General features: G+C 46.3%; 54 protein-coding genes and 4 tRNA genes (1 of these 58 cut by a window edge). 45 read left to right on the forward strand and 13 right to left on the reverse strand.

Annotation, left to right across the window (positions count from 1 at the left end; all coding sequences use genetic code 11):
• Positions 1–393: the beginning of a DeoR/GlpR family DNA-binding transcription regulator gene (locus ACE3MZ_RS06060; RefSeq protein WP_411345568.1), read on the reverse strand. It extends 393 nt beyond the left edge of the window; only the first 393 of its 786 coding nucleotides appear in the window; the start codon lies at positions 391–393; the stop codon falls past the left edge of the window.
• Positions 394–633: 240 nt separating this feature from the next.
• On the opposite strand from ACE3MZ_RS06060, the gene ACE3MZ_RS06065 reads away from it, so the two are divergent.
• The 3 genes from ACE3MZ_RS06065 (at position 634) to ACE3MZ_RS06075 (ending at position 897) form a co-directional block, all read left to right on the forward strand.
• Positions 634–705 (forward strand) — tRNA-Glu (locus ACE3MZ_RS06065).
• A 19-nt stretch (positions 706–724) separates the two neighbouring features.
• Positions 725–797, forward strand: a tRNA-Lys gene (locus tag ACE3MZ_RS06070).
• Between the two features lie 17 nt (positions 798–814).
• Positions 815–897 (forward strand) — tRNA-Leu (locus ACE3MZ_RS06075).
• Positions 898–1152: 255 nt separating this feature from the next.
• Here ACE3MZ_RS06075 and ACE3MZ_RS06080 read toward each other — a convergent pair.
• The gene (locus ACE3MZ_RS06080; RefSeq protein WP_411345569.1) at positions 1153–1356 is read right to left on the reverse strand and encodes a helix-turn-helix domain-containing protein; all 204 of its coding nucleotides are present in this window, start codon (positions 1354–1356) and stop codon (positions 1153–1155) included.
• Between the two features lie 222 nt (positions 1357–1578).
• Here ACE3MZ_RS06080 and ACE3MZ_RS06085 point away from each other — a divergent pair, with 222 nt between their 5' ends.
• Positions 1579–1947 carry a helix-turn-helix domain-containing protein gene (locus tag ACE3MZ_RS06085; RefSeq protein WP_411345570.1) on the forward strand — a complete coding sequence of 123 codons (369 nt, stop codon included), beginning with the start codon at positions 1579–1581 and terminating at the stop codon, positions 1945–1947.
• A 103-nt stretch (positions 1948–2050) separates the two neighbouring features.
• On the opposite strand, the gene ACE3MZ_RS06090 is transcribed toward ACE3MZ_RS06085, so the two are convergent.
• A complete protein-coding gene (locus ACE3MZ_RS06090) occupies positions 2051–2710 on the reverse strand; it encodes an urease accessory protein UreF (RefSeq protein ID WP_411345571.1) in 660 nt (219 codons plus the stop codon).
• Between the two features lie 504 nt (positions 2711–3214).
• On the opposite strand from ACE3MZ_RS06090, the gene ACE3MZ_RS06095 reads away from it, so the two are divergent.
• A tRNA-Leu gene (locus ACE3MZ_RS06095) sits at positions 3215–3297 on the forward strand.
• Between the two features lie 66 nt (positions 3298–3363).
• Here ACE3MZ_RS06095 and ACE3MZ_RS06100 read toward each other — a convergent pair.
• Positions 3364–3840 (reverse strand): glutathione peroxidase, encoded by a 477-nt coding sequence (locus tag ACE3MZ_RS06100; RefSeq protein ID WP_411345572.1) that lies wholly within the window; start codon positions 3838–3840, stop codon positions 3364–3366.
• A gap of 173 nt (positions 3841–4013) precedes the next feature.
• On the opposite strand from ACE3MZ_RS06100, the gene ACE3MZ_RS06105 reads away from it, so the two are divergent.
• The 3 genes from ACE3MZ_RS06105 (at position 4014) to ACE3MZ_RS06115 (ending at position 5729) form a co-directional block, all read left to right on the forward strand.
• Positions 4014–4442: an organic hydroperoxide resistance protein gene (locus ACE3MZ_RS06105; protein ID WP_411346716.1), complete on the forward strand. Its 429-nt coding sequence runs from the start codon at positions 4014–4016 to the stop codon at positions 4440–4442.
• A 400-nt stretch (positions 4443–4842) separates the two neighbouring features.
• Positions 4843–5118: a hypothetical protein gene (locus ACE3MZ_RS06110; RefSeq protein WP_367054624.1), complete on the forward strand. Its 276-nt coding sequence runs from the start codon at positions 4843–4845 to the stop codon at positions 5116–5118.
• Positions 5119–5249: 131 nt separating this feature from the next.
• Positions 5250–5729, forward strand: a complete 480-nt coding sequence (locus ACE3MZ_RS06115) for a thiol-disulfide oxidoreductase DCC family protein (protein ID WP_411345573.1) — start codon at positions 5250–5252, stop codon at positions 5727–5729.
• 97 nt (positions 5730–5826) lie between these two features.
• On the opposite strand, the gene ACE3MZ_RS06120 is transcribed toward ACE3MZ_RS06115, so the two are convergent.
• Positions 5827–7071: a hypothetical protein gene (locus ACE3MZ_RS06120; RefSeq protein WP_411345574.1), complete on the reverse strand. Its 1245-nt coding sequence runs from the start codon at positions 7069–7071 to the stop codon at positions 5827–5829.
• A gap of 275 nt (positions 7072–7346) precedes the next feature.
• Between ACE3MZ_RS06120 and ACE3MZ_RS06125 the strand changes: the two genes are divergently transcribed.
• From ACE3MZ_RS06125 to ACE3MZ_RS06170, 10 genes are all read left to right on the forward strand, one after another.
• The gene (locus tag ACE3MZ_RS06125) at positions 7347–8498 is read left to right on the forward strand and encodes a ParA family protein (protein ID WP_411345575.1); all 1152 of its coding nucleotides are present in this window, start codon (positions 7347–7349) and stop codon (positions 8496–8498) included.
• Positions 8495–9760 carry a CpaF family protein gene (locus ACE3MZ_RS06130; RefSeq protein WP_411345576.1) on the forward strand — a complete coding sequence of 422 codons (1266 nt, stop codon included), beginning with the start codon at positions 8495–8497 and terminating at the stop codon, positions 9758–9760. The genes ACE3MZ_RS06125 and ACE3MZ_RS06130 overlap by 4 nt, the downstream gene beginning before the upstream one ends.
• A 15-nt stretch (positions 9761–9775) precedes the next feature.
• Positions 9776–10639 carry a type II secretion system F family protein gene (locus tag ACE3MZ_RS06135; RefSeq protein ID WP_411345577.1) on the forward strand — a complete coding sequence of 288 codons (864 nt, stop codon included), beginning with the start codon at positions 9776–9778 and terminating at the stop codon, positions 10637–10639.
• Between the two features lie 107 nt (positions 10640–10746).
• Positions 10747–11640, forward strand: coding sequence for a type II secretion system F family protein (locus ACE3MZ_RS06140; RefSeq protein ID WP_411345578.1), 894 nt, complete (start codon positions 10747–10749; stop codon positions 11638–11640).
• Positions 11641–11654: 14 nt separating this feature from the next.
• The gene (locus ACE3MZ_RS06145; protein ID WP_411345579.1) at positions 11655–11852 is read left to right on the forward strand and encodes a Flp1 family type IVb pilin; all 198 of its coding nucleotides are present in this window, start codon (positions 11655–11657) and stop codon (positions 11850–11852) included.
• Complete coding sequence (locus ACE3MZ_RS06150; RefSeq protein ID WP_411345580.1) at positions 11833–12519, forward strand: TadE/TadG family type IV pilus assembly protein; 687 nt, start codon at positions 11833–11835, stop codon at positions 12517–12519. The genes ACE3MZ_RS06145 and ACE3MZ_RS06150 overlap by 20 nt, the downstream gene beginning before the upstream one ends.
• A 40-nt stretch (positions 12520–12559) precedes the next feature.
• The gene (locus ACE3MZ_RS06155; protein ID WP_411345581.1) at positions 12560–14896 is read left to right on the forward strand and encodes a hypothetical protein; all 2337 of its coding nucleotides are present in this window, start codon (positions 12560–12562) and stop codon (positions 14894–14896) included.
• The gene (locus ACE3MZ_RS06160; RefSeq protein WP_411345582.1) at positions 14865–15854 is read left to right on the forward strand and encodes a TadE/TadG family type IV pilus assembly protein; all 990 of its coding nucleotides are present in this window, start codon (positions 14865–14867) and stop codon (positions 15852–15854) included. The genes ACE3MZ_RS06155 and ACE3MZ_RS06160 overlap by 32 nt, the downstream gene beginning before the upstream one ends.
• A 60-nt stretch (positions 15855–15914) precedes the next feature.
• Positions 15915–16427 (forward strand): prepilin peptidase, encoded by a 513-nt coding sequence (locus ACE3MZ_RS06165; RefSeq protein ID WP_411345583.1) that lies wholly within the window; start codon positions 15915–15917, stop codon positions 16425–16427.
• A gap of 46 nt (positions 16428–16473) precedes the next feature.
• A complete protein-coding gene (locus ACE3MZ_RS06170; RefSeq protein ID WP_411345584.1) occupies positions 16474–18468 on the forward strand; it encodes a DUF6382 domain-containing protein in 1995 nt (664 codons plus the stop codon).
• A 284-nt stretch (positions 18469–18752) separates the two neighbouring features.
• Here the strand turns inward: ACE3MZ_RS06170 and ACE3MZ_RS06175 are convergent, their stop codons facing one another.
• Positions 18753–19682: a TIGR01777 family oxidoreductase gene (locus ACE3MZ_RS06175; protein WP_411345585.1), complete on the reverse strand. Its 930-nt coding sequence runs from the start codon at positions 19680–19682 to the stop codon at positions 18753–18755.
• 436 nt (positions 19683–20118) lie between these two features.
• Here ACE3MZ_RS06175 and ACE3MZ_RS06180 point away from each other — a divergent pair, with 436 nt between their 5' ends.
• Together ACE3MZ_RS06180 and purU are read left to right on the forward strand one after the other, a co-directional pair.
• Positions 20119–21237, forward strand: coding sequence for a deoxyribonuclease IV (locus ACE3MZ_RS06180; RefSeq protein ID WP_411345586.1), 1119 nt, complete (start codon positions 20119–20121; stop codon positions 21235–21237).
• Between the two features lie 261 nt (positions 21238–21498).
• Positions 21499–22395, forward strand: coding sequence for a formyltetrahydrofolate deformylase (gene purU / locus ACE3MZ_RS06185; RefSeq protein WP_411345587.1), 897 nt, complete (start codon positions 21499–21501; stop codon positions 22393–22395).
• A gap of 198 nt (positions 22396–22593) precedes the next feature.
• Here purU and ACE3MZ_RS06190 read toward each other — a convergent pair whose 3' ends face one another.
• The gene (locus tag ACE3MZ_RS06190; protein WP_411345588.1) at positions 22594–23025 is read right to left on the reverse strand and encodes a hypothetical protein; all 432 of its coding nucleotides are present in this window, start codon (positions 23023–23025) and stop codon (positions 22594–22596) included.
• Positions 23026–23264: 239 nt separating this feature from the next.
• On the opposite strand from ACE3MZ_RS06190, the gene tkt reads away from it, so the two are divergent.
• The 6 genes from tkt (at position 23265) to ACE3MZ_RS06220 (ending at position 29063) form a co-directional block, all read left to right on the forward strand.
• Entirely contained in the window at positions 23265–25322 is a 2058-nt protein-coding gene (tkt, locus tag ACE3MZ_RS06195) for a transketolase (RefSeq protein ID WP_411345589.1), read from the forward strand.
• 204 nt (positions 25323–25526) lie between these two features.
• A complete protein-coding gene (locus ACE3MZ_RS06200) occupies positions 25527–25838 on the forward strand; it encodes a pyrimidine/purine nucleoside phosphorylase (protein ID WP_411345590.1) in 312 nt (103 codons plus the stop codon).
• 285 nt (positions 25839–26123) lie between these two features.
• Positions 26124–27479: a glucose-6-phosphate isomerase gene (locus ACE3MZ_RS06205; protein ID WP_411345591.1), complete on the forward strand. Its 1356-nt coding sequence runs from the start codon at positions 26124–26126 to the stop codon at positions 27477–27479.
• A 193-nt stretch (positions 27480–27672) separates the two neighbouring features.
• The gene (locus tag ACE3MZ_RS06210; protein WP_411345592.1) at positions 27673–28317 is read left to right on the forward strand and encodes a YigZ family protein; all 645 of its coding nucleotides are present in this window, start codon (positions 27673–27675) and stop codon (positions 28315–28317) included.
• Positions 28318–28321: 4 nt separating this feature from the next.
• The gene (locus tag ACE3MZ_RS06215; protein ID WP_411345593.1) at positions 28322–28450 is read left to right on the forward strand and encodes a hypothetical protein; all 129 of its coding nucleotides are present in this window, start codon (positions 28322–28324) and stop codon (positions 28448–28450) included.
• Between the two features lie 31 nt (positions 28451–28481).
• A complete protein-coding gene (locus ACE3MZ_RS06220) occupies positions 28482–29063 on the forward strand; it encodes a TetR/AcrR family transcriptional regulator (protein WP_411345594.1) in 582 nt (193 codons plus the stop codon).
• A gap of 286 nt (positions 29064–29349) precedes the next feature.
• Here the strand turns inward: ACE3MZ_RS06220 and ACE3MZ_RS06225 are convergent, their stop codons facing one another.
• Entirely contained in the window at positions 29350–29751 is a 402-nt protein-coding gene (locus ACE3MZ_RS06225; RefSeq protein ID WP_411345595.1) for a secondary thiamine-phosphate synthase enzyme YjbQ, read from the reverse strand.
• A gap of 404 nt (positions 29752–30155) precedes the next feature.
• On the opposite strand from ACE3MZ_RS06225, the gene cysT reads away from it, so the two are divergent.
• The 11 genes from cysT (at position 30156) to ACE3MZ_RS06280 (ending at position 41453) form a co-directional block, all read left to right on the forward strand.
• Positions 30156–30974 carry a sulfate ABC transporter permease subunit CysT gene (cysT, locus tag ACE3MZ_RS06230; RefSeq protein ID WP_411345596.1) on the forward strand — a complete coding sequence of 273 codons (819 nt, stop codon included), beginning with the start codon at positions 30156–30158 and terminating at the stop codon, positions 30972–30974.
• Positions 30971–31768, forward strand: a complete 798-nt coding sequence (locus tag ACE3MZ_RS06235; protein ID WP_411345597.1) for a sulfate ABC transporter permease subunit — start codon at positions 30971–30973, stop codon at positions 31766–31768. Before cysT ends, ACE3MZ_RS06235 begins: the two co-directional genes overlap by 4 nt.
• A gap of 1 nt (position 31769) precedes the next feature.
• Entirely contained in the window at positions 31770–32834 is a 1065-nt protein-coding gene (locus ACE3MZ_RS06240) for a sulfate/molybdate ABC transporter ATP-binding protein (RefSeq protein ID WP_411345598.1), read from the forward strand.
• 22 nt (positions 32835–32856) lie between these two features.
• Positions 32857–33939 (forward strand): sulfate ABC transporter substrate-binding protein, encoded by a 1083-nt coding sequence (locus ACE3MZ_RS06245; RefSeq protein WP_411345599.1) that lies wholly within the window; start codon positions 32857–32859, stop codon positions 33937–33939.
• 387 nt (positions 33940–34326) lie between these two features.
• The gene (locus tag ACE3MZ_RS06250; RefSeq protein ID WP_411345600.1) at positions 34327–35142 is read left to right on the forward strand and encodes an MBL fold metallo-hydrolase; all 816 of its coding nucleotides are present in this window, start codon (positions 34327–34329) and stop codon (positions 35140–35142) included.
• Positions 35143–35457: 315 nt separating this feature from the next.
• Positions 35458–36186, forward strand: a complete 729-nt coding sequence (locus ACE3MZ_RS06255) for an amino acid ABC transporter ATP-binding protein (protein WP_411345601.1) — start codon at positions 35458–35460, stop codon at positions 36184–36186.
• Positions 36187–36667: 481 nt separating this feature from the next.
• Positions 36668–37513 (forward strand): glutamate ABC transporter substrate-binding protein, encoded by an 846-nt coding sequence (locus tag ACE3MZ_RS06260; protein ID WP_411345602.1) that lies wholly within the window; start codon positions 36668–36670, stop codon positions 37511–37513.
• A gap of 116 nt (positions 37514–37629) precedes the next feature.
• Positions 37630–38283, forward strand: a complete 654-nt coding sequence (locus tag ACE3MZ_RS06265) for an amino acid ABC transporter permease (protein WP_411345603.1) — start codon at positions 37630–37632, stop codon at positions 38281–38283.
• 95 nt (positions 38284–38378) lie between these two features.
• Positions 38379–39044 (forward strand): amino acid ABC transporter permease, encoded by a 666-nt coding sequence (locus tag ACE3MZ_RS06270; RefSeq protein ID WP_411345604.1) that lies wholly within the window; start codon positions 38379–38381, stop codon positions 39042–39044.
• Positions 39045–39142: 98 nt separating this feature from the next.
• Positions 39143–40534 carry an ATP-binding protein gene (locus ACE3MZ_RS06275; protein ID WP_411345605.1) on the forward strand — a complete coding sequence of 464 codons (1392 nt, stop codon included), beginning with the start codon at positions 39143–39145 and terminating at the stop codon, positions 40532–40534.
• A gap of 1 nt (position 40535) precedes the next feature.
• On the forward strand, positions 40536–41453 hold the full coding sequence (locus tag ACE3MZ_RS06280; protein WP_411345606.1) for a response regulator: 918 nt from the start codon (positions 40536–40538) through the stop codon (positions 41451–41453).
• 331 nt (positions 41454–41784) lie between these two features.
• On the opposite strand, the gene ACE3MZ_RS06285 is transcribed toward ACE3MZ_RS06280, so the two are convergent.
• Together ACE3MZ_RS06285 and ACE3MZ_RS06290 are read right to left on the reverse strand one after the other, a co-directional pair.
• A complete protein-coding gene (locus ACE3MZ_RS06285) occupies positions 41785–42594 on the reverse strand; it encodes a Cof-type HAD-IIB family hydrolase (protein WP_411345607.1) in 810 nt (269 codons plus the stop codon).
• A 99-nt stretch (positions 42595–42693) separates the two neighbouring features.
• A complete protein-coding gene (locus ACE3MZ_RS06290) occupies positions 42694–43695 on the reverse strand; it encodes a lipoate--protein ligase (RefSeq protein ID WP_411345608.1) in 1002 nt (333 codons plus the stop codon).
• Between the two features lie 316 nt (positions 43696–44011).
• Between ACE3MZ_RS06290 and ACE3MZ_RS06295 the strand changes: the two genes are divergently transcribed.
• From ACE3MZ_RS06295 to ACE3MZ_RS06315, 5 genes are all read left to right on the forward strand, one after another.
• Positions 44012–44194, forward strand: a complete 183-nt coding sequence (locus ACE3MZ_RS06295; RefSeq protein WP_411345609.1) for a hypothetical protein — start codon at positions 44012–44014, stop codon at positions 44192–44194.
• A gap of 273 nt (positions 44195–44467) precedes the next feature.
• Positions 44468–45487, forward strand: a complete 1020-nt coding sequence (locus ACE3MZ_RS06300; protein WP_411345610.1) for an ABC transporter substrate-binding protein — start codon at positions 44468–44470, stop codon at positions 45485–45487.
• Positions 45484–46524, forward strand: coding sequence for a FecCD family ABC transporter permease (locus tag ACE3MZ_RS06305; RefSeq protein WP_411345611.1), 1041 nt, complete (start codon positions 45484–45486; stop codon positions 46522–46524). The genes ACE3MZ_RS06300 and ACE3MZ_RS06305 overlap by 4 nt, the downstream gene beginning before the upstream one ends.
• Positions 46525–46749: 225 nt before the next feature.
• Positions 46750–47703: an ABC transporter ATP-binding protein gene (locus ACE3MZ_RS06310; RefSeq protein ID WP_411345612.1), complete on the forward strand. Its 954-nt coding sequence runs from the start codon at positions 46750–46752 to the stop codon at positions 47701–47703.
• A gap of 231 nt (positions 47704–47934) precedes the next feature.
• Positions 47935–49623 carry a cobyric acid synthase gene (locus tag ACE3MZ_RS06315; RefSeq protein ID WP_411345613.1) on the forward strand — a complete coding sequence of 563 codons (1689 nt, stop codon included), beginning with the start codon at positions 47935–47937 and terminating at the stop codon, positions 49621–49623.
• A 148-nt stretch (positions 49624–49771) separates the two neighbouring features.
• Here the strand turns inward: ACE3MZ_RS06315 and ACE3MZ_RS06320 are convergent, their stop codons facing one another.
• On the reverse strand, positions 49772–51469 hold the full coding sequence (locus ACE3MZ_RS06320; protein ID WP_411345614.1) for a methyl-accepting chemotaxis protein: 1698 nt from the start codon (positions 51467–51469) through the stop codon (positions 49772–49774).
• Positions 51470–52000: 531 nt separating this feature from the next.
• Between ACE3MZ_RS06320 and ACE3MZ_RS06325 the strand changes: the two genes are divergently transcribed.
• The 3 genes from ACE3MZ_RS06325 (at position 52001) to ACE3MZ_RS06335 (ending at position 55752) form a co-directional block, all read left to right on the forward strand.
• A complete protein-coding gene (locus ACE3MZ_RS06325) occupies positions 52001–53395 on the forward strand; it encodes an L-cystine transporter (RefSeq protein ID WP_411345615.1) in 1395 nt (464 codons plus the stop codon).
• Positions 53396–53667: 272 nt separating this feature from the next.
• Positions 53668–54909: an anhydro-N-acetylmuramic acid kinase gene (locus ACE3MZ_RS06330; RefSeq protein ID WP_411345616.1), complete on the forward strand. Its 1242-nt coding sequence runs from the start codon at positions 53668–53670 to the stop codon at positions 54907–54909.
• A gap of 102 nt (positions 54910–55011) precedes the next feature.
• The gene (locus tag ACE3MZ_RS06335; RefSeq protein ID WP_411345617.1) at positions 55012–55752 is read left to right on the forward strand and encodes a queuosine precursor transporter; all 741 of its coding nucleotides are present in this window, start codon (positions 55012–55014) and stop codon (positions 55750–55752) included.
• Positions 55753–55882: 130 nt separating this feature from the next.
• Here the strand turns inward: ACE3MZ_RS06335 and ACE3MZ_RS06340 are convergent, their stop codons facing one another.
• A complete protein-coding gene (locus tag ACE3MZ_RS06340; RefSeq protein WP_411345618.1) occupies positions 55883–56974 on the reverse strand; it encodes a M24 family metallopeptidase in 1092 nt (363 codons plus the stop codon).
• Between the two features lie 109 nt (positions 56975–57083).
• Complete coding sequence (locus tag ACE3MZ_RS06345) at positions 57084–57605, reverse strand: DinB family protein (RefSeq protein ID WP_411345619.1); 522 nt, start codon at positions 57603–57605, stop codon at positions 57084–57086.
• Positions 57606–57671: the final 66 nt, after the last annotated feature.

The following is a 57671-nucleotide window of genomic DNA, read 5'->3' on the forward strand; positions in this document are numbered from 1 at the left end:
GTCGGATAGCACATCTGCTTGATTGATGGAATTGGTAATGACGGTACATCCAGGCGCATCGATAAAGTCAGCACAGGCTTGTACCGTTGTAGAGGAATCAAGGATGATGCGTTCGCCGCCTTTGATCAGCTGCGCTGCACGATGTCCAATTTGCTTTTTCTCAGTCGAAACGGTATTCAACCGATCTTTGTAACTAGGAATAATGATCTTGCCAGTAGAGAGGAGGGCACCGCCGCGGGTACGAATAATGGAGTTTTGTTCTTCTAATCGTACGAGATCCCGACGAGCCGTATCCCGAGATACCTGAAACAATCGGCAAATATCCTCAATCGTAATCCGCCGATGTGCACTCAAATAATCCAGAATATGAAGCATGCGTTCTTCCTGATACATAATCCACAGTCTCCTTTAGATGCAATGCGTGATAAGTATCATCATTAAGTGTATATAAGTCATTATAAGTAAATGTAAGTTTAATAACAAGTGGAAGGATGTAAATGAAGTATAAATAAGGCAAATGATCAGCAAAATAATATACAATTGATCTTAAATCAGTTTTAAACCATTCTATAAAAAAATGCTTGCAATGTGACTCTGTACTTGATATAATCATTTTTGTTGCTGAGAAAATACGGCCCGTTGGTCAAGGGGTTAAGACACCTCCCTTTCACGGAGGTAACAGGGGTTCGAATCCCCTACGGGTCATCCCTTATTACATTATTGAGAGCCATTAGCTCAGTTGGTAGAGCACCTGACTTTTAATCAGGGTGTCGAAGGTTCGAGTCCTTCATGGCTCACATTTATATTATGCCATGCGGTCGTGGTGGAATGGCAGACACGCTATCTTGAGGGGGTAGTGGGTGTATACCCGTGGAGGTTCGAGTCCTCTCGACCGCATTCAGAATGTACCAAAAAAGACCCTGTTGAAAAACAGGGTCTTTTTATTTGCATCTATAGCATAAAATGGAATAAAATGAATAAATAAGGCGATCTTGCACATAACGATGTTGAATTCCGTGACAAACCATACTATATTAGTAATCATAATTGTATTTTGTTTAAGCGGAACATCGATACATATCCAGGGTGCTCTGGTTGCTATCTTCACATCATCATATTGTTCTTGCTTTGTTTATGTATGCCATGTGCCGCTTATCTAAAATTCTCGGGAATGTCCAGCAGTTCGGCGACTTGTTTGCGGTATTTTGTCGCTTTGCGCGTTCCATTGATCAGGTTGGACAAACGCGATGGAGGAATCCCGTAACACTCACAAAACGTCTTTTGATCCATTTGTAACTCTGTCAGTCTCTGTTTGATAGCCCAGCCAAAAGAGGTAACAGGCTGCTTGCGGTTCAACAAATATCACCCCTTTGTTTGTAACAAGTGATGCTGTTTCTGTTATGCATGGACCGGTACCGGTTCCCTGTCCATGTGCATATGGTATAATGTTTCAGGAAAAGAAGTAAAAAAATGTCGTTAGACCAATTATATACTTAAATACGCTTTTTATCAACATTAAAATACTTATAAAAGTGTTGTTAAAAGATTTAGATGACATGGTCGGGGAGTGGAAATGATATGCAGTCGCAATCTATTTATGAACGCATCGAATTACTCATCAAAAATAAGGGTATTACCAAAAAGTCATTCTGTGAGCAATTGAAGATTAGTACAGGTAACTTCGGTGATTGGAAAAGAGGTAAATCCACACCGGGTACACATAAACTGATCGAGATTGCCGCTTATTTTGATGTCAGTTTGGACTGGCTTTTGACGGGCAAAGAGCGTTATGCCGAAACGGTTAACGAGCAAAATAGCCCGTATTTTTTTGAACTTATGGGGCAATTGAATTGCCAGGAAGAAGTGCTGGCAGATAAGGAAAAAGATTTCATCAAAGAATATATCGAATTTACCGTATACCGCAAAGCCAGACAGCAAGAGCAATAATTGTTGGATCACCGCAAACCGCAGACCGGAGCAGATAACAGAAAAAAGGCTGATTTCGTTCACCAGCAAGTAGGGTGAAGAATCAGCCTTTTTGGCAATCCTGTTAAGTGGTTTGAGCATTGTGTAGTGGAGAATCAGAGGTGATGTGGGATTGTATAGTCGTTCGCCAATGTGTATTCCAATCGTTTTCCATAGTTTGAGCCATTCGATCTGTTAGCAGACTGGCATCGCGGATACTTAATTGTAGCGGTGCTGCTGCCCGGCTCATACAGCAGGAGAGCAGGGTATAAAAGTAACATCCGACAGCTTGTTCCCGATCAATTCCCAATTGTACATTAATCCAGGCATGCAGTACGGTGAGCGATAATACTGCATGGTATTGCGTAATCGCTTGTTCCAGCATGGTGAATTCCATCCAAGGGTATAGATTACGCGCTAATTTTAGTAAGCGCTTACCTGTTTTTCTTGCTTCATCCATATCTTCGGGCAGGATGATCTGTTGAATAACCATTTTGTCTACTAGAGCAATCTGCCATATATCCTGTTTGGCTTCGGCGGCGTATACGCTATGAATAGCAGGCGCCTCCCACTGAAACAAATGCGGTTTCAATACACTGGTAATGTACGTTTCCAAATCGTCTACATTGCGAATCTGTCCCTGCTGCACATGATGCTCCAGATTATGCGCATGAGTGAAGCTAGCTGTCGGCAGTTTGGCATCCAGCAGCTGCACGTACGCAAGTAATTTCTGGCTACTGTTCATCTTTCATCAGCCTCCGTGAATGTAATCATGCTCTCTATATAGATGAATCTTGCTCAACGACGAACATTGCAGCAGTTTAAGTTATTTCAGATCCGACTGGTAACTGGATAAGGTACAGAGTAGTGCACACCAATCATAAAAGGGATAGAAAAGTTACGTATTTTTAATATTTTGTTAATAATAATTACACATTATACATATTTATGTCAATAAATTTAACTCATTATAATTAAAAATAAAATTTAAAAATGTTTAATAATGATGCTTTACTTACTCTGAATTTAATTATTGAGTCAATTTATATGACATGTAATTTCGTTTTAAAAATAAGCGTTTACAATTATTTGGACAGGTGATATAGTATAAAAGTTGTTGCATCTACTTATGTACTTCGAAGATATCGTCATATTGTGACCTCGCAATATACAGGACGGTACGAGAATAGATAAGGTATTACGAGCGAACATTCGTTGATCATTTGCAACAGCTTGAACGCAGTATTGCGCGGTCGTGGTGGAATGGCAGACACGCTATCTTGAGGGGGTAGTGGGTGTATACCCGTGGAGGTTCGAGTCCTCTCGACCGCATCCTTTATTTTTCATTGCATAACATAGCAAAAAGCCGGAGATGATCCGGCTTTTTTTATTTGCTTATTATAATTGCTTGCGGATATCGTCTTCAATTTTGTCCGGTGTCGTTTGTGGGGAATAGCGCTTGATCGGATTGCCTTCAGCATCAATCAGGAATTTGGTAAAGTTCCATTTGATCGCTTTGGAGCCTAGAATGCCGGGCGCTTCTTCGCTTAAATATTTAAATAGGGGATGTGCATCCGAGCCATTCACATTGATCTTCTCAAACATGGGAAAGCTAACGCCATAGTTTAATTGGCAAAATTCGGAGATTTCTTCGTTACTGCCAGGATCTTGACCAGCAAACTGATTGCTGGGAAACCCAAGGATTTCAAAATCTTCACCTTTGAACTTATCATACAGCTCTTGTAGTCCAGAAAATTGTGGCGTCAATCCGCATTTACTAGCCGTATTGACGATTAATAGGGTTTTGCCTTTGTACTGCTCCAGCGGAACTTCCTTGCCACCAATCGTTTTTGCATTGTAATCATAAACAGTCATCGGTTACACAGCCTCCTTTATGATATCGTGAAATCAATTTAATTTTAGGAAATTAAACTAATAAAGTCAATTTTAGCTTACCTATATAATTTGCTGATAAGCGTTTCATTCTAAGCGCAGTGCTTTACAAATATAGTGTTGGTTTAAAAAAGTTTTGGAAAAGGAGCTGAATGATTATGGCACTATATACAGCAACAGCAAAAGTTCATGGTGGACGTCAAGGTAAAGTTGAATCTAGCACAGGTGCACTGGACGTTAGTCTGGTGATGCCAAAAGAACTGGGTGGCGGTGGCGGTAACGGCACGAATCCAGAGGAACTGTTTGCAGCGGGTTATGGCGCATGTTATCAGAGCGCTCTTGCTAATGTGGCACGTCGCGAGAAAGTAAACGTAACAGATACACTCGTAACTAGCAACGTACTGATCGACAAAGATCCCGCAGATGACGGTTTCAAATTGTCAGTGCGTTTGGATATTAGCATTCCAGGACTGTCGCATGACGAAGCACTGGATATTGCTAAAAAAGCACATGAATTCTGCCCGTACTCCAAAGCAACCCGCGGCAATATCGATGTAGAATTGAATGTTGTGCAAAACGATTAAGGACATTTTGTGGTACGCTCACAATTTAAATGATTTGTGATCGATTATATTGCAACATGTTGTAAAAGGAAATATAGCGCCAGCCCGTCCATGTTGGATAGGGGCTGGCTTTTTTATGTGATACTATTTTGTCCATAATGGATTAAGTATGGCGTACACGGGTAAGGTTTACATAACGGAATATACTGCTATGATAAATATGAATGCATACGAGAAGAAGTGCAGTAAAAGTGTATATTTCGGATAAGCTGGTGACAAATGGCGGAATAATACTTGGAGTCGCTCCGATTTCTGCTCCCCCGCAGCTCGTTGGAGTTGACACATACCATAAAATTCTTTAATATGTCATAGGTGATTTGTAATTTGCTACGAAATTTAAAGGATAACGGGTGATGATAATATGGCATATAGACCGACGATTAAAGCGTTGAAAAAAGCCGGTATCAATGAAAAAGAAGGACTGTACGAATTCACAGCAACACTGGCGGACGGAACGGAATGCCGCATGTTCTACAATCGTTTTCCCGAGTGGAAAATGACCAATATCAACCGCTTGCTGACCAAACCATGTCCTATATGCCGCAAAGACTTCATTTGCAACTGCTTTAGCGCATTTGCTGGCGAGATCGATCAACAGATCAAAGATCGCCAATTGATTGACGAAGCACTGGCATAAAAACGAGTTGTTGTAACGAGATAATTGCATCATGCAGAGCGCGGGGGATTCTCTTCGTGCTTTTTTGCTTTATATAAATATAATCGATTAAACAACAGAGGATTGTATAAACGGTAAGGAGAGTGACAATAATGGTAACTGCACATGCTCCGGTATCCAGACCAGGAGAACCGACGGAATTGACAGATGCCCAGATTGATCAGCTGCTTCAGGGAGAACATCCGATTGTTCTGGTAGATGGTGTTTGTCACTTTTGCCAGGGTGCGACCAAATTTATCATTAAGCGCGATCCCCAAGGGATCTTCCACTTTGCTTCTTTGCAGTCAGAGGTGGGGCAGAAATTGCTGCAAAAAGGCGGGCTGTCGACAACGTCGATGGACACATTTGTGCTGGTGGAGCAAGGGAAGTTTTATACACGTTCTACAGCTGCACTTCGTATCGCCAAACGGCTGAAATTTGCTTGGAAACTGCTATATGCTTTTATAATCGTGCCAAAGGTACTACGGGATGGTGTATATAAGTATGTAGCGCGTAACCGGTATCGCTGGTTTGGCAAATCAGATCAGTGCATGCTGCCGACACCGGATATTCGTGCGAGATTTGTAGAGTGACCAGTGACCAGTGACTGGTGACGTGAAATAAAAAATCCCGCTTTTCATGCCATGCTGTATCTGATGGCTGGAAAGCGGGATTTTGTTTGTTTGAATATTATTTTAGTTTGTATCGATTTAGCATATCATCGTTTACTGTATAAACGGTTTGATCTACATAATCGTAAGGAGTACCCAGATTGTTCGTATCGAAGGTTTGTACGATAGACAGATTGGTCGGATAAAGAACATAAGTCCGATCTGCCATATTGATCATCAGATTGCCGTCAGTGGTACGATCAAGCGATGTATAGTTGGCAGGATCCCCCTCCAATGTTGCCGAAGCAATGGCTTTGCCGGAAGTGGTGTTGTAAAGCTTGAGTGTTTTGTTTTCATACGTGATATAGCCGGTGCCAGTGGATTGCGTAATAGAATCGCCAGGAATGACGCGTCCCCATAGCACTTTGCCACTTGGATCAAATGCAAACAGTTTATTGCCAGTTTGATCGATGTTGGCACGTACGAGTACGGTGCCATTTTTCAGTACAAACATAGAGTCGCTGCCATCGCCGTAGATGTTTGATTTTGCTGGGAATTGATATTTGTACAATCGTTTTAGCTCTAAACCGTATACATCCATCTGCGGATTGGATACCATTTGCCAACCATTCTGATTTTTGGTCAGTTTGCTAGCTGCTACGAGAATCCGATCGCCTTCCGCATGCAAAATCGATCCTTGCACTGTTTGACTGTTTAATAGCTTGCCGTTTGTATCAAAGCGGCTGAGTGAGGAACGAATGATACCTTCAGAATTTACATTTCCGTTAGAGGTTACGAGCAGAGAACCATCCTTCATCATCGTAACACTACCAGATGCAGGGAGTGTTTTTTCCCAGTTCAATTTGCCGGAGGAGTGGAGAGAAAGTAGTTTATAGGTTCCGTCCGAGTAAGCGGCATAGATGTAAGCCGTCCCATAAGGCGCGTATACGATTTGGGTGGATAAGGTATATGGACCAGCTGATTCATGGAGTGAATAGCTCCACAGTGGCTTGCCGGTCGTCAGACTATATCCTTTGATAGTATCCAAATACCAGTTGTTTTGTGTATTGCCAGTTGTGTTGGCAATATCTTGCTGTGTATGTACATAGACCAGCGATTTGGATGGGATCGCATGGACATCGACTGCTCGTACAGCAAGCGCATCGTCCATCTTATCTGTAAAAAGAGACGGTGATGTCCAGGATGGATTATTCAGCAAACGAATATCACTCGCTGCCGATGCAGGCAATGCCATTCCAATGCTAATGGCGCTTGCCAGCATAAGTGATGCCCACCAGTAATGAGGTTTTCGTGTTGGATTCATAGTAATTTCCGCCTTTCTATTTTGTAAAATATATCCTCTGATTGTTTAACCGGAATGACTACGGTCGCAACAGATGTAACTGTAATGTCATTTGTTTAGGAAAAATCATATCCTCATTTGCATAATAATCGTAAAAAATAGTATTGCAGACCTAGTACATCTATGCTATTCTTACGTTAAATATAGTTCTTGCAACGGAAGCACCGTTTAAGTACCGCACATGAAGTGCGTTATTTAAACGGTGCTTTTTTTTGCATATAAAGGGGGAAAAGCCAATGGCTCCGGTACAGATTGTACTTTGTGTGGAGGACAGCGAGTACATTGAGCTGCTGCTGCGGTATGTTCGCACGAGTGAATATGCAGCTAAAGTACGGATTCGGGCATTCTCGGATCCAGCAACGTTTCTAGCTTATATGAAGGAAGGACATCATCGCGGACTTGTAGCAGCGGAAGAATCCTTTTTACAATGCTGGCTAACGGATGATAAATCTACAAGCAATCGCTGGGTGACACTGGGCGAATATGAAGAAAAGAACGAAGAGCGGCAAGTGATTGCTAAATATCAGCCGCTGCAACGGCTGTTGGAGCAGCTTTGCGAATGGAGTGGCAAAGCACCGGCGGAATGGCAGCGTGATACAGGCAAGACGATGATCACAACGCTCTATTCGACCTCGCCAGGTAGCGGCAAGTCCGTGACGGCGATGAATATGGCAAAACAATATGGCATGAGGGGCGAATCGGTATTTTACCTGAATTTGGAGGCAGCTAGTAGTACGCATTGGCTAACGCTAGATCAGCAGTCCGATCCAAGCTACGCATTATCCAGATTGTTGTACGATCTTCAGGCAGCAGCGGAATCGAAACGACAACCGGAAGCATCGCCATCACAGTATGCAGTTAGAGCGGAAGAAATACGTGCGGATAGCTTCATACCACCGGACAATTTTAATGAATTGCTACATATGACAGAAGAAGAAACGGAAATGTTAATTCGTTATATTGCTGACAGCGGCGAATATGATCACCTGATTATTGATGTGGAATCGGGTTGGAATGACCGCATTTCTGCTGCCTTGAAGCATAGTGAGCGTATCGTCTGGCTGTTGACTGACGATCTGCCATGTATGAACAAAACACTGCAATGGATGTCGTACTGGCAACAGTATCATAGCGAATGGTATGAACAGATTGGCGGCAAAGTCTCTTTTGTGATGAATCGCTATACAGGCGGTGTCATGAATCGGTTGCCCTTAGAAGGGATGGAGCTGGAAGGAACGCTTCCGTATGTACCTTCATGGAAGCAGGTGAGCAATGGTGAACTGTTATGGTGCTCCCCGATCTTTCAGCGCGATATTTTGAAATTGTGTCGGTTGGATCATACTCATGGCGAGCACAATCATCTGGTCGTTAACGGGGTGAGCTTGTGAGTGAGGATCTATTTATTTCACTACGCAATGAGGTGCGTTCCGGTCTGGATGTGATGTTCGCCATTGATGACGACGAATTGATGCGGCGTATTGAACAAAAGGTACTAGATCATCATCGGTATCCCGGGCTGACAGCAGGGGAACGGCGGCGACTCGTTCGTCAGGTATTTGATTCGTTTCGTGGACTGGATATTTTACAGCCATTGGTCGATGACCGGAGTGTGACAGAGATTATGATCAACAGTCATCAGGATATTTTTATCGAACGTAACGGTCAGGTGCTACGCAGTGATACGGTGTTTGAATCTCAGGAACGACTGGAGGACATTATCCAGAGCATTGTGTCAGGGGTCAATCGGGTAGTAAATGAGTCTTCGCCTATTGTGGATGCACGCTTAAAGGATGGCTCGCGGGTGAATGTGGTACTACCGCCAATTGCGCTGAAAGGACCGACGATGACCATTCGTAAATTTCCAGAGCAGCCATTAACGATGGATGATCTGGTACGAATTGGTGCGTTGGAGCCGATGGCGTCGGGTCTGCTGCAAACGCTGGTGCGTAGTAAATTTAATATTTTCATCAGCGGTGGAACAGGTTCGGGTAAGACGACTTTTCTTAATGCACTTTCGCAATATATTCCGCCGGACGACCGGGTAATTACGATTGAAGATTCTGCCGAGCTGCAAATCCGTACCGTGCCCAATCTAGTCTCAATGGAGACGCGCAATTCCAATACGGAAGGTAAGGGCGAGATTAGTATTCGCGACCTGATTCGTTCATCGCTGCGTATGCGTCCGAATCGTATTATCGTCGGTGAGGTGCGCGGGGCGGAAGCGCTCGATATGCTGCAAGCGATGAACACTGGTCATGATGGGAGCTTGTCGACCGGGCATGCTAATAGCGCGCGTGATATGCTCAGTCGTCTAGAAACGATGGTATTGAGCGGTGCAGATTTGCCAATTCAGGTGGTAAGGCAGCAAATTGGCTCGGCGATTGATATTTTCGTACATTTGTCCCGATTGCGTGATCGTTCGCGTCGTGTGGTGGAGATTTCGGAAGTACGCGGCATGATGGATGGTGAAGTGGTACTGAATCCGCTCTTTGTATTCGAAGAACAGGGAGAGCGGGAAGGGCGTATTATTGGGCAGCTTGTACCGACTGGCAATTTGCTTATTCATACAGATAAGCTACGTGCAGCAGGCATTGAGGAATGGCGCAGGCTGGCTGATATAGGGACACAAGCTTCGGCGATACAGGCATAAAGGGAAAAGGAGATTATGATGATCAATACCAATAGCCGTATCCAGCGGCAACAGACCGTTGTTGAACGCCCGACTCGCTCATCATCTGGACAACAGCATCCGCCATCACAGCCATCATCGGCTCATGAACAGAAGCTGCCTGATTATACGGTGTATCATTTGACGATATTACAACGAATTGTGTGCATGATCGTATGCGGTGCGGCTTTTGCTATGATTGGCTATCTGTTTTATCACCAGTGGATTGTCAGTGCTGTGTTTGCTGGCGTTGCTTGGTTTACGCCCAAGCTATTGCGTCGGCATCTGTTGGAGCGCAGACGGAGTGCACTTAGCTCCTATTTTAAACAAGCATTGTATTCATTATCATCATCGCTAGCTGCTGGACGCTCGGTCGAAAATGGATTTCGAGAAGCAGCACAGGATCTGCTCATGCTATATCCAGATGGTGATAACGATATGATTCGCGAATTGAATATCATTACGACACGGTTGGATTATGGACAGCCGATTGAAGAAGCCTTGGCAGACTTTAGCAGTCGAGCGAATAATGAGGATATTTCCAATTTTGCTGATGTGTTTGCGACATGTAAGCGTACTGGTGGCGATCTGGTAGAAGTTATTCGTAAAACGTCATCTGTGATCGGGGAGAAGCTGGATATTCAGCAGGATATCGCCGTAATGATTGCGCAGAAGAAGATGGAATCGAATATTTTGATGGCGACACCGTTTATCTTTTTGTTGTTTTTGAACTTTGCCGCTGGCGATTTTATGAAGCCATTGTATGAAAGTCCGATTGGTATTGCTATAGCAACAGTTTGTCTGATTGCACTGGGCGGTTGTTTCTTTCTCATTCGCAAGTTTATGAATATCAAAGTGTAGAGTGTGGAATAGAGAACATACGCATTCAATATTCAGGTTGAGGTCTGAACATAACAACATAACAACAGAACAAGAGAACATACTCGTATGGATATGACTGAAAGGAGGTGAATCAACTGATTGGGGTGTGGCTGGAAGGATTGCTGGCGGCTTTTCTGCTTGTAGGCTGGGTTGTATTGCATCAGCAGGCGGAGGAGCGTCATAAGCAGTTAGCGGCTTTGCCATTTGAAGTGATCAAGTTGCGCAAGCTGCTGCCTGCGATGCTGGTACTGATTGAAAAAGCCAAATTTACGGCACGCTTTTCCAGTGCCTTTTACCGTGTGCAGAGTCTTGTGCAAAAAGGATTTGGGGTCCATTTGAGCGGAGAACGTTCTCTGCTATATATCGCAGAGATGGCAGGGTATTGCTGGCTGTTATTAACCGGGGGATGTATGATGGCAGCCTTTAATGGTGGTAGTGTAACATGGTTAGGTTTTGGCGCTGTGCTGGCTATATTGCTACCGGTATCGTTGTTTCGTGATCTGCGTAAAAAGGTGCAGGAACGTGAACAGGATATATTGCTGGAGTTGCCTGAACTGCTGAACAAGATTGTACTGTTGGTCGGAGCTGGGGAAACCGCACAGCGAGCAATTATGCGCTGTGTACAGCGTAAGCAAGAAAGTGCAGCGGATCATCCGTTGTACCGCGAGATGATCCAGATGCTGAATGAATTGGAAAATGGCTATGCATTTCCGCAATCGCTGGAGGCATTCAGCAAACGTTGCGGTGTCCAAGAAGTATCGGTATTTACTACGACTGTGCTGCTTAACTTCCGCCGTGGGGGTGGCGAGTTTGGACTGGCATTGCGTGAATTATCCCGTACGCTATGGGACAAACGCAAAGCGGTTAGCCGCATGCGTGGAGAACAGGCTTCTTCCAAAATGGTAATGCCTATGGTCATGATTTTTGTAATAGTAATGATTTTGGTCGGTACGCCGGCATTTATGATGATGAATATGTAGGAGGATAATAAGCAATGACAACTATACTTAAACAATCCTGGAACGGGATGAGAAGCTTTTGGAAGCAAGAAGACGGAATCGGTACGCTGGAAATGGTATTGATTGTAGCAGTTATTATTATGATCGCATTGGCGTTTAAAGCAAAAATTGTGGCAGTCGTAAACGGCATGCTGGAATACATGGGACAAAAAAGTGAAGAATTCAAAAAGTAAGCATTATACACTCAAACAGAATTTTTGGGAAAATACACGTGGGAGCTTCACAATTGAAGCTTCCCTCGTATTTCCGATTATTCTGTTCACGACGTTGTTGCTACTGTTTTTTTGCATGGTGCTGTACCAGAATACAATGCTCAAACAGGCGGCTTCCAAAACATCCGAACGTGCAGCCTATTCATGGGATAACAGCCACAAGGATGTTACTACCGGCGCTGTTCCCGAAGGGCAAAATGATGGTCTATATTGGCGGCTTACGAGCGATGATATGTTAAGCAAGCTGTTTGGCTGGGCAGGATCGGCACAACCGACGGAGGTTTCCATTCCAGGAGGCAGCGGCGGATCGTTGCCCGAGCAAAAGCTATCTGCCGCTGCCTCCTGGGTTCCCGGTGAAATGAGTGGAAATATCAAATACGACAATGGCGTGTTAGTGCGTTCCATCGAAACTACATTGGCACGTCCAGTATCGTTTGCTCCATTGGAGCGTCAACTAGGGCATTCGCTTAGTCAGGAGATTAGTGCCGGAGCGGTTGTAGTAGAGCCAGTGGAGTTTATTCGCAATGTAGAACTGATGCGGTATTACGCAGCTAAGGCTTCTGGCAATTTTGGACCAGTTTTTGATCTGGGCAAAGCGGGAGCCATTGTACAATGGTTTGGTCAGTGAGATACAACTGACATTTGAAGGAACAAGCGGAGGGAGTACAGTGAACCAATCCAAAGCAGCACGGGTAATCCGCAGCTGGAAAAGACAATTATGGCATAAGATAAACGATACACGCGGTGCAGTTACTATTTTTCTGATTGTAGTGCTTGCAGGTGTATTTACTTTTACAGCAGTATTTATCGATTATGCAAGAATTGCCGCCATGCAAGTACAGACGGAGCGCTTAACCCATGCACTGGTGCGTTCAGTAATGTCTGCGTATGAGCCTGAATATCAGACCAATTATGGACTGTTTGCCTTTGGCGGCAGTGATGCCAATCAGCTGTTGGATACAGCGATAGCTGAAAATATGAATTACACCGATGTAGATAATCGCTTGAATCTGATCCCGTTACAGGTCAAGGATTCATCGATTGTGTTGAGCCGACCGCTTGGCAAATATGATGTATTTAACCAGCAAGTCCAGGAAGAAATGAAATATAAAGCACCGATTGATTTTACAGTTGAAGTTGTAGAAAAAATGCGCAGCATGTCTTCCATTATGAAAGAAACGACGCAGACGACCGAAGTGTTGAACAATGTGCGTGCGCCTTATGAACGACGTGAGAAAGCGATTGACGAATTACTGACATTGCAAAAAAACACCGCCAAAGACGTACTGAAGCTCGCCAAAATGGTCATGTATCCAGCGGGAAACTCCATCGCGGACAAAAATGTAGGCTCGATCTCGTCACTGGCTGATATTGCTGCACAATTTGATAACTACACCGATCTGATCGCTGAAGACAAAAAGCGCAAAAAGAAAGATAAACCTGCGATCAATACGCAGAAAATATCCAAATACAAAAATAATGCAGCTTCTCTACTGGAAAAAATAATGCCTGAAGCACGTAAACTGATTACTACTCATAAAAGTACATACGATGAAGGTATGAAATTAATGGCAAAAATTCGTGAAGAGAATGGCAATATCAAAGAAGAAATTCGTAAAGCTAGAACACGTTCAGCTAACGGCTCTTATAACACGGTCAGTGGAACAAATACACCAGGCAGTACGTCCAGTAGCGCTAATTCGGCTGCCGAATCTCAAATTGCTGAGCTTCGCAAAAATCTGGATCAGCTTGTATTATCCGATGAGTTGTTGAATCGTATGGATGCCGCTATTACTAGTCAACAATCCGATTATGCTGTGATCAAAACATCGTTAGAGTTTTCCGTTGGTGAAGCGCAGCAAGTAGTTAAACGCACATCAGGTAGTGCCGCAACGTTAAAATCAAAAACGATTGAAACGGCGCGATTGCTGGAACAATATTTGAACAATTATCGTGGTTTGACAGATGCTCCATCTGGCAAACTGGGCAAAATCGAAAAAGATATTGCAGACGCGCGTAAAGGGACAGATACGGTAGCACAGGATGAAGCGAAGGCAAAACAATCAATGAAAAAGGCGACAGCTGTCATTAGTGCAATCGCCGCACTTGGAGCTGGAGCGCAAGCTTCCGGTGCAAGCTTTGACAAAGTAAATGAATATTATCAGTCCAATTTGAACTTTAATCAGGCGATCGCCGCTGCTGAGGAAAAAATGAAACAACTCAACGAAGATCCGTATGAGGAGAGTACTAGCTCCATGGGTGCGATGGATTTCATTTACGGTGGTATTGCCGATGTGTTGATGAAAAGCCGCAATGAGTTCTATATGAATGAATATGCGGTGCATTATTTTGAACCATTTGATGTCATGATGTGGGGCAACCTGGTGGAATCGGTGCAAAAACGAGATGCTTCACTGGCAGGCGATTTTCCAATCTCTGAGGTTATGGATCAACAATCGATTGAAGATGCGATGACACTATTAACTGTAGATAGTCAGCAACTCGAATATATCATTTACGGATATAATGGTCCGGTTGCCAATCTAACGGCGGCATATACGGAGATTTTCGGTATGCGAATGGCGATCCGTACCGCAGAAGGATTAGCCAAAAATGCCAGACTCGGTCATCCACTCGCCGTGCTTGCAGCCGGAATTGCTTATGGCGTAGAGATGGCACTCAAGGACATGATCGACCTATTTACGAAAGGATATACCGATCTGTCCGGCTATCTTAAAGTTCATTTTGAATACCGTGATTATTTACGATTGTTTTTGTTACAAACGAATAATGAGAAGAAAATGTCTAGAATGCTGGCGCTGATTCGCTATAATACCGACATCAATCCGCAGGAGCGTGATACATATGCATCAGCGCATATTCAGGCGGGAATGAGGATCTGGTTTTTGCCAGCGATTACCGGAATGCTGCAATCTGTGCAGACCGACAGTTCAGTGAAACAGGGTGTGTATTATGAAGATAAACAGGCAGACTTTAGCTACTGATAAGAATTTGTATCGCTCCGAACGTGGAAGCATCGTACTAGAAGCGGCAATGGTGCTGCCGATTTTCTTATTCGTTTCTGTGTTTCTGGTCTATATCGTGCAAATGACACTTATCTCTACATCGTTAAACAATGTATCCTCTGATACAGCGCGATATGTGAGTACGCATATGTATGTGGTCAAAGAAGCAGGTACTGCGATTGAAAATTCCAAATATATGCCGAAGATGAGCCTTACCGATCTGGCTGCCAAGTATGACTCGTTATTCCCTTCACCATTAGATGGCTGGATTCAAGATATGGCGAGTACAGGAGATACTAGACTGCGTCAATTGAAAAATCAAGCGTCAGCAGCGGTGCTGGATGCGGCGATTAAGCCGCTGATGAAGCAGGTAGCATCGGATAATGGACTGGACTTTGAACGCATTCATGTAACCGAGGTGACTGTGCCTGACATGTCAGGTGATCCGTATTTTGGGATTGAATTGAGTTATGAATTGCCTTTTAAAGTGCCGCTTGTATTTCGTCCCATTGTGCTGCAATCAAGAGCAACTGAACGGCTATGGATCGGTGACACGAATGAAAGTAACGGTGCTGCTAGCGATGAAAACAAAGAAGAGACAGGAGTACGCGTCGTTTCCGTCCCTCATCCTGCTCATCCCGAGTCATTGATTTCGATTGCGGCTACAGCTCCGCCCAATTCCAAAGTTCATCTGGAAGTTACTTATAAAAGCGGCAGCAGTACAGCACAAGGGCTTGGTGATGCCATAGCAGATGCAGATGGTAACATTATTTGGACATGGAAAATCCCGTCCTCCGCTACTGAAGGCTGGGCAACGTATGTACTCACCACAGAAGATGGCCAGAAAATCCGAGGGACATTTGAGATTGCTAATTATGATGGACGTCCAGTTATTTCCGGTGCTCCGGGCACAGGCGCATATCCTACCGAACCGTAATCATTTTGCTTTGCAGCCATCTATTTATGTTCATATGAATGAAAAAGGGAGTCAAGCGTAATGGAAACTGTATTTATTGGCAGTGGCATTTTCATCTTGTGGGCTTTTTGGACAGATATTACCGCCCGCAAAATTCCCAATCTATTAAACCTATTATTTGTAATCAGTGGACTAGTTTATCATGCCATTTTAGGCAAAGGAGAAGGGATTCTATTTGCTGGTAAAGGGCTGTTGTTCGGATTCGGACTGATGCTGATATTACATCTATTTCGCGCGGTAGGTGCAGGCGATGTGAAGCTATTCGCTGGTATTGGAGTCTGGTTTGGCGCAAGCATGACAGTACAGGTGATGATGTATTCAATTCTGTTTGCTGGTTTGATCGGATTGGTGATTATGTTGTGGCGACGAGAGACAATAACACGTATGCGCAATGTACTATGGAAAATTACAGGAGCATTGCTATGGAAGCAAAAGCTGCGTCCTGATGATGTGGAGCATAAGCAGTACTTAACATTTCCATTCATGACAGCCGTGCTACCGGGCGTATTGTTCTGTTATTTATACGTGGGATAGAGGAAAGCCAGACGAAATGGCAATAGGGAAGGAAAGGATGAATCGTATGAGCACGACATTAATACAGGATTTTATTCAGGATGGCAAAACATTTATGGTGATCCATCGCGAAGCAGGTTTTCAGCATAGCGATTTGAGTCGCACCCAGAGTGGGATGATGCTATCCAGTCGCATCCACGGCATGCTGCAATTGCATTTGCACGAAGTGAATTTACAGGCACAGCTGCGCTATGATATTACTGGCAAGCGAATGCTGAAGCATTGTTTACAAAGTGAGATGATCGGTATTGCTGAATATTTTGGATTGTTGTTACAGCTAGTATCGACGCTGGAGGAAAGCAGTCAGTATATGCTGTCATTGCCTAACTATGTGCTGGATGAGGATTATATGTTTATGGAAGGTTCGCTACAAGCAGGTAAATTATTTTTGACGTATATTCCTTGCACTGTCATGTTGACCGAAGAACCGGTGCAGCAGCAGATTAGTAGACTCGCATCTCACTGGATGACAGCGGTTCGTGAATTAAGTGGCAATGATGTGCAACGGTTATTGCGTTATTGCCAGTCGGAAACTTTTACATTACAGGAACTAAAATATATGCTTATGGATCTACTAGCAGGTGGACAAGAGCAGCATAATCCATCTTCTCCAGATTCATCATTGAACATGCCACGACCGGGGGATCGAGATTGGTACGGCGGGTACGATACAGCTATCAATACTGGAGGTCAGGAGAATAGTTTGGGAGGTCCCCCTTTTTCCATTCCGATCGATAATCATCAGGCGAATCATGCCAGACATGATACAGCACATTCTGCACCCCCACATTCTGTACAATCACCTGTTGAATCTGCTCAACCTGCTCATACTGAAACCAAACGTTCAGTACTATCATTTGGCAAAAAGAAAGAAGCTTCCGCAGCCAGTTTGAATATCCAGCCCGAAACAGGGGATATGGAAGTCGAACCGAACAAGCTTCCTTCTGCTTATCGAACCTATTTGTTGGCTGGTGGTGCGCTGCTGATCGCTATGATCTGGCGCTATGGTTATATGGAGCATCCCAATGACATGATGCTGTATGGATGTACTGCATTGACACTAGCAACTTTTTTGACAATTTATATGATTGTAAAAGGTAAAATCACACTCGGTAAAACGAAAAAAAGTGCAGGACCTCCTGATGCTACGATGCAGCAAAAAACAGCAGTATCATTGTTTGGTAAGAAGCAGCATCATAATGAAGTGCAACAAGAAGAATGGCGCTGGCAGCCAGCATTTGCTGGACAATCTGCAACTGCAATGTCTGGCGCAGGTGCAAACACTGGAAATGGCGTACACGCCTCAAATGCCGAAGTTGCTGGAATTACTGCAATTGCTAACAATGCTGCCTATTCATCCTCAATTCCTGTTGCTGGAACCACAAAGAGCAGCAATCAAAACGCTTATCATTCCCATACATCTTCTGATATAAGAGAATTTAGAAGTAGTCAAAATCAACATCCACATCAAAACCAGCAAAGTTTCGATCCGGCGGATATTCCAAACTATGTATCACAACCTTCATATGCAGCATACGATCCTGATCATCGCGAACATCAATCTGGATCGGACAGTTCTGCATACGCACATTCTATACAAATAAATAATATGCCTACTCAGAGCCTTTCATCGCATATGGCAACTGTATTACTGGACGATCTGGAACCTCAATCTACTGAAGAAAGCCCTGCTTTCCGGGGGTATTTGGAGCGTCGCGAAGCGAATGGCAATGCGATTGAATCTATTCGTCTTGGAGCAGGGAGTTTTATCATCGGACGAGCAGACGATGGAGTTCATTATCATGAACAGTCAGTAGGAACATCTCGTAATCATGTTGAACTGGATGTGCGCAAAGGACAAGTGACGATCAAAGATCTAAGTTCACGCAATGGCACGATTTTGAATGGTGAAGCATTGATACCGTATAAAGCGTATCCTATTCAAAACGGCGATTCCTTTAAAGTAGCCAAAGCTGTGTATACACTACGTCTGGAAACGTAATACGGTAAACAAGTAGTAAAATGCTGATAAGCAGTTGCATAAGCACACAAAAATCCGAATAATTGAACTCAAACTCAAACTCGAATAAACAAATAAAACCGCTGTGTAATCAGTGAAAGGAGCATTAACTGGACACGTTGTGATGAGATTACAATATAGATCACAACTTAGATCATAACATCCGGTAATTTGCATCGCTTTCCTTCTGATTCATCACAGCGGTTTTCAACTACATATTTTCTACTAATTACATACTCTACTGACATTTGCTTCGTTACAATATGTTAAGCATGCTCACTATTGGAAGCAGGCTGATGCTTGTCTTCCAGTTCAACAATTGCCGATTCCAGATCAGGATATACAAAGGTAAAGCCGTGATCCAGTGCTTTTTGCGGAATAACCCGCTGCCCTTGTAGCAAAATGCTGGCCATTTCACCAAGTGCAGAATAGATCATAATCGAAGGCACATGAAACCAATGCGGACGATTCAGCACTTTGGCGACGGTTTTACCGAATTCATTATACCGGACAGGTCCTGGACAGGAAGCGTTGATCGGACCTTCAATTTCTTTATTTTGAATACAGAAGTCGATCAACCGCACCATGTCGTCGATATGAATCCACGAAACCCATTGTTTGCCGGGACCAAGTTTGCCACCAGCGAACATTTTATATGGTAATGTCATCAGCGGATATGCACCGCCGTCTTTGCCCAGTACTAGACTAACGCGTAGCTTGATCAAACGTACGTCTTTGATACTTTCAGCAACAGCTTCCCATTGTTCCGCCAGACTGGATGGGAAATTCATTGTTCGCCGTTCGCTGCTTTCGTCAAACGTCTCCGTGTCTGATGTACCATAAATCGCCATCGCACTTGCCTGCACGACTACCTCAGGTTTGCGCTCCAACTTCTCAATCGCTTTGGAAACGATATTAACCGTACGCATCCTCGATTCGACCAGTTCCAGTTTGGTTTTGGTCGTCCAGCGCTGATTCAAAGATTCACCGGACAAATTAACGAGTGCATCGATTCCTTCCAGTTTCTCAGGATGCTGCTCCATATCGTCCCACGTTATATATTGAATCCGTCCAGCACCAGCTTGCTCTGGTGAAACTTTACGCGTTACTACAATCACTTCATGTCCTTCATCCAACCAGTATGGAATTAGATGTTTACCCACAAAACCCGTACCACCGCAAATTGCAATCTTCATATCGATTCCTCCTCAGGTAAGTAGATCTCTATTTCAGATAAGAGTGTGTATCACAAGTCAGTTCATGTATCATCAAAAATATGTTTTACATATTTCACTATACCTGCTGTCAATGTCGAGCATATGTTCAAATGAAGATAGCTTGTAGAAAAGCCACTACACTGTTATTAACCAATTTAAAGGTATTTCTTCTATATAAAATCACATTCAAATTTAATCCATTGTTCATACCAACATTCTGGCTTTATTGAACTATCCGCGTTAAAATAGGTGAGATTCCTGTAGCCGAATTGCAGATTACATTCTGAATCTACAGCTTATTGTTATGCCTGTATGTTCAAGCACAGGATGAACAATAGGTTTTCTTGTTTTGCACTATTCAAACGATTCAATAAGTATTAATTAAGCTGGCACAATTGACTGAGGAGGAAATGACTTGTTAAAAATAGGTTCTCACGTATCGTTTTCCAATAAAGGGTTACTTAGCGCAGCCAATGAAGCAGATGAATACGGCTCTAGCTCATTTATGATATATACCGGTGCACCCCAGAATACGCGCCGCAAGCCGATGGACACGATGTTTTTAGATGAAGGCAAAGCGAAAATGGAGCAAATGGGTGTAGAAGAAATCGTCGTACATGCTCCATATATTATCAATCTCGGTTCATACAAGGAACATACGTATGAGCTGGCTGTCAATTTCCTGCAAGAAGAAATTCACCGTACTCACGCAATCGGTGTACACAATATCGTGCTTCATCCCGGTGCTTTTACAGATATGGATGCAGAATATGGTATCGACCGTATTGCCAAAGGGTTGGAACAGGTGTTAGCTGGCGTGAAAGAAACAGATGTGAATATCGCGTTGGAAACGATGGCGGGCAAAGGAACAGAGATTGGTCGCAGTTTTGAGGAGATTGCTCGTATTATGGAGCGCGTACCGCATAACGATCGTCTAACCGTCTGCTTTGATACATGTCACACTCACGATGCTGGTTATGATCTGGTTAACGATCTGGATGGTGTGTTAGAGCAATTTGATCGGATTGTCGGCTTGGATCGTATCACTGTCGTTCACGTTAACGATAGCAAAAATCCAGTCGGTGCAGGAAAAGACCGACATACTCCACTAGGTAGCGGCTGGATTGGTTTTGAAGCGCTGAACAACCTAGTACACCATGAGAAGCTAACAGGACGTCCATTTATTCTGGAAACGCCTTGGATCGGTAAAGATGCGAAGAAACAAAATCCGATGTATGAAGTGGAAATTGCGTTGCTGCGCGGAGATGTAGCAGGACGTTTTGGCAATGAATTTGTAGAAGATGTGCAAAAGCTGCATCATTTCTTCGACGGTCAAGGCATTGATGCACGTCCGTATGTACTGGACACTTGGAACGTATTGAAAAGTGATGCGAAAGCCCGCAAAGCCGACCCGCGTGAGCCGCTGGAGCGATTGTATGATCTGATAGCAGCAGATGGACTGTTTGCAGCACTGAATGAGGAGCAGATCAACAAGCGTCTAATTGCATGGCTTGCAGGCAAGAACGCTCTGTAATGAATCTGTACATGACCCCCAAACACCAATACTGAGATCTTACCAATGGAATGATGGATATGTTCGATATTCTCTCTGTCCACCGGGCACAGACAGTTCGTCCAAACAAGCTTACATCTGAATATACCTTTGTTATGACGTCGATAGCAGAAGTATGATTGAACTATTTACAATATGCTGAATATCACCTAGATTGTAAGATAAGATATTTTGTCATATCGAACGAAACTGCGCCATTGTTGAAGGAGGATCTTACGTCTCATGGAAGTACATGTAAAACAAAATCAATCCCCGCGTGAACCACAGCAGCATCGTGCACGCATGCTAATCTCGTGTCCCGATGGTCCGGGTATTGTCGCTACGGTGTCGCGCTTTTTGTATGAACACGGAGCCAATATTGTACAATCTGACCAGTATACGATGGACCCGGATGGCGGTATGTTTTTTATGCGTATCGAATTTGATCTACCAGAACTAGCAGCCAATCTGCAAGCGCTGGAAAACGACTTTTCCGATATTGCCAACCGTTTTGGCATGACATGGAATATTAATCAGGTTAGTCGTAAAAAGCGTCTAGCGATCTTTGTATCCAAAGAAGATCATTGTCTGGTTGAACTGCTGTGGCACTGGCAAGCAGGCGATCTGGATGCTGAAATCGCGCTTGTTGTAAGCAATCACAATGATATGCGCAGTTATGTGGAATCGTTTGGCATTCCATTTCATCATATCCCGATTACTGCCGATACGAAGCAGGAAGCGGAACGTCGTCAATTGGAAGTGATTGGTGCAGATATCGATGTGATCGTGCTTGCACGGTACATGCAGATCATTTCGCCAACCTTCATCGAGCATTATCGTAATCGGATTATCAATATTCATCACTCGTTCTTACCAGCGTTTGTGGGCGGTAAGCCTTATGCGCAAGCGTATGATCGCGGCGTGAAAATCATTGGTGCGACAGCTCACTATGTTACGGAGGAGCTGGATGGCGGTCCGATCATCGAGCAGGACGTACAGCGTGTGAGCCACAGCGATAATGTGAATGAATTGAAACGCATCGGTCGTACAATTGAACGTGTCGTACTGGCTCGTGCTGTGCAATGGCATGTGGAAGATCGTATTCTGGTTCATCAGAACAAGACGGTTGTGTTTAATTGATTTGAATTATTGTTCGTATGAATGTGATGTATAGTATCGAATAAATCATACGGATTTTGCGTATAAAGAAACGCCACTCTAGCATTTAGAGTGGCATTTTTTATTAGTATGATCAACGACTAGCAATCTAAGACTCAGTCGTTAATATGATGCAAAAGGCTGTTATTTTTAACGCACTGTTTATATTCAAGTGATATTTTAAAATAATGAACGCTGACGTATCTGCCATCTACCAACCATACCTAGCACCAGCCCGTATACCAGATGCCCAATCAGCCAGTACATATACGCCTGTCCATCATTCACTGCCGGTACACGATCCGACATCATCGCCAGCGGGAAAAATAACAGCGATGATGCTGCACCAAGTGTTAGTCCCGCCAGCCACGGATGATGCCAGCGCGAAATCCATAATCGGAATAGCACGCCCAGTACTAGCGCCACGACGAGATGCATGGCAAACTCCAACCATTCCGGTAATACATCCGGCAACACTGGAACAAAATCAACATTCAGCAATAATGTATACACAAGCGCTCCCGTTCCATACTGAATCCATTTCAGCACTAGTCCGAGAATGATGCCGCTCACCAATCCGGCAAGCAAACCCTGTTGGATGATCTTACGCAAAATACAGTCCTCCTCTTTTCGTACAGGTGATATTGGGTATAAATACAGTGGAACAAAATAACGATATGGCAAACTGTCGAAACTAGTGTTACAATGGACAAAGGGTAATAAGTCAAATTGAAAGACTCAAGGGGAATCATTTCATTTGGAATATTCGTACTCCTGAAATCGACAACCTTGTTTCAAATGAGATACAACCTGGGCACCTCGCTTTACCAAGAAGAATGAGGAGGATTAACATGACTGACAAGAAACAAGAGCAGGAACAGAGCATTAACAAATCCGAAAACTCCAAAGTGGACAATCTGTCGATTTCCACAATTCGTACGCTTTCTATCGATGCAATCGAAAAAGCAAATTCCGGACACCCTGGTATGCCAATGGGCTCCGCTCCAATGGGCTATCAACTGTTCGCCAAAACTATGACACATAACCCGGCTAACCCAACTTGGGTCAACCGCGATCGTTTTGTGCTGTCCGCAGGTCACGGCTCCATGCTATTGTACAGCCTGTTGCACCTGTCCGGCTACGGTTTGGAAATGGATGAAATCAAACAATTCCGTCAATGGGGTAGCAAAACTCCAGGTCACCCGGAGTTTGGTCACACTGTAGGTGTTGATGCAACAACCGGTCCTCTGGGTCAAGGTGTAGCGATGGCAGTTGGTATGGCAATCGCGGAATCCCATCTGGCGGCAACTTATAATAAAGGCAATGCTAACGTAATCGATCATTTCACTTATGCGATCTGTGGCGATGGCGACATGATGGAAGGCGTAGCAAGTGAAGCTGCTTCTATGGCAGGTCACATGCAACTGGGCAAACTGATTATGCTGTACGATTCCAACGATATTACACTGGATGGTAAAGCAAATCTGTCCTTCTCCGAAAACGTAGAAGACCGTTACAAAGCTTATGGCTGGCAAGTACTGCGCGTCGAAGACGGTAACGATCTGCCTGCAATCGAAGCTGCATTGGCAGAAGCGAAAGCAGACACGTCCCGTCCAACACTGATCGAAGTGAAAACAGTTATCGGTTACGGTAGCCCGAACAAACAAGGTATCGGCGGTCACGGCGGTACGCACGGTTCCCCACTGGGTTCCGCAGAAGCGAAACTGACCAAAGAAGCTTACGAGTGGACATACGAAGAAGACTTCTACGTACCAGACGAAGTTCGTGAACACTTTGCCAAAGTAAAAGAACGCGGCGTAGAAGCGAACAAAGCATGGGACGAGCTGTTCGCCCAATACAAACAAGAAAATCCAGAACTGGCTGCTCAATTTGAGTCTGCATTCTCCGGTAACCTGGCAGATGGCTGGGACAAAGAACTGCCATTCTACAGCACCGAAGACAAAGCGGTATCGACTCGTGTTGCTTCCGGTAATGCATTGAACGGTCTGATCAATGGTGTTCCTCAGCTGGCAGGCGGCTCTGCCGACCTGGAAAGCTCCACGATGACTCACTTGAAAGGTCTGGACAACTTCACACCGGAAACACGCGCTGGACGCAACATCTACTTCGGCGTACGTGAATTTGCAATGGCTGGCGCAATGAACGGTATTGCATTGCATGGCGGTATCAAAGTATTCGGCGGTACGTTCTTCGTATTCACTGACTACCTGCGTCCGGCTGTACGTCTGGCTTCCCTGATGGGTCTGCCTGTAACGTATGTACTGACTCACGATAGTATCGCTGTTGGTGAAGATGGCCCTACGCATGAGCCGATCGAACAACTGGCTTCCCTGCGCATTATCCCGGGTCTGACTACAATCCGTCCTGCAGATGGTAACGAGACTTCGGCTGCATGGGCACACGCGGTTGAGAACAAAGGCGGTCCAATCGCCCTCGTACTGACTCGTCAAAACCTGCCAATCCTGCCAGGTACAGTAGACGGCGTACGCGAAAACATCAAAAAAGGTGCTTATGTTGTATCCGATGCAAAAGCGGGTCAACCGGTCGCCCAACTGATCGCTACAGGTTCCGAAGTACAACTGGCTGTAAAAGCACAAGAAGCACTGGCTTCCGAAGGTATCGAAGTTCGTGTCATCAGCATGCCAAGCTGGGAGCTGTTCGAGAAACAGGATCAAGCATACCGCGATTCCGTCCTGTTGCCTGATGTAAAACCTCGTCTGGCAATCGAAATGGCACAAACCTTTGGCTGGGAACGTTATGTTGGCGACAAAGGCGCAATTCTGGGTATCACTACATTTGGTGCATCCGCTCCTGGCGATCGTGTAATCGCTGAGTACGGATTCACTGTTGACAACGTAGTACAAAAAGTTAAAGGACTGCTGTCCTAATTTCATAAATCACATGGCAATGTGTATTGCCGTACAGCAAAATACCTTGTTATGGACAGAAAAGGTGCAGAGGTGGCCCCGCGCCGCCCTGCGCTTTTTTCTGATATGTTCATAGCGGTGGTGGAGTATCGATATGAACTGCGATACAAGATATACATCGATACCAAATGATTATTATCAAGCAAACGGGGAGCGGAATGATCAATGAGCCAACTGGAAAATGTAACGGTAGTCAAGCAAGCGAATGTATATTATGACGGTAAAGTGACCAGCCGCATCGTGCTACTTCCGGACGGTAGTAAAGTAACCCTCGGCATCATGCTACCAGGATCATACGAATTTGGCACAGACAGTCATGAAACGATGGAGATTCTGGCAGGGAAACTGTCTGTTCTGCTGCCAGGCAGTGAAGAATGGCTGCATATCGACGGTCAGGCGACATTTGAAGTACCGGCGAATTCCAGTTTCAAGCTGGAAATTAGCACGGTTACAGATTACTGCTGCTCCTACGCGTAATGTCATAACAGACACGTTTTTGATTACTGCAAGACCGGGTAAAGATATAGGTATGGTCAAAAGCTAGTGTTGGCGATATATCCAAAGTCATTTCGTCTTCTTTGGCAATCGCGGTATACTTACGTCATTAACTGACAGCCCGTGGCAGATCGCTTGCATTGCGAGTATGATGACGTCATACTTAAACACGGGTAAGCCTGATCGGTATAGAGAATATGTGCCGGCAGGATGTTGGATACAGAAACCATGTGTATCATGAATTCATTTTGGGAGGGTAACGATATTATGTCTAAAAAAGTGAAATTTGATTACAGCAAAGCTCTTTCTTTTGTCGCTCAACATGAAGTGGATTATTTTGCCGAGCCGATTCGTCTCGCACATGAACAACTGCACAACGGTACAGGCGCAGGTTCCGACTATCTGGGCTGGATCGACCTGCCAACCAACTATGACAAAGAAGAATTCGCCCGCATCCAAAAAGCGGCTGAAAAAATCAAAAGCGACTCCGAAGTCCTGATCGTTATCGGTATCGGTGGTTCGTATCTGGGCGCGCGCGCTGCGATTGAGATGCTGACGCATTCCTTCTACAATGTACTGCCAAAAGACAAACGCAAAACGCCTGAAATCTACTTTGCTGGTAACAACATCAGCTCTACCTATGTAAATCACCTGCTGCAAGCAATTGAAGGCAAAGACTTCTCCGTGAATGTAATCTCCAAATCCGGTACAACAACTGAACCTGCGATTGCATTCCGCATTTTCCGTGCCGAGCTGGAGAAAAAATACGGCAAAGAAGAAGCGAAAAAACGCATCTATGCAACAACTGACCGTGCTAGAGGCGCATTGAAAACACTGGCAGATGCAGAAGGCTATGAAAGCTTTGTTATTCCTGATGATGTTGGCGGACGTTATTCCGTTCTGACACCAGTAGGATTGCTGCCAATCGCTGCTGCTGGCGTAGACATTCAGGAAATCATGGATGGTGCTGCCGCTGCTGCCAAAGAATACAGCAACCCAAATGTTGCCGAAAACGAAAGCTACCAGTATGCAGCGGTTCGTAACGCTCTGCATCGTAAAGGCAAAGCAATCGAAATTCTGGTGAACTATGAGCCATCTCTGCATTTCGTATCTGAATGGTGGAAACAACTGTACGGCGAAAGCGAAGGCAAAGACTTCAAAGGCATCTTCCCAGCAGCTGTTGATTTCTCGACCGATCTGCACTCCATGGGTCAATTCATCCAAGATGGTAGCCGCAACATCTTCGAAACTGTAATTCAGGTGGAAGAAGTGGCAAGCCATATTACGATTGAAAAAGACGAAGATGATCTGGACGGTCTGAACTTCCTGGCTGGCAAAACGCTGGATTTCGTCAATAAAAAAGCATTCCAAGGTACACTACTTGCGCATACAGACGGTCAAGTACCGAATCTGATCGTGAACATCCCAGATCAAACGCCATTCTCGTTCGGTTACCTCGTATACTTCTTCGAGAAAGCTTGCGGAATCAGCGGCTACCTGTCCGGCGTGAATCCGTTTGACCAAGAAGGCGTAGAAGCATACAAAAAGAATATGTTCGCGCTGCTGGGCAAACCGGGCTTTGAGAAACAAAAAGAAGAGCTGGAAGCACGTCTGTCTGAATAAGCGTGTAAACTTTCTTCGCATCTCTGCAAAAGAAGCTGATTGAAAAGTCTTTTCGAGTAAGCTACTTTTGATGTAAAATAGGATAAACTTCATGGAGAAAGCAGTTCTCTGGCCGAAGGGTCAGGGGGCTGCTTTCTTGATACCTAAATATGGTGTATGATATCTTTAGTAACTCGCATAGGAAAGGGACATCATGACAACGGATAAGCCGGAACGCTACAAAACGATAAAACAAACTGGAGCCAAAGAAATTGTGATTAAAAAGTCACGTTTTATTGGTCATTCCAAACCGGTGGCAACCGAAGAAGAAGCGCTCGCCTTTATCGAGAGCATCAAAAAGCAGCATTGGAACGCCACCCATAACTGTTCTGCCTATCTGATCGGCTCGCGCGGCGATATACAACGCCAGTCCGATGACGGAGAGCCAAGCGGTACGGCAGGCAAGCCTATTTTGGAGGTGATCAAAAACCAAGGGTTGCAGGATATCGTCATTGTAGTCACCCGTTATTTTGGTGGTATTATGCTGGGAGCGGGCGGGCTCATTCGTGCCTATACGGACGGAGCGGTAGCTGCTATCGAAGCCGGACAGTCGATCACGAATGTGCTTCATGAGGAAGTGCAGGTGGAGATTGAGTATACATGGCTGGGCAAATTGGAGAATGAATTGCGCAATCGCGGTATCCGCATGGGCGAGACGGAATTCACGGATAAGGTGATTTTACATTGTTTGCCGATTGCCAGTGAGTCAGAGACGTTTCAAGCATGGATGACCGATCTAACTCAGGGACAGGCGGAGATTGTGCCGGGAGAGCAGCAATATTATATTGAACAAGAGTAAAACGATGACATATTCCATACAGGGAATGCAGTGGACGGAGAATCGGCATGCCATTGGGGTTGGCAATCCGATCGAGGAGCACATGAATGATCTGTTCATGATGCACACCGTCACACAGTCGCAAACCCGTTAGGCCAAATGCTTGCTTGAAGGGGAATCACACTATGGCGCGTAGAGCGGTTGAGCAGGAGTTATCAAGAGAGAGAATTTTGGAGGCAGCCAGGCATCTGTTTGTGACCAAAGGATATCGCGCTATCTCAATGCGCAGTATCGGTCAGCATCTCGGATACAGCCATGGTTCGCTGTATTATCATTTCAAAGAAAAAGCAGAGCTGTTTTATGCCATTGTGATGGAGGATTTTGACCATCTCTGTCAGCTGCTGATTCAGGTCAAAGAAGCGCCAGAAGTAGGCGATCATAATCGAGTGGAACGTTTGTTGCTCGAATTTATCCGTTTTGGGCTGAATAATGCCCACCAGTATGAAATTATGTTTATGATCCGCGATGAGGAGCTGTTGAGCTATTGTCGTGCTGAACAATCGCGATGTTTTGAGGTGTTCGCCTCGATCGTGCGTCAGCAGATGGATCTGAACGAGCATTCGCTAGAAGCGATGCATACCGTACCGCTGAGTTTGTTTTTATCGATCCTCGGCTTTATTTCGTATTACATTCAGGATCGTGTGAGCTTTGAGGAAGTCGAAGCGGCAGCAGTGGCGCATGTGAAGACATTGTGCCGGGTACTGTAACGAAACAGATAGTCATAGCTGATACGGATGATAAAAGTGATTATACTGAGGTGCAACACCGTATCATGGACATAACCGAATACTGGAGCAAAGGATGAAGTGCGTGCGTCTATATGCTTTAAGGCTTTCCCCTGTCAAAACGTTGAATCCCTATAGCGGGAACAGACAGGGGAAGCATCTGCCCTTGGGCGATCATACATGGGAACATAATCAAAGGCGGCTTACCTGATAGAGAATCATCAGGAAGCCGCCTTTTGGTACATTGGTAGACTATCATGTGCAGCAGTTAACCTGCCATGATTTTAATCAAATATTGACGCTGACGTGGGCCGTCGAATTCGCAGAAATAGATGCCTTGCCAGCGACCGAGCAGCAGTTTGCCGTCTTGAATGATAACAGTTTGCGATGGTCCGGTAGTGATCGATTTGAGATGAGAGGCGGTATTGCCTTCCATATGGCGATACTTCGGATGCTCCCACGGATACACTTCGTCCAGACGCATCAACACATCGTGCTTGACGTCAGGATCGGCATTTTCGTTAATGGCGATGCCTGCGGTCGTATGCGGGCAATAGATTAGAACGGTTCCTTCTTGTACACCGCTACGGCCAACTACTGCTGCGACCTCGCGTGTAATATCTCTCATTTCGTCGCGTTTTCCAGTGGAAAGTTGCATCGTTTCTAGCATGACTATCCCTCTTTCGCTACTTTTTTTCAGTGTGGTGATTACACTGGCGCTACATGTACATAAATGATGATAAACAGGTACATAAAACACAATTTCTGTCTGTATATTACCCGATTTTAGAGTAAAGTATGCCATTTTAACACAAAGAAGCAGTCATTGAACTGTGATCAAACATAATCCCAGAGCTTATCTGCAATGCTTGTCAAAACGCGTAAAAAGGGCAGTATAACGGTCTTTTCAGTCATAAAAGTGTCAAAATTCCGTCCTGCTCACAAGACTATTAATCATTTTGACAAAAAGTATAGCAATTGTTGACGCTAATGTGTCCATTTTGCTAAAGTATGGCTAAGATTTAAATCCAAGTATACAAATAGGAATAAGGGAACAGGCAAAGGAGTCATAGCGTGAATAACACAATTATTCGACACAAAGGATGGACCTGGGGCTTTCGTTCAACCGTTCTACTTTACTTTTTGATCTTGATCGTGCTGCCGATTGCAGGTGTATATGTTAATTCCTTATCTGACGGCTGGGCGGCTTTTTTGGAAAATATCAGTGATCCAATTGCATGGAAAGCAGTGCTACTGACGCTGAAATTGGCGCTCATATCGACGGCGATCAATGCGGTAATCGGCACGATGGCAGCATGGGTGCTGGTTCGATATGATTTTCCCGGTAAATCGCTGCTGAACAGTATGGTCGATCTGCCATTTGCATTGCCAACAGCGGTAGGCGGTCTGATGATTCTCGTTCTGCTTGGTCCGCGTAGTCTAGTCGGTCAGGCGGCATCATCGCTCGGGTTGGATCTGGTATTTCATCAACCTGCGATTATCGTGGCAATGGTGTTTGTTACCTTTCCATTTGTGATTCGGGCGATTCAGCCGCTACTGGAGGAGCTGGATACGTCGGCAGAGGAAGCATCGTATACGCTAGGTGCGTCCAAAGCGCGTACGTTTTTCAATGTCATTTTACCAGCGATGCTGCCGGGAATTTTGAGTGGTGGCATGCTGGCATTTTCCAGAGCGCTTGCCGAATTTGGAGCGGTTGTGCTAGTAGCTGGTAATATCCCTGGACGTACGCTAACGGCGTCCGTATACATTTTTAGTGAAGTGGAGAGCGATAACGAAGCAGGCGCAGCGGCGGTATCAATTATGCTGTTAACGCTATCCTTCCTTATTCTGTGGCTGATTAATCTGGTGCAGACAAGGAGGGTCGCCAAATGAGACGATTGTGGATTACGCTCACCTGGCTTGTCTTTAGCATTCTGATTCTGATTCCGCTGATCGTGCTGGCAACTGGCGCATTCAGCGAAGGAGCAGGTGGATTCATTGACGCTCTGAGCCGTCCAGAGGCGTTACATGCGCTCAAGATGACCGGGTTGATTGTGCTGGTTGTGACGCTGCTGAACGGATTATTCGGCATTATGATGGGTATTTATCTCGTGCGAGCCAACTGGCTGAGTTTGCGGCTACGACAATTATTTAATAGCATTGTCGATCTACCATACGCGGTGTCGCCAGTCATCGGTGGTCTGATGATCGTACTGCTGCTGGGACCGGATACGGTCGTGGGTGCTTTTTTTGAACAGATCGGCTTTAAGATTGTGTATGCTTTTCCGGGTATGGTTATCGCGACGCTGTTTGTTACGTTTCCACTAATGGTGCGTGAGGTGATGCCCGTATTGCAGGAAATTGGCACCGATCAGGAGCAGGCGGCATCTACACTAGGCGCGTATAGCTGGAAAACGTTCTGGCAGGTGACGTGGCCGTCGATTCGCTGGGCGGTCATCTATGGGACGATATTGACGGTAGCGCGCTCGTTGGGGGAATTCGGCGCGGTGCTGGTCGTATCAGGCAATATCATTAACAAGACACAAACGGCGACAACGCTAGTGTATCAGGATATGGAAAACTTTAACGTGACTGCTGCCAACGGCGTGGCACTGGTGCTGGCGGTATTCTCCATCGCCCTGCTGCTACTAATGGAACGCGCGAAGAAACGAAAGGAAGTGCACTGACATGCATATCGAGGTCCGGCATTTGGATAAGCATTTTGGCAAATTTCATGCGGTAAAGGATGTTAGCTTCTCCATCGAAAAAGGTCATCTGATCGGATTGCTCGGTCCGAGTGGTGGCGGTAAAACATCGATTCTGCGCATTCTGGCAGGATTGGAATCACCGGACAGCGGGGAGATTATATTCCACGGCAAGCAGGTGAATAATCTGCCACCGCAAGAGCGCGAAATCGGCTTTGTATTTCAAAACTATGCATTGTTCAAGCATATGACGGTATTTGACAATATCGCTTTTGGATTAAAAGTGAAAAAGCTGAAGAAGCCTGCGATTCGTGCGCGGGTGCAGGAACTGGTAGAGCTGACAGGGTTGTCTGGCTTTGAGCATCGGTATCCGCATCAGCTATCTGGCGGGCAACGGCAGCGTGTCGCCTTTGCACGCGCGCTAGCACCGGAGCCACAGCTGTTGCTGCTGGATGAGCCGTTTGCCGCGATTGATGCCAAAATTCGGCAAGAGCTGCGTACATGGCTGCGTGAACTGATTGAGCGCGTTGGCATTACGTCAATCTTCGTTACGCATGATCAGGATGAAGCGATTGAAGTGGCAGACGAGATTATGATTATCAATGGCGGACGTGTTGAGCAGAAGGGCACTCCGTGGGATATTTACAAACAGCCATCGACTCCGTTTGTCGCTTCCTTTGTCGGGGAGTCAACGACGGTGGATGATATTACGCAGCTCAAGGGCTTTGATCATCAGGTCAATCACAATGTAGCACGTGCACTGATTCGTCCCGAATACATCGAAGTTGGTTCGGCAAGCGAATTCCGTCTGCTATCGGCGACCGAGCAAGGTGTTGTTCGTCATATGCACTTCCGTGGTAGTCAGTGGATGGTAGAGGTGGAGGTCGGTTCGAATCGTTTGATCACCTATCGCTCCTTGGAAAAGGAAACGCTGGAAGTAGGACAAGATGTGCATGTGCTCATCCACCGTGCATATTTGTTTAACGATCAGGAGAGTTGGATCGCGGAAAATTCACTCAAAACAGACAATGTATCCATGTTTATCTAGGAAGCCAGAGGAGGAATCCGGCATGCAATCAACAGGAGCAGGCAAAAGCCGGCGTGCTCACATCAGCGGACTGCTGGCAGCAATTCTATTGCTCAGTGTACTGCTATCCGCCTGCGGTAATAGTGATGATAATCAGCAACAAGCTTCCGCATCGTCATCGTCAGATGGGGATGTGACGCTGGTGATCGGTGCGTATAGTGTCGCCAAGGATGCGGTCGGCGAGATTTTGCCCAAGTTTCAGACGTACTGGAAAGAGAAAACCGGGCAGAATGTGAATTTTCAAGAATCCTATGAAGCGTCGGGTACACAGGCACGTGCCATCGCTGGTGGATTTGAAGCGGATGTAGCAATCCTGTCACTGGAAGGTGATATCGACAAGCTGGTCAAAGCTGGTCTGGTCAAGGATAGCTGGCAGGATGAGCCGTATCATGGTATGATCACACGCTCGGTTGTTGTACTCGGTACGCGCAAAGGAAATCCGCTCGGCATTCATAGCTTTCAAGATTTGACCCGACCGGGTGTAAAAGTGTTGTATCCAAATCCGAAAACGTCGGGTGGGGCGCAGTGGGATATTAATGCCATTTACGGTGCAGGGCTTAAGCAATCGGAACGTACCGAAGGCAAAAAAGATCCAGCTGCCGCCAAAGCCTTTTTGGCAGCGGTGCATCAGAATATCGAATCATTGGACAAAAGCGGTCGTGCATCGATGGCGGCATTTGAATATGGTGTTGGCGACGTGATCGTCACATACGAGAATGAATTGCTGGCACGAATGGCAAAAGGCGCGCAATACGATCTGGTAATTCCCGACGATACGATTCAGATCGAGAATCCAGCAGCGGTTGTTGATTCGTATGTAGATAAGCATGGCACACGCAAAGTAGCTGAAGCTTTTCTAGATTATCTGTACACGCCAGAAGCACAGGAGATCTTTGCCAAGCATGGTTTTCGTCCGGTCGATGAGAATGTGTTCAAAACACATGCTGCCGAGTACCCTATTCCATCTGGGTTGTTCGATATTAACTATTTGGGCGGCTGGGATGAGGTGCGCAGCACACTATATTCCAAACGCGGCATCTGGTATCAGGTACTGGCAGGCATATAATAAGATAGTTATTCAGGCCGAAAACAATCACAAGCAGAAACATCTTTGATACACAATATACGATCAGGTATACAGTCGAAAAGGTATTAACTGATGAATATGCTACTAAGCTGATTCACATTCCGCCCGATAATGACGTATACCTGATAATGAGGGGAAAAGCACATTTTGTCGCTTTTCCCTTATTTTATTAGATTGTTCAAAAAAACAATGGTTCAAATTGTTTATTTATTATGGGAACTTCGTTTGATTGGATATCGAAAGTGACAGGAAAATGGTATACTTTAACGTATCATCACATGGATATAAATAACTATACTCATATAAACAGCCTGAATTTTCCTGTTCGCAATTACGGCACCATCAGGCGCAAGGAGAGAATACTGAATGAACGGACGCATAGTGGACCGACTGACTTTTTTGGGCACCGGAGATGCGATGGGAGTTCCCAGAGTGTACTGCGATTGCGAAGTATGTGAAGAAGCGAGGAGTGGCGGCAGTAACCGCAGATTACGTTCCTCTGTATTGATCGAAAGTATGGAAGGAGACTTCCTGATCGATTGCGGACCCGACTGGCGTTTGCAGATGGAAATGATTAATCGGCGCGCGGATATTGCCAATATTGTAATTACACATGCGCATTTTGACCATATCGCGGGTTTGCCGGAATGGGCGGATGTCTGCCGCTGGCAAAAGATCGAAGGGCGCGTATTTGCCCCGCAGGAAGTGCTAGATCTTATTCAGCGCCAGTATCCGTGGATTGTCAATCATCTGGAGCTTGTCGCTAATGATGAAGGTATGGTACTGAGCGGCTGGAATATCCAACCGTGGAAAGTTCATCACGGGCACAATGGATATTCTTACGCATATCGTTTGGAGAAGCAAGATTTTAGCTGGGTGTATTGTCCAGATGCCATCGGCATGACCGAGGAACAGAAGCGTCCACTGGACCGTCTGGATCTGCTGGTGCTTGGAACAAGCTTTGTGCATGAAGAAGCTGTGTACGAATCGCGTTCGGTCTATGATATGAAAGAAGCAGCGGAATTAATTGATGAAGTCGCTCCTATTCAGACAATCTTTACACATATGTCACACGGAGTAGATGTGCGTCAGAAGCTAGAGTTGCCTGTCGGTACGAGTACAGCACGTACAGGTATGACGGTTGATCTGGGTAATTATTCGGCGTTATTGTCTGACGAATAAGAGATCAGCGTAAACTGGCTATTCAAATTAATCATTATCATAACTGCGAAAAACAGCGTAAAACCAAGAAAAACGTCGTTTTTTACGCTCCTTCCTAATTGAATCTATAAGATGAATGTGTAAACCGGTATCGTTGGATACCGGTTTATTTGCATTATCCTGATCATTATTTATAGTAATCGCGGAATTTGTACAGAGATGCAGTAGGATTATGTAGTTTTACGTAGTCGGCTTTTACTATTATAGAAAATGTCATTATTTCTAACAACGATTGCTTAAAAATGGTTGTTTGATACATATGAAAGGAGGAAAAGGATGATTACCTTCCATGAAGTTAACAAATTCTATGGTGACTTTCAAGTATTGACTGGTATTAATCTCCATGTCGAATCAGGTGAGGTTGTTGTTGTACTGGGTCCATCCGGTTCTGGTAAAAGTACGATGCTACGTTGTATTAACCGCTTGGAAGAAACGAGCAGCGGACAATTGACGGTTAATGGTGTTCGCGTCGACGAACGCAAAACCGATCTGAACAAGTTGCGTCGTAATATCGGTATGGTGTTCCAGCACTTCAATCTCTATCCGCATAAAAAAGTGATTGATAACATCACTCTAGCTCCAATCAAGGCACTTGGCGTATCCAAATCCGAAGCCCACGATACCGCCATGCATTACCTGGAAAAAGTCGGCATCGCTGATAAGGCACAATCCTATCCTTCCCAACTGTCTGGCGGTCAACAGCAACGTGTTGCCATTGCTCGCGGACTGGCAATGAAACCACAAATTATGCTATTCGACGAACCAACCTCTGCCCTTGACCCCGAAATGGTCGGCGAAGTGCTGGACGTTATGAAAAATCTCGCTCGCGAAGGCATGACGATGGTCGTTGTCACCCACGAAATGGGCTTCGCCCGCGAAGTCGCCGATCGTGTCGTATTTATGGATCAGGGCAAAATTATCGAAGAAGCACCACCAGAACAATTCTTCTCCGCCCCAGCCGAAGAACGCGCCCAATTGTTCCTAAGCCGCCTGTTAAACCATTAATATTCCAATCACGTAAACAGTCAATTTTACTATGGCAATGAATATAATGGATACAGGTATATCGTAAGAGAATGTTACAGATCCATATTCAAAATCTGTAACTCTCAGCCTAACCATACATCCAACCATCGTAAAACCATAATGAAGCAAACAGAACAATCCAAAACAACGCTCCACCAATCAACAATGAAAGTGGCAGTTACATAAAGCCCTTCCAACTGCTACCTTCCCAGCCATGTGCTTTTCGGAAGGGTGGACTTAGCAGCACGGAGCGGCGGAAAAGGAATTGTCGTAGAGCAGCGAAGCGGTCTCATTTACGATCGGCTATCGACTGCTGAAGGCAGTCATTCCAGATAGCTGATCGTAACGGAGAGCGAAACGACAATCCTTTTCCAAAGCGGACCCTGCCAGAACACCCCATTTCCGAAAACGCACCAAACAAATCCAAATCCAAATCCAACCCATTAAGGAGACCAATCCCATGAACAAAAAAAGATTCTCTTTTCTGTTAATCTGCATGATCTCCCTCGTTACTGTACTCGGCGCATGTAGCACAACGACCGCACCATCTGCTAGCAACGGAGCGAGCGGTAGTGCTGACAGCGCTAGTTCCCAGCTTGATCAAATCAAACAACGCGACAAGCTAGTCGTCGGCGTGAAATATGACACCAAGCTGTTCGGTCTGAAAGACCCAGCATCCGGTGATGTACAAGGCTTTGATGTCGATATGGCACACGCACTGGCGAAAAGCATCCTCGGTGACGAAAGCAAAGTTGAGCTGAAAGAAGTAACGTCCAAAACACGTATTCCGATGCTGAACAACGGCGATGTGGATATGGTTATCGCGACGATGACGATTACCGACGAGCGTAAAAAAGAAGTCGATTTCTCTGATGTCTACTTCCAAGCGGGTCAATCGCTGCTCGTGAAAAAAGGTAGCCCGATTACAGGGATTCAGGATGTAACAGCGGACACTACAATTCTGGCAGCCAAAGGCGCAACGTCCATCAAAAATATCGAAGCAAAAGTACCGGGCGTGAAAGTACTGGAATACGATAACTATCAAGATGCGTTTAACGCATTGAAAGCCGGTCAGGGCGATGCACTGACAACAGATGATGCGATTCTGTACGGTATGGCTGCACAAGATCCGAACTACGAAGTCGTGGGCGAGCCATTTACAGATGAGCCATACGGTATCGCTGTGAAAAAAGGGCAAATAGCTCTGGTGGAAGCGATCAACAAAGGTCTGACTGATATGAAAGCAGACGGTTCTTACGACGAAACCTACAAAAAATGGATCGGTAAAGAGCCGACGAGCAAATAATACAGCGTTTGGAAGCGGTAGTATATTGAACCTGAAATACACGATTTGAACAATGATCAATACAGAAAGGGTGGGCTGCCACGCCCATCCTTTTTACTTCAAAGGAGGGATAAAGGATGATCGATTTCTCGATCCTGACGGATTATTTTCCCTATTATATGGAGGGTTTTCTGAATACGATCAAGGCGAGTGTGATTGCACTGATCGCGAGCTTTGTACTCGGAACCATTTTGGCGATATTCCGCATTACGGGTATCAAGCCATTGCAGTGGATCGGAACAGCGTATGTTGAGTTTGTACGTAATATTCCGCTGTTGATTATCGTCTTCTTCTTCTGGTATGCGTTGCCTACGTTTGGCATGCGGCTGGATGGATTTCAGGCTGGAACGGTCGGCTTGTCCGTTTATACGGCTGCATTTATCGCAGAAGCGATTCGTGCGGGGATTCAATCCGTACCGAAAGGGCAGATGGAGGCAGCACGTTCGTCAGGCATGGGATATGTACAATCGATGATTCATGTCATTTTGCCACAAGCGATCAAGCTGGTCATTCCACCGCTGAGTAACCAGTTTATCAATTTGATCAAAAACTCGTCCGTGCTGACTGTGGTAGCTGGACTGGATCTGATGTACTTTGCTGATAAAGTGAATGGCGATTCCTATGCGACGGTAAGTGCGTATATTTTTGCTGGTATGTTTTATCTGATTTTGACGTTGCCGATGAGTTACGGTTCCTACATACTGGAGCGCAAACTGGCGAAAAGCTCGTAAATCTTCCCCGAGTTTCAACCTGTATAAGTACGGAAACGTAGAGGTGGGAATGCAACGGTATATCGGGAAGTATGCTGGAATGAAGGAGGGATACTATGGATTTTGCAGGTGCATATTCATCTGATAACCTGCGCTTTTTGATGGACGGGTTGAAGATGACATTATACGTCGCTTTCTGGGCGATTATACTAAGCTTTGTGATCGGCTGTGTGATCGGCGTGATTCGGTATATGAAAATTCCAGTGCTATCACAGGTGCTGGCAGTCATCGTCGAAGTACTGCGCAATCTGCCGCTGCTGCTGATTATCTTTTTCGTGCAGTTTGCTGTACCGCAGATTCCGATCTTCGGTTTGCAGTTTAAGTTTTCGATTCCGGCAGGTGCAATTATCGCTTTGACGTTATTTGAAGCGGCGATGATCTCCGAAGTCGTACGTGCTGGTCTGAAGTCGATTCCAAAAGGTCAGATCGAGGCAGCACGTTCGTCAGGTCTCGGTTCGGTGCAAACGTTGTGGCATATCGTATTGCCGCAAGGATTACGCCGGATGGTGCCACCGCTAGTAAGTCAGTTCATTTCCTTGCTCAAAGATACATCGCTCGCGGTTATCGTGGCACTGGCAGAGCTGATGCACAATGCGCAGATCATTATTGGTCAAAGCCCAAACTATTCGATCCCAATTTTGCTGCTTGTCGCCATGATCTACTTTGTTGTAAATTATACATTGTCGATCATCTCCAAACGGTTGGAGACGAAAACAGCCTAAATTGCACAATACGCAGCCGGTTTCCGGAAGGAGACCGGCTTTTGGTATATAAACAGACAGGTGTTTTTACGATGAAAACAGCATGAGAGGGAATTTTTATGGTAACATATAAACAATTTCAAAAATCGGCAGAGACTATATTGCCGCATACCGGGGAACGTCAATCCCGTTTTCGTCGTAAAGGGGCTGAGGGGCGAATGCCTGCTCTTTTCAGAAATGAGAAAATCCAGATGCTTGTTGTGGCGCTCGGAACGGCGGCGGCTGGTGAATTCAAAATCAATCCGGTGCCGGGCGATCTGTTTCGGATCGGGCTAGGTGGTAGCGCGTTTTTGTTGTTTTTGCTACTGATGAACCGATTGCCTTATATTCGTACCGGCATCTATACGGCGGTAACGGTCATTGTATTTCGGATCTTGTTGGATCATCTGTTTTTGCCGATTGCACCGGGCTGGCTGGATAGTCTGCGTGTTCATACGTCAGGCGGATTGTATTATTTGACCTTTTCGGCGGGGATGTATCTGATTCAGAATCAGCTGGAGCGTATGAATCTGCTGCTGCTTGGTGTGGTAGCAACATGTATTGATTTTAGCTCCAATACGGTAGAGATGATTTTGCGCTGGCTGCTGAATGGATCGGATATTTTCAATCCGGCAACTTGGGGGTATATTGCGCTGGTGGCAGGGCTGAGGGGCTTCTTTGTAACCGGGTTGTACAGCAGTATTGCAGTCAGCCAGATTAGAGCTTTGTCATTAGAGCAGAACAAGCGGATGGAGCAGATGTTATCGGTGAATTCCGGGCTGTATGGCGAAGTGTTTTATTTGCGAAAATCGATGGATACGATTGAGCGTGTGACGAGCAGCAGCTACCGGCTCTATACTGATCTGAAAAAGGCGGAATTGAAAGATTTCAGTCAACGTCAGCTCGCTATTACCCAGGAAATACATGAGGTGAAAAAGGACTCGCAGCGCGTTGCGGCGGGGCTGCTCAAGCTATTCGATCAGGATGCACAGACGCTACTGGCAATGTCGGAGATTCTGGATTATGCCATTCGTGGCAATCGCAAATACGCATCCATGATGCAAAAGCAAATTGTCATTAGCGCACATCTGGAACAGGATTTTATGACAGCCGACTATATTCCACTGCTGACATTGCTGAACAATCTGCTGGCAAATGCGATTGAGGCACTGGATCATTCTGGTGCGATTGAATTGCGAATGGAGCAGGAAGGCAAGTGGACAGTATTTCATGTGTCCGATTCAGGCAAGGGAATTCCAGAGAAGATTCGGGAAACGATCTTCGAGCCAGGCTTTACGACCAAATTTGGTGAGGGCGGTAGTGCTGCGACTGGCATCGGGCTATCACATGTGCACGATATCGTAATCTCATTAGGTGGCAGTATTGCGCTACAATCTGGCGAGCAGCAGGATCATTGGAATACGGTATTCGTAGTTAAGCTGCCGACAGAAGCATTGAAAAAGGGGGAGTAGTATGGGTTTGACGTTTTGTATTGTGGACGATGATCCGGCAACACGCGCGATGCTCGAAAATATTATTTTGGACAGTCAGCTCGGTGAAGTGACGGGTACGGCACGCGGTGGTGAGGAAGGGATGCGTATTATTTTGGAGACGCAGCCGGATGTAGTGCTGATCGACTGGCTGATGCCGGATCAGGATGGACTAGAAACGATTGTGCAGCTCAAGCGACAAGGCTTTGGCGGCAAATATGTGATGATTTCGCAGATCGAGAATCAAGAGATGGTCGGTGAAGCGTACCAGTCGGGTATTGAATTTTTCATTCGTAAGCCGATTAATCGGATTGAAGTGGAATCGGTGCTATCGCGGGTGAGCGAGCATTCGGAGATTCGTCAGTATTTGCATGAGTTGAAATCGTCGCTGTCCAAACTTGATACTCTCAATCTGCTGTCCGCTGATCGTCAGAGTGCGGTTCCAGTCAAGCCACGTAGTGTGAACGAAGTAATTCGACCGATCTATATGAATCTCGGTATTGTCGGTGAAGCGGGCTGCAACGATATTACTGCGATTATGGAAATGCTGCTGCATCGTGGGCAGGCTGGACCATTTCCGCCGCTCAAGCAATTGTATGAAGGTGTAGCGGCAGCATACAAAACAACATCGCGGGAAGTGGACAAAGAAGCAAAGGCGATTGAGCAGCGTATTCGTCGTACCGTTACGACAGCGCTCACGCATCTTGCTTCCATCGGACTGACCGATTATGGCAATCCCAAGTTTGAACATTATGCGCCGTTGTACTTTGACTTTGAGGACATTCGTGCCAAGATGAAGGAGATCGACGAAGAACGTGATGATGGCAAAAGCAAAGTCAGCATCAAAAAGTTTTTGCAGGTATTGTATTTGGAAGCACTGGATCAGATGCAGACTGTATAGTGTGTAAAATAAAGTGATATGTACTCTTTTGTTCAATCTGGGCTGAAGTTTGCGCCTATATATCGCTATCTGGAGCGGCTGCACTAGATCGATCCAACAGACCGTTCATAACAACCGAATTTATGAAGAACGCCCATGAACCATTGCAACAGACCGGTAGAGTAGTTGCAACACAAAATAAAGAAGCACCTTGCGGTGAGTATAGGATTATCGGGTATCGATGACAGATACGGATGATCCTATACTCTCTGGCAAGGTGCTTTTTGGTCATTGCATTCGTTCCTTTTGAAGCTTCAGATGTGAACGGTATACTGCAAACATCAAGCGAGAATTATACCTGTGCTTCTGCATTTAGGATGAATTTCTCAATGACCTGTGTAATGCCTTCTTCGTTGTTGCTGGCTGTGATATAGTCTGCGATGTCTTTGAGTGGTTGGATCGCATTGCCCATCGCTACGCCAAGACCGGCAGCTTCCAGCATTTCATGGTCGTTCCACGAATCGCCAATTGCAATCGTTTCTTTTAGATCGCAACCGAAGTGGTCGGCGAGGAACGTAAGCGCTGCGCCTTTGGTGCCTTCCTTGTGCATAATTTCCAGAAATTCCGGTTTGGATTTGGTAATATGCACGCCGTCACCGAGCAGCTCGCGCAAAATCGGTTGCAGCTCATCCAGAAATGCTGGATCGTCGATGATCAGCATTTTTGGAGTTGGCAATTCCATCAGCTTGGCAAAATCCGGCTCGACATAGTACTGTGTACGGTTGAGCGTTGTGTAGTCGATCAGATGCTGATTCAGCTCACGCGCATACAGCTTATCATCGATATACGTTTGCAGATGCAGATTGTGCTGGATGCAGTAGTCATACAGCTTACGTGCGGCTTCGACCGGTACATAACGCTCGTACAATACGTGTTCATCCAGCAAGTTTTTGACCAGTGCGCCTTGATACGTAATGATCGGTACATTCAGACCAGTTTGACGGGCGATTGCTTGTGCGGATGCATACGCGCGACCGGTTGCTAGTGTGACTACGGTGCCTTTGGCTACAGCCTGCTCCAGCGCTTGCTGGGTTGCGGGAGTTACTTCTTTGTCGTCATTGATCAGAGTATCGTCGATATCGATTGCAATCAGTTTATACATATGGTTTCTCTCCTCTGTATTCGGTCAGCCCTGCAAAGGGTGCCGATGATCTCTCTACCTATAGTATTGCATCCTAGTATTTAATTCATCGCGTCATCATCAATCTTCCAGCAGTACCAGCCCGACAAAGTCATCCAGCTCGATATTGCCAAAATAATGCTTGATGTCCACGCCACTCATTGCTTCGCGTACGCTGATCTCCTCATAGCGCTTGCCACGCAGACGGTCTTCGATATCTGCTACATCGCCGATGCCGAAGAAATCGCCGTAGATTTTGATTTCTTCGATCAGCCCATCTTTGAGATCCATGCGGATATCGATGATGCCGACCGGGAATTTGCGCGCATGCTTGATATTGGATGCTGGAGACTGACCATAGTTCCAATCCCAGTTGCGATAACGCTCGGCGGAGATTTCGTGGATTTTGTTCCAGTCTTCTTCAGTCAGTACATATTGCGGTACGTCAGAAGGCTCCACTCCAAAGATATGGCGCAGAATCTCGGCACGGAATTGCTCCATGCTGAGCGGTTCTTTGAGAAATTCAGAAATGTTAGCAACGCGACTGCGTACCGACTTGGTACTCTTGGATTTGAACTTCTCCGGGTTTACCTTGAGCGCGGATTGTACATTGTCCAGCTCCGAGTCCACCATCAGGGTGCCATGACTGAACATACGACCACGAGTGGAAAACTGTGCATTACCGGAAATTTTACGCTCACCGATTTGCAGATCGTTGCGCCCAGACAATTCAGCATCGACGCCAAGCTGTTGTAGCGCTTCAACGACAGGCTGCGTAAATTTGCGGAAATTGTGGAACGATTGACCGTCGTCTTTGGTCAGGAAGCTAAAATTCAGATTGCCGTGATCATGATACACCGCACCGCCGCCGGATAGACGACGTACGACATGAATATGATTCGCTTTTACATATTCACTGTTGATCTCTTCGATCGTATTCTGATGCTTGCCGATAATGATGGATGGTTCGTTAATATAAAACAGCAGATAGCTGTCATCCATCGGCAGATGCTTGAGCACAAATTCTTCAATCGCCAGATTGATGGTCGGGTCGTTAATACCCTGGTTATCAATAAAGAGCATGGGACGTTCCTCCAGTGTCATTTACCTTACCGGTCAGTTCCGCCTGGCTGCTGCCTGTTGTCATCATCTATCGGTATAGGAGAAAAGGGAAGTGCGTTCTTCTCCATGGTATGTCAAACGGAAGCATACAGGGCATACTGCCTGCCTACTTATTGTAAACGAAACGAGCAGTAAAACCAATTGAATGTTGCAAAATGAAAGTATTGTTCAACCTGTATCTTATATCGTAATTCCAGCAAAATCCAGAATATACGTTTATGCAAAAGGTGCAGGGGTAATATAATGATAACGCTTGCAATAAGGAGGCACATTCACGATGAATGATCAAGCCAAACAATTGCTAAAAAGTAAACAGGACAAGGACAGTCACAATCAGGATATGAAAAGGTTCGTCGAAGGCAAAAATCATGCTCCCGATCCGGAGCAAAGCGCATCACATCAAGGTCGTCAGTTGGATCAACAAAACCGGATGAAAGATCAGGAGAATCGACTAGGCTGATTGTTATTGCATAGGGAATAGGTTCATACTTGGAATGGTATATGTTGAGGACGCTGGACAGATCAATAACAGATCGATCGCCCAATACAAATAATGAAATGGCATGATAATAGCTCTGTCCCAGCAATCAATGGGATAGAGCTTTTTGTATGTGTATGTAGAGCAGCATTTGCATTGTGACAGTAGCGGATTTGCCCTATAATCAGAGGGATTGGTTGTCCAATACAGAACGTAACCAATACAGAACTTGAATAGATTAAAGGAGAATCCACAATGAACCCAACACGTTACAACAAACGCTGGTTGTCCTCTGTCATGATGACGATGGCGCTGGCTTTGCTGCTGGCAGCCTGCGCTCCGACACAGGAAGCGCCTTCCAGTCAGCCAGCGACGGACAGTACAACTCAGCAGCAGACTACAGACTCATCTGCAACGACAAGCGGTGAGCAGACGACTTATCCGCTGACGATCAAGGATGCAACCGGTCAATCATTTACATTCAAAGAAGCACCGCAACGCATTGTTTCCATTTCCCCAGCGGAAACGGAAGCACTGTTCGCGATCGGTCTGGATCAGCAAATTGTCGGTGTATCGGAGTATGACGATTACCCGCAGCAGGTGAGCACCAAAGCCAAAATCGGTGGCATTAGCGAGCCAGATGTGGAAGCGATTGTAGCGCTGAACCCGGATATCGTATTTACCGGCATCTCCTCCAGTGAGGAATTGGTGAAGAAGCTGCGCGCCTCGGGTATTACTATTTTCAAAACAACGCCCAAAACGGTTGACGATGTGATCAGCAATATTCAACTGTACGGTCAAATTACGAATCATCAGGCACAGGCGAAGCAGGTAACTGACCATATGCAGGAGCAGGTACAAATGGTGAAGAATGCTGTCTCTTCAGTGAAAGCTGCCGACAAGAAAAACGTATATATTGAGTTCTCCCCAGGCTGGACCGTAGGCAAAGGCGAATTCATGGACGAGCTAATCACATTGGCAGGCGGCATCAATATCGCTGGCGACAATGAAGGCTGGTACGAGATCAATGAGGAACATATCGTCGCTGCCGATCCAGATGTCATTCTGTATTCCAAAGAATCGGTCGATTCCAAAACGAATCAAAGTCTGGATCAGATCATCCGCGCACGCAGCGGTTGGGACAAAATCAAAGCCATCAAAACTGATCAGGTATTCGGGCTGGACGACGATCTGGTCAGCCGCCCCGGTCCGCGTGTAACGGACGGACTCGTAGAGATTGCTCATGCGCTCTACCCTGATCTGGTCAAACAATGAGTCGTCAAGCAGGGTTGCCGCTACTGCTGTTTGTAGTCCTGCTTGTGCTTAGCGTTATTCTGACTGCTGGTATCGGTTCTGTGCATATTCCGGCAGGTCAGATTACACGCATTCTGCTCTATCATGTACCGTGGCTGCATCATTGGATTACGCCGGACTGGAATGAGGCAGCTCAGCAGATCATGTTGAAAATTCGGCTGCCACGCGTGCTGTTGGCATTGCTTGTGGGCGCGGCACTTGGGGTGGCGGGCGCTGCCTTTCAAGGTGTGCTGCGCAATCCGCTTGCCGATCCGTTTACACTGGGCGTATCGTCTGGCTCATCAGTCGGCGCGGCAGTATTAATTTTTACCGGATATCAGTATGCGCTGTTTGGTAGTGGGACACTGCCGCTTGTTGCTTTTGTGACCGGAGCGGTGACGTTGTATGCGGTGCTGGCGCTGGCAAGAGAAGAAGGACGGATTCCGACAGCCAGTCTTATTTTGGCGGGCGTAGTAATGCAGTCGTTTCTTGGAGCAATTGTATCGTTTCTGGCGTCGATGTCGGAAGGCAGTGTCAACGAGATTATATTCTGGACGATGGGCAGTCTCAGTTTGCGTGGCTGGTCGTATGTGACAGTTATGCTGCCTTATGTGCTGATCGGCATCCTTTTTCTATGGAGTCAGAGCCGAGCCATGAATATACTGGCACTTGGTGAAAAGGAAGCAGCGCATCTCGGGCTTGCCGTAGATCGGACAAAGCTGATCGTGCTGATCGTTGCCACACTGGTGACGGCGGCGGCTGTGTCGGTATCCGGTGTGATTGCGTTTGTGGGGCTGGTTGTGCCGCATATGATTCGTTTGCTGTTTGGCTCGGATTACCGCCTGCTCATTCCGATGTCCGCACTGGGCGGGGGGATTTTCCTGATGTGGGCGGATACGGTTGCGCGTACAGTGCTAGCACCAACCGAGATTCCGCTCGGCGTGGTGACCGCGTTTGTAGGTGCGCCGTTTTTTGCTTATTTGCTGCATCGGAACAAAAAGCAGCGTAATATGATCTGAAGTGTAGATGAGACGAAGCGAAGCTGAGAGATAGAGTTCTTGATAAAAGGATATCTTTCAGTGATTGTAAATGATATTGAGATATGTAGTTGCCAAGTCGGGCAATCCCTATCAAAATTGCTACGGAACACGGAACACGGAACACGGAACACGGAACACGGAACACGGAACACGGAACACGGAACACGGAACACGGAACACGCGCAGGAGCGAGGAGGTGAGCGGATGCAGAATATCGAGCATGCACGATGGGCTATGTGGCAGCATGATGACGGAATCAATGGCATATCATCATCTACAGCATCACATGCTTCATTTACAAATGCCGATGCGAATACTGGAGATACAACATCACCTTCCATAGCTACACCCGTCGTTCAACTTGAGCAGGTCAGCAAGCGTTACGGCAACCGAGAGGTACTACATAGTATCGATTGGTCGATACTATCCGGTGAATGTTGGGGTGTGATCGGACCGAATGGTAGTGGCAAAACGACATTGATGCAGCTGATCGCTGGGACGGAGCATGTTCACACCGGTCAAGTATCGTTACAGGGTCAGGCGTTGTCGAGCTACCGCCGGCGCGATATTGCCCGATTCATGGCGGTGCTGCGTCAGGATGGATTGGCTCCGCTGCATGATCCGGTGCGTGAAGTAGTAGCGATGGGGCGATACCCGTATCAGAACTGGCTCGGTCGTGACGAAGACCCAGATGTAGATGAATTGCTGCATACCATCATGGAGCGACTTGATTTGCTATCGTTGGCGGACAAGCCGCTGGATCAATTGAGTGGTGGGCAGCGGCAGCGGGTAGCTTTTGCCAAAGTAATGGCGCAGCAGCCTCAATTGCTGCTGTTGGATGAACCGACGACGTATCTGGATATTGCATACCAGGTGCATTTTATGGAATGGCTGGATCAATGGCGCAAAGAAACCGGTATTACGGTCGTTGCTGTGCTGCACGATCTGAATCTGGCAGCACGATATTGTGATCGTTTGCTCGCACTGGATAACGGGCAGGTACTTATGAACGGTACGCCACAGCAATTGATGCAGGAAGATGTCATTCGTCAGCTATTTCATATTCAGCCTGCTATCGTGCATCATGATGAGATTGATGTGCCACAGCTTCTCTTAAAACGCGGAAAAGGAATGCAAGCTCGCAAAGCGGCGGAATAGAGTGGTAGAATCCTATGCACGATGAACGACTTTTGCATGATGCCTTTACGTAGATGAACGATAATATTGGTTGGTGTCAGGGTAAATATACAATCTACAATCACACAATGCCATAATCGCAAACAGTATGCGCAGCGAATCTACGCGGCATACTGTCTTTTATTTTCAAATGGCTATGCAGTAAGCCATCCTATACGCCAAGTAGCAACAGCTACACAAAGGAGTGATCCAATGGATAAACAAGCAGCTGTCATTATGTTACAGGGCACCGCCTCGGATGTCGGCAAAAGCATGATCGCTACCGCATTATGCCGATTGTTCAGTCAGGACGGCTGGCGCACCGCGCCGTTCAAGTCGCAAAATATGGCAAACAACTCCTACGTTACGTTGGATGGCAAAGAGATTGGACGCGCGCAAGGGGTACAGGCAGAAGCATGCGGTCTGGCAGCGACCACAGATATGAATCCGATTCTGATCAAGCCGACTGGCGATATGCACTCTCAGATCGTTGTGCATGGCAAACCGTATGCACAGATGAGTGCTTGGACATACCGGGAAGACTTTTTACCACAGGCACAGCAGCTTGTGATGGATGCACTTAACCGATTGCGAGCACAGCAGGATATCGTTGTGATCGAAGGTGCAGGCAGCCCGGCAGAGATCAATTTGAAAAGCCGTGATATCGTCAATATGAATCTCGCAGGCTGGGCAGATGCGCCCGTGCTATTGATTGCGGATATTGATCGCGGTGGTGTATTCGCTTCACTCGTCGGCACCTTACAGTTGCTGGAACCACACGAACGAGAGCGAGTCAAAGGGTTGATTATTAACAAATTTCGCGGTGATCCGGCATTGCTACAACCGGGCATCGACTGGCTGGAACAATATACAGGCATTCCTGTGCTGGGCGTACTGCCGCATGATACTGACTTACAGTTGGATGCGGAAGATTCCCTTGCACTGGAAACGCGGCGGTATCACCATGATCCGGCAAAAGAATTGGATATCGCTATTATTCGCTATTCGCGCATCTCTAATTTTACCGATTTTGACATGCTGGAAGCGGAGCCGGATGTGTCGGTTCGCTATGTCGAGCATGCTGGACAGCTTGGTGTACCGGATGTTGTCATTTTACCGGGGAGTAAGGATACGTTGTCTGATCTGCAATATATGCGCGAACGCGGTCTGGATGTAGCTTTGCAGCAATTACGCGATTATAAACCTGTACCATTGATCGGCATTTGCGGTGGGTATCAGATGCTCGGTTATACACTGACTGATCCGGGTGGATACGATTCGCCGCATATTCGCACGGAGCCGGGGTTAAACTGGTTGCCGGTGACGACGGTATTTGCTGCGGAAAAGAAAACGGTTGTAGTGGAAGGTCATTTGCGGAGTGAGGCACTGCGTATGTTGGAGCCGATTTCTTCTGAGGAAACAACGCCTGCGCTGATTCCTGTGACTGGCTACGAGATTCATATGGGAGAAACGATATGTGCGGAGACGGAGCATCATCAGCCGCTATTTACGCTCCATCATGTCGCAGAAGTGGTCAACGATGAAGAAATCAAAGAGTCAGATACTGCAAGCACCATAACAAGCACACCAGAGACAAGGAAAGTAGAGGACAGCAAAGTCGAAACGGATTGGCAAAATGCAGGCTTTGATGGCTGTATATCACCAGATGGCTCGGTATGGGGGACGTATTTGCATGGAATCTTTGACAATGATCTGTTCCGTCGTCACTGGCTGAATATTTTGCGGCAGCAGAAGGGGCTGGAACCGTATCCTGTAACGGTACAAACAGAACCGTATCGTCAGCAAGCATTTGATCATATGACAGAGCTGGTTCGCGAACACTTGGATATGGAGCAGATTTACGAGATTGTCCGAGCTTCTATTGAACGGGATGAACAGTAAAGCATGAGTACGTCGTCATAATACAAAAAAGCAGAAGTCGCTAGATGGACTTCTGCTTTTACATATTTATAATTGATCAGCATCAGCATCAGCATCAGCATCAGCATCAGCATCAGCATCAGCATCAGCATCAGCATCAGCATCAGCATTACTTCAGTTTAAACTTGCTAACCGCAGCTTGCAACGAGAGGGCTTGCTCATTTAGCTCTTCCATTACCGCAGCATAAGCGAGCATTTCGGATGATTGGCGCTGGGTGTTTTTGGCGATGCCCTTGATGTTATCAAGTGCTTTTTGCGTAATCTCGGCGGTTTCATCTACCGATGCGCTCACCTGTTCAGAACCGGCGGAGATTTCTTGCGTAGCTGCGGATGCGGATTGGACAGTCATATTGACCTGTTGCACCAGCTCCACCAACTGATCAAAGGATTGACCTGCTTGCTGCACAAGACGTGTACCGGATTGCACCTCTTCGCTGACACGATTCATCGACTCGGTCGATTTGAGTGATTCTTCGCGAATCGATTGCAACGCGGATTCGATCTGCTGAGCAGCACCGCGCGATTGGTCTGCCAGATTACGAACCTCAGCAGCAACAACGGCAAAGCCGCGTCCATGCTCCCCTGCGCGTGCCGCTTCGATGGAAGCGTTCAGCGACAGCATTTGAATCTGTTTCGTAATCTCGCCAATCGATAGCAAAATCTGACTGATTGCTTCGGAGCGATTAATGAGCATTTGTACAGATTGACGAGTATCGGATACGACTAGCTCGACCGAATTCATTTGATCGACTGCATTTTGCGCCATACCATTACCAGCTACGGCGTGATCGGATGCTTCACCCAGTTGCTCGGAAATGTCGGATGTCGAAGTTGCAATATGCTGAATACCATTGGTGATTTCTTCCATCGCGCGTGCATTTTCGGTAGAGGAGGTAGCAATCGTTGTACTGCCATCCTTAATCGTATTGATGGACGTTACCGATTGATCGACCATGCCCTGCATTTTGTTAATACGCGTTGTCAGAGCTTCGGTACCGAGCGATACTTTTTCCGAGCTATCGAGCACTTGATTAACCATCGTGCGCAGATTTTCGGTCATCAGACGGAAACCGCGTGCTAGCTGGGCGATCTCATCGCTGCCTGTCATTTTGATATCCTGCTGCAAATTACCTTCGGCAACGAGACGGGTATGACGAACGAGACGCGCCAGTGGCAACGTAATTTTACGGCTGAATCGGTACGCTACGATCATGCAGACAATCGCTGCCAAAAGCGCAACGACGAGTGTTGTCCAGATCAGGTTGGCGGTAATTCCATCGACAAAGCTTGCGTCCATACTGGCGGCAACAAGCACCGAGCTTCCCGGAATATGATAATAGTACGTAACATGCGAACCGGTGTCTGTGCTGTACAGATCAGTTAGCAGCTTATCTTTGTCCATCGCGGTATTGATGTTTTCATTCAATTCCACTTCTTGCCCTTCTTTGAAGTTCTTCGATTTGCTGGCAAGAGCGGCAACGACTGCTTTATCTTTTTCTACACGCAATACATATAGATTATCCAGCTCATACGTAGTCAATTGATCGCCCAGATAAGATTCCAGCTTCATGATTTCGCCGCTGTTACCTTGAGCTGCCTGCATGACCTGTGTATTGTCGAGATCTTTTAAAATACCATCCATCGCGATATTCAGTACCTGACGGAACTGAGGCACCACGTTTTTGTCAACAATCCCTCTAGTCATCATATAGAAAAAGATACTCATGACCAGACAAACCGCGATAATCAGCAGGGCAAACGTCACCATGATTTTGCGGCTGATCGATTGATTGATAAAACGAAACATATGAATTCCCCTTCCTCTACTTGACGCATGTACAGTCTAAGATGTCAAAAATTGCGTCTATCCATTCTTATTTCCAGTGCAATTTCTCTCGGCGTAACATTAGCTAACACGAATCATTCCAATATTAGAACGGTACTCGTCTACATGGAGCAGGTTGTAAAGTTTTGATGTATGTAGTAATGAGCATCCAGCACCCAATGAGCGCATCGTCTCCCTTCCAGCTTTCGTCAATTCATAATCTGTTAGTATCAGTATGAACACAAGACCAGGCTATTTATATGCTAAAGGTACTAAGTAAAAAGACACAAATAATTTCTTATTTTATATCAATTGACCGTCGTTTGAATAGTTCTTTTTACATGTAAAATGTCAAAAAAATAAAAAAAACCGCAAAAATAATAAAAATTTGGCAAAAAAATCGAAAAATATATCATAGTATTAACACTACTTGTTTACTGGGCATTATGATACAATGGTTCATGCATTCGTTGTTTATACACAAAATGTAGAAGAAAAGGGGAGAATTAACGAATGAACGTAGGATTGGTTATTTTGAATGTGCTTCTGCTCGTTGTATTGATCGGCGTGCTATTCTGGATGCAGCGTAAGCATGTTTCGTTTACGAAGCGCGTATTTACAGGGCTGCTGCTCGGTATTGTGCTAGGGGCATTGATTCAATGGATATATCCGGCAGATTCGAAGATCGTCTCGGATTCAATGGAATGGTATAGTCTGATCGGTAACGGTTATGTCGGGTTGCTGCAAATGGTCGTGATTCCGCTTATTATGGTATCGATTATTATGGCAATCCTGAAGCTAAGTGGTGGTCAGAATCTCGGCAAAATCAGTACATCGATTCTGCTCGTATTGCTGCTCACGACAGCGGTAGCTTCGGCGGTCGGCATCGCTGCCGCGCTAGGCTTCGGCTTGACGGCAGAAGGAATGCCAGTCGGTGAAACTGAGCAGCAGCGTGGTACTGTGCTGGAAGAACGATTGGGCGAAGTAGAGGACAAGTCGTTACCTGCACAGTTGCTTGAATTTATTCCGACGAATCCGTTTGAAGATATGACAGGCGCACGTCCATCATCCACGCTCGCTGTGGTGATTTTCTCCGCATTTGTCGGCGTGGCAGCGCTTGGATTTATGCGTAAACATCCTGAGCAAGGTGAAGTATTCCGCAATCTGATGGAATCCATCTATGGTGTGGTGATGCGACTCGTCACGATTATTTTGCGCCTGACGCCTTACGGCATTCTGGCACTTATCGCCAAAATGGTCGCCACTACGAGCGGACAGGATATTATGAATCTGTTCAAATTCGTCATCGCTTCGTATGTAGCGCTCATCGCCATGTTCATCATTCATCTGGTGATTCTGGCATTTAGTGGACTCAACCCGTTCCAATATGTGAAAAAGATCATCCCAACGCTCACCTTTGCCTTTACATCACGTTCCAGCGCGGCAACGATTCCGCTGAATGTGGAAACACAAACGCATAAGCTGGGCGTATCGGAAGGTATTGCCAATCTGTCAGCAAGTTTTGGCGCAACGATTGGGCAAAATGGCTGTGCTGGTATCTATCCATCCATGCTGGCGATTATGATTGCGCCGACTGTAGGCATCAATCCGCTGGACTGGCAGTTTATTTTGACCCTGATCGCCGTTGTGACGATCAGCTCGCTCGGTGTAGCGGGTGTTGGCGGTGGAGCTACGTTTGCCGCATTGATCGTATTGTCGACGATGAATATGCCGGTTGCACTCGCTGGTCTGCTGATCTCGATAGAGCCATTGATCGATATGGGGCGTACAGCGCTTAATGTGAGCGGCTCGATGACAGCGGGTGTCGTTAGCAGTCGTGTGCTCAAAGAGCATGACCGTGAGAAGTACGATGAACCAGATCGCGGTCTGGATACAGTAGAAGCGTAAGCAATCAGCAACAAGGGCAATACACTTGTAGCATCAGAGAAAGCATGCAGAACCGAATCTTTTTTCGGAATTTGCATGCTTTTTTGATTGTGTTCATCTATACTATTTCCGAGTAATCATATGATATTGCAGGAATAACGGAAATATATCATAGGTATACGTAAAGAGGCGTCGCTCGTTATACCGTTAGAATCATACTTATAGAATCCATACCAAATCTAGTATTTGACGCCATATACGATCAGCATCAGTGGAAACGGAGGAGGCTGTGTATGCGCAATTCTGCATCATCCCGTCATCATACGGATTTTTGTGAGCAGTATCGTAATCAGCATGAGCATCTGGTGATCGGGCAAATGTCCGGCACATCGCTGGATGGGCTGGATACCGCGCTTGTGCGCATTACGGAGCATGAGCATGGAGTACCGTCGGCAGAGCTATGTGGCTTTCATTTTATTCCCTATCCACCAGAGCTGCGCGATTGGCTGCAAGCATTATGCTCACCACAAACGGCGCGTATTGATCGGCTAGTTCAGGCACATGTTGGAATTAGCGAATGGCATGCGTATGCAGTGCAGCAATTGCTGGTAGAACAGCAGCTAACCAGTGATGATGTGGATCTCATTGCTATGCATGGGCAAACGGTATGGCATGCACCAGAGCCGCAGCCTTTTCCCGGACCGGAAGGATCATCATTTGCTGTGCGTGCGACATTGCAGATTGGTGAATTGGCAATTGTGCAGGAGCGTACGGGCATTCCAGTTGTCGGTAATTTTCGCGCAGCGGATATGGCGGCAGGTGGGGAAGGGGCGCCGTTAACGCCTTATGTGGATGGATTGCTGTTTGGCAGTGAGCAGGAAGGGCGAATCATTCAAAATATCGGCGGCATCGGTAATGCTACCGTTCTGCCTGCTGGAGGGCGACGACAGGATATCTGGGCATTCGATACTGGACCGGGCAATATGATTATGGATGAGCTGGTACGATTGGACACGAATGGAAGGCTACACTACGATCCACAGGGAGAAATTGCAAGTTCTGGACAGGTAAATGAGGCACTGTTGTCTTTATATATAGATGATCCGTATTATGACCGTAAGCCACCGAAAAGCACGGGGCGCGAAGTGTACGGCACTGCCTTTGCGCATCAGTTTTGGGAGCAAGGAAGGCAGCAATCGCTCTCTTTTCCCGATATATTGGCGACGGCAACTGCATTGACTGCGGCTACGATTGCACAGGCGGTAGAACGTTGGATTATTCCGCAGCATGACATACACACCCTGCTGACGTGTGGCGGTGGCTCGTTCAATCTGACCTTGATGCGAATGCTGGAGCAGCGCTTGCCGACAGGCATAACACTAGGGCGTACCGCCGATCTGGGTGTGCCGGATGAAGCGCGCGAAGCGATGGCTTTTGCACTGCTGGGGCATGAGGCATTGATGGGTAGAACGGCTAATTTGCCCGCTGTAACCGGAGCATCGCATCATACGATTCTTGGCATGATGGGGTTGTAGAGACTACATTCCTGTGATAAAGTTAAACAGGTTTTCAGCAAATTTTCACCATTTTCGCGGTTCGTAACCATCCCGCGTTATCAAAACTAGGGGGAAACTGGATTGTTCAACATAGGTTGGGGTATTTTATTCGTGCTTGTGATTTATACATTATTTGTACTCAGTTATCGTTTGTTTGGGATTAAAGGGATGTATGGCTGGATTGCCATCGCCGCTATTCTCGCCAATATTCAAGTGATCAAAACGATTGAACTCGCAGGTGTGGTGACGACGCTGGGCAATACGCTATACGTTAGTATGTATCTGGCAAGCGATTTGCTGAACGAGCGCTTCGGTCCCAAGGTGGCACGTCGCGCCGTCTGGTTTGGCTTTTTCACCTTGATTGTAACGACGATTGTTATGCAGATGGCATTGAAATTTGAAGTTGCACCGGGTGTGGATATTTCCTCGGATGCGCAGGCAGCGCTGGAATTGATTTTTGGAAATATTTCTATTCTGCTGATTGCGAGTCTGACTGCATATCTGGTCAGTCAGCTGTTGGACGTGCGATTGTATCGCTGGCTGCGTCGCTCATTCCCGGCACCGAATCAGCTATGGATTCGCAACAACGGCAGTACGATGATCAGTTCATTTGTCGATACGCTGATCTTCTGTACTATCGCTTTTATGGGAATGTACGAATGGTCGGTCTGGCTGGAAATTCTGTTCACGACGTATATTTTAAAATTCATTCTGACTGCTGTCGGTACGCCATTTCTGTATCTGGCACGTAGCTTCAAGGTGCCGGCTGAAGATCAGCCACTGCTGATTCGCCCAGCTGCTGCCAAAGGCGAAGCGGAATAAAGGTAACGCTTAATGCGTAAGCAATATTCGTATATGCAAACAAAACACGCCATTCTCTACTTGAGTACGTAAGAGAAATGGCGTGTTTGCTTTTGCATTCATCCAAAATGATGAATGACTGTCGAACAACTCAGTTGCCGATGACGGTCAATTCTTTCGGGAACGAGGATAGTACATCAACACCTGTGTCGGTTACGATCACATCGTCTTCAATGCGCACACCACAATGTCCGGGGATATAAATGCCCGGCTCGACCGTAAACAGAACACCGGATTCCACCAGCGTTTCGTTGCTGCCGTGTACTGACGGATATTCGTGCGTATCCATTCCAAGCCCATGACCAAGGCGATGGATAAAGCGATCTCCATAGCCTGCTTCGGTAATTACATCGCGTGCCGCTTTGTCAATTGAGGCAAAGGTAACACCCGGTCGCGTAGCTGCAATCGCTGCTTCGTTGGCAGCAAGAACCGTATGATATACGTTTGCTGTCTCATCATCCACATCACCTAGCGCAAAGGTGCGGGTAATGTCGGAAGCATACCCATTGTAAAACAGACCAAGATCGAACATCACCAGCTCGCCGGATTGCAGCTTGCGGCTACCCGGTACGCCGTGCGGCAACGCAGTATTCGGACCGGACAATACCATCGTGTCAAAAGCGGCTTTTTCGGCGCCGACTTTTTTCATTTGGTATTCCAGTTCGGCAACGAGATCAATCTCAGTTATACCGACGCGTACGCTGGACAGACCACGGCGCAGCACTTCTTCGATTTTCTGAATCGAAACGATCATGCGCTGCACTTCGTCCGGCGATTTGCGCGAACGCATGCCGTTCAGCAGACTGCCGATATCGCTATAACTCTCAGCGTCCAGCTCGGCGGACAGCTGTTCAAAGCGTGCTACAGATAGATGTTCCTTTTCCACGCCCAGTTTGCCGATCTTGCCCTTGACGTAATGCTTCAAGCGAACATACGGATTGTCGGTATCAGTGTGCGTTTCGATGCGTTCTACAGTGGACACGCTGCGTGCCTTGTCTTCATCCAGAGCGGGCAGCAGAATAAACGGCTCGTCTCCGTCTGGAATGAATAAGCCGAGAAACCGCTCATGCGGATCGCTGGCGAATCCGGTCAAATAATATACATGCTTCGGATCGGTGATCAGCAGGCTATCCAAACTTGCCTGTTTCATCAATCCGCGCAGAGTAGCAATTCTGTCGTCCATCGGTTAGCAGCTCCTTTGATTGCTGGATCGTTATCTAGATTCTGAATCAATATCAACATCTTCTATTGTAACGTGTTCCCCAAGTGAACGAAAGCAGTCGACTCTGCAATCAGCTGGCAGCTGCCAGTGCGGATTGGATATCTTTGATTTGTTCCAGATGGCGCTGCTCGTGCAGACCGATAAATTCCAACCATTCTTCTAGCGTTAGCGGTCCAAACACGGGATGATTCATCGTTTTTTGCTTCAATTGCTCTGGATCAGCAGTTTCCACCACTTGCTCCAGACGATTGCGTGAGCGATCCAGACGCGTATGCAGCTCTTGTAAAGTGGCATGCTTATCAGCAGGCACCAGATTGGATGGCGCCGGGATTTTGCGTGAACGATCCAGCGTCAGGTAAAATGTAGGCGTCGCGCCATCTGCACGCGACAATGGCGGCGGAGTCGGTTCGGTTTGCTGTAATGTAGCATTCAAGCGTTCAGTGATCGCTTGTTCCATTAAATACATATGCTCCAATACCTGTGCAATACTCCACTGGTCAGGTTGCGCGTGTTCATTCAGTATCGTCTCATCCAGAGTATCGACAAAGTTCCAGACTTGTTCACGAACAGAAATAGTATGAGGATGGATCATAACAATACCTCCTTGGGTTGGTGTTGCGGATTAGGTGGAACATTCGGTACTGTCTATCTACCTTGA

Source organism: Paenibacillus sp. WLX1005 (assembly GCF_046603685.1).
In the GTDB taxonomy this organism is placed as follows: Bacteria; Bacillota; Bacilli; order Paenibacillales; family Paenibacillaceae; genus Saccharibacillus.

Bases quoted from the DNA above. Each gene is read 5' to 3' on its own strand.
- ACE3MZ_RS06085 (WP_411345570.1), top strand. From the start codon at position 1,579: ATGCAGTCGCAATCTATTTATGAACGCATCGAATTACTCATCAAAAAT.
- ACE3MZ_RS06090 (WP_411345571.1), bottom strand. From the start codon at position 2,710: ATGAACAGTAGCCAGAAATTACTTGCGTACGTGCAGCTGCTGGATGCC.
- ACE3MZ_RS06100 (WP_411345572.1), bottom strand. From the start codon at position 3,840: ATGACTGTTTATGATTACAATGCAAAAACGATTGGTGGCAAGGAAGTT.
- ACE3MZ_RS06110 (WP_367054624.1), top strand. From the start codon at position 4,843: ATGGCATATAGACCGACGATTAAAGCGTTGAAAAAAGCCGGTATCAAT.
- ACE3MZ_RS06115 (WP_411345573.1), top strand. From the start codon at position 5,250: ATGGTAACTGCACATGCTCCGGTATCCAGACCAGGAGAACCGACGGAA.
- ACE3MZ_RS06120 (WP_411345574.1), bottom strand. From the start codon at position 7,071: ATGAATCCAACACGAAAACCTCATTACTGGTGGGCATCACTTATGCTG.
- ACE3MZ_RS06125 (WP_411345575.1), top strand. From the start codon at position 7,347: ATGGCTCCGGTACAGATTGTACTTTGTGTGGAGGACAGCGAGTACATT.
- ACE3MZ_RS06135 (WP_411345577.1), top strand. From the start codon at position 9,776: ATGATGATCAATACCAATAGCCGTATCCAGCGGCAACAGACCGTTGTT.
- ACE3MZ_RS06145 (WP_411345579.1), top strand. From the start codon at position 11,655: ATGACAACTATACTTAAACAATCCTGGAACGGGATGAGAAGCTTTTGG.
- ACE3MZ_RS06160 (WP_411345582.1), top strand. From the start codon at position 14,865: ATGAAGATAAACAGGCAGACTTTAGCTACTGATAAGAATTTGTATCGC.
- ACE3MZ_RS06165 (WP_411345583.1), top strand. From the start codon at position 15,915: ATGGAAACTGTATTTATTGGCAGTGGCATTTTCATCTTGTGGGCTTTT.
- ACE3MZ_RS06170 (WP_411345584.1), top strand. From the start codon at position 16,474: ATGAGCACGACATTAATACAGGATTTTATTCAGGATGGCAAAACATTT.
- ACE3MZ_RS06175 (WP_411345585.1), bottom strand. From the start codon at position 19,682: ATGAAGATTGCAATTTGCGGTGGTACGGGTTTTGTGGGTAAACATCTA.
- purU (WP_411345587.1), top strand. From the start codon at position 21,499: ATGGAAGTACATGTAAAACAAAATCAATCCCCGCGTGAACCACAGCAG.
- tkt (WP_411345589.1), top strand. From the start codon at position 23,265: ATGACTGACAAGAAACAAGAGCAGGAACAGAGCATTAACAAATCCGAA.
- ACE3MZ_RS06200 (WP_411345590.1), top strand. From the start codon at position 25,527: ATGAGCCAACTGGAAAATGTAACGGTAGTCAAGCAAGCGAATGTATAT.
- ACE3MZ_RS06205 (WP_411345591.1), top strand. From the start codon at position 26,124: ATGTCTAAAAAAGTGAAATTTGATTACAGCAAAGCTCTTTCTTTTGTC.
- ACE3MZ_RS06210 (WP_411345592.1), top strand. From the start codon at position 27,673: ATGACAACGGATAAGCCGGAACGCTACAAAACGATAAAACAAACTGGA.
- ACE3MZ_RS06215 (WP_411345593.1), top strand. From the start codon at position 28,322: ATGACATATTCCATACAGGGAATGCAGTGGACGGAGAATCGGCATGCC.
- ACE3MZ_RS06220 (WP_411345594.1), top strand. From the start codon at position 28,482: ATGGCGCGTAGAGCGGTTGAGCAGGAGTTATCAAGAGAGAGAATTTTG.
- ACE3MZ_RS06225 (WP_411345595.1), bottom strand. From the start codon at position 29,751: ATGCTAGAAACGATGCAACTTTCCACTGGAAAACGCGACGAAATGAGA.
- ACE3MZ_RS06235 (WP_411345597.1), top strand. From the start codon at position 30,971: ATGAGACGATTGTGGATTACGCTCACCTGGCTTGTCTTTAGCATTCTG.
- ACE3MZ_RS06240 (WP_411345598.1), top strand. From the start codon at position 31,770: ATGCATATCGAGGTCCGGCATTTGGATAAGCATTTTGGCAAATTTCAT.
- ACE3MZ_RS06245 (WP_411345599.1), top strand. From the start codon at position 32,857: ATGCAATCAACAGGAGCAGGCAAAAGCCGGCGTGCTCACATCAGCGGA.
- ACE3MZ_RS06250 (WP_411345600.1), top strand. From the start codon at position 34,327: ATGAACGGACGCATAGTGGACCGACTGACTTTTTTGGGCACCGGAGAT.
- ACE3MZ_RS06255 (WP_411345601.1), top strand. From the start codon at position 35,458: ATGATTACCTTCCATGAAGTTAACAAATTCTATGGTGACTTTCAAGTA.
- ACE3MZ_RS06260 (WP_411345602.1), top strand. From the start codon at position 36,668: ATGAACAAAAAAAGATTCTCTTTTCTGTTAATCTGCATGATCTCCCTC.
- ACE3MZ_RS06265 (WP_411345603.1), top strand. From the start codon at position 37,630: ATGATCGATTTCTCGATCCTGACGGATTATTTTCCCTATTATATGGAG.
- ACE3MZ_RS06270 (WP_411345604.1), top strand. From the start codon at position 38,379: ATGGATTTTGCAGGTGCATATTCATCTGATAACCTGCGCTTTTTGATG.
- ACE3MZ_RS06275 (WP_411345605.1), top strand. From the start codon at position 39,143: ATGGTAACATATAAACAATTTCAAAAATCGGCAGAGACTATATTGCCG.
- ACE3MZ_RS06280 (WP_411345606.1), top strand. From the start codon at position 40,536: ATGGGTTTGACGTTTTGTATTGTGGACGATGATCCGGCAACACGCGCG.
- ACE3MZ_RS06285 (WP_411345607.1), bottom strand. From the start codon at position 42,594: ATGTATAAACTGATTGCAATCGATATCGACGATACTCTGATCAATGAC.
- ACE3MZ_RS06290 (WP_411345608.1), bottom strand. From the start codon at position 43,695: ATGCTCTTTATTGATAACCAGGGTATTAACGACCCGACCATCAATCTG.
- ACE3MZ_RS06295 (WP_411345609.1), top strand. From the start codon at position 44,012: ATGAATGATCAAGCCAAACAATTGCTAAAAAGTAAACAGGACAAGGAC.
- ACE3MZ_RS06300 (WP_411345610.1), top strand. From the start codon at position 44,468: ATGAACCCAACACGTTACAACAAACGCTGGTTGTCCTCTGTCATGATG.
- ACE3MZ_RS06305 (WP_411345611.1), top strand. From the start codon at position 45,484: ATGAGTCGTCAAGCAGGGTTGCCGCTACTGCTGTTTGTAGTCCTGCTT.
- ACE3MZ_RS06310 (WP_411345612.1), top strand. From the start codon at position 46,750: ATGCAGAATATCGAGCATGCACGATGGGCTATGTGGCAGCATGATGAC.
- ACE3MZ_RS06315 (WP_411345613.1), top strand. From the start codon at position 47,935: ATGGATAAACAAGCAGCTGTCATTATGTTACAGGGCACCGCCTCGGAT.
- ACE3MZ_RS06320 (WP_411345614.1), bottom strand. From the start codon at position 51,469: ATGTTTCGTTTTATCAATCAATCGATCAGCCGCAAAATCATGGTGACG.
- ACE3MZ_RS06325 (WP_411345615.1), top strand. From the start codon at position 52,001: ATGAACGTAGGATTGGTTATTTTGAATGTGCTTCTGCTCGTTGTATTG.
- ACE3MZ_RS06330 (WP_411345616.1), top strand. From the start codon at position 53,668: ATGCGCAATTCTGCATCATCCCGTCATCATACGGATTTTTGTGAGCAG.
- ACE3MZ_RS06340 (WP_411345618.1), bottom strand. From the start codon at position 56,974: ATGGACGACAGAATTGCTACTCTGCGCGGATTGATGAAACAGGCAAGT.
- ACE3MZ_RS06345 (WP_411345619.1), bottom strand. From the start codon at position 57,605: ATGATCCATCCTCATACTATTTCTGTTCGTGAACAAGTCTGGAACTTT.